Genomic DNA, 57671 nt, shown 5'->3' with positions numbered 1-57671 from the left:
ACCGAACCGTTCGGATTGTCTTGATACGTAAATACGATTTGCCGGTTGTCCCGGAGCTTTTGAAGCGTCTCTTCATCACAATAATAGTTGCCTTCACCATGTGCGATCGGGATGACGATCTCTTGTCCTTCTGCATAACCGCGCGTAAACGGCGTTGTATTATTGTTCACCTTGAGCACAGTATCATGGCAGCGGAATTTCATGGAATCATTGCGGCGCAGAGCTCCAGGAAGGAGTCCCGCTTCTGTCAAAATCTGAAATCCGTTGCAAATGCCAAGAATATACTTGCCTTCTTCTGCCGCCTTCGCCACCTCGTTCATAACCGGGGCGAACCGGGAAATCGCACCACACCGCAGATAGTCTCCATAGGAGAATCCGCCGGGTACCAAAATGCAATCGTAAGCGGAGAGGTCCGTAGCCGTATGCCACACATAATCCACCGGCTGACCGATTGTCTCTTCTACCGCCTTATAACAGTCAATATCACAGTTGGAGCCAGGAAAGACCAGCACTGCAAATCTCATTGGTTTAGCCCTCCAATTCATAACGGTAGTTCTCTACCACCGTATTGGCCAGAAGCTTCTCGCACATTTCTTTCACGCGCTGCTCGGCTTCCTCACGGTTGTCCGTATCCAGTTCAAGCTCCATATATTTACCGATCCGCAGACTCTCCACTTCTTTAAATCCGATCGAATGAAGCGCCCCTTGCACCGCTACCCCTTGAGGGTCCAATACGCTCTGCTTAATTGTAACGTAGACCTTTGCTTTCAACATGATATCCTGTTCCTCCTCGGTATAATGAATAAAATGGCTTTATAAAAGATCTATAGCTTTACAGACTCATAGCCGTGATTCGGCTGTATATATCGGTGTAGCGGCGTGTCGTCTCCTCAACCACGTCTTGCGGCAGCGGATCAGGTGCACTATTCTTGTCCCAATCTGATGATGCGAGATAGGTGCGCACAGGCTCTTTATCCATGCTGTCAATCTCAATATCAAGCGCATAATTCTTCTCATCCCAGAAGCGGGAGGAATCCGGCGTGAAAATCTCATCGATTAAGATGATCTCTCCGTCAATCAAACCGAACTCGAACTTGCAATCCGCCAAAATAATACCCTTCTTCGCGCAGTAATCCCGCGCATATTTATAGAGCATCAGGCTTTTGTCCTGCAGCTGCAATGCCAGCTCCTCGCCGACAAGTTCCTTCATGCGTGACAGCGTAATATCCTCGTCATGGCCAACATCGTTCTTGGCAGCCGGCGTGAAGATCGGCTCGGGAAAAGCCTCATTCTTGCGCAGGCCCTCCGGCAGCTTAATGCCGTTTACCTCACCAGAGGCTTGGTATTGCCTCCAGCCTCCACCGGTGATATACCCGCGCACCACGCATTCGATATCGATGCGTTCTGCTTTGCGGCATACCATGATTCGTCCATCCAGCAGGTCCTTGTCCTTAACGGCATCTCCCAATAGGTTGACATCCGTATGCACGACATGGTTGCTGATGAGCTGAGCGGTTTGTTCAAACCAGAAGGCGCTGAGCTTGTTCAGCACGGTTCCTTTGGCCGGTACGGGCGGCTCCAGCACATAGTCAAAAGCGGAAATTCGGTCGGTTACTACAATGAGTACATGCTCGCCCAGGTCGTATAATTCACGAACCTTGCCCTTATACAGCAGCGGTACGTTGACCAGATGAGTGGCGGTCGATAATGCCGGTAATGTCATGTGTTCCTCCCCTTGGACTAGAGATAGCTCTGCATATCATCACTACGAATGCGGATTATTTTTCCGATCCCTGTTGCCCCCAGATTTCTATTACATACAATTTAATGGCTGAAATCCGGGGGCAAAGGAGACCGCTCGCGCTTCTCCAAAACAATTCCGCCTTCTCCGTTGTAGAAAAAGATCTTCTCTAGATCTTATTTAAATATGGTCCAATCCGGTATTTAAACTATTCCAGTCCCAGCTTGGCAAAAATCGTATCCACATGCTTCAGGTGCCAGCTTGGATTGAACGCATCTTCGATCTCTTCGGCGCTCAGCACCTCGGTGATCTCCGGTGTGGATTCCACGATCTCGCGGAATTGGCGCTGCTCTTCCCATGCCTGCATAGCGCGCGGCTGTACGGTATCGTACGCTTGCTCGCGGCTGAAGCCCTTGTCGATCAGCTTGGTCATGACGCGACCCGAGAAAGGAACACCAAATGTGCGAGCCATGTTGCGCTTCATATTCTCCGGGAAGACTGTCAGGTTCTTGATGATGTTGCCGAAGCGGTTCAGCATGTAGTTCAACAGCATTGTCGCATCCGGCAGAATGATCCGCTCTACCGAGGAGTGGGAAATATCCCGCTCATGCCACAGCGACACATTCTCGTAAGCAGATACCATATGACCGCGAATGACGCGAGCAAGACCGGAGATGTTCTCCGAACCAATCGGATTACGTTTATGCGGCATTGCGGAGGAGCCCTTTTGCCCTTTGGCGAATGCTTCTTCTACTTCACGAACCTCACTCTTCTGAAGTGCGCGTACTTCGGTAGCGAACTTCTCGAGCGATGTAGCGATGAGCGCGAGCGTAGCCATGTATTCCGCATGACGGTCACGCTGCAGTGTCTGGGTTGAGATCGGCGCTGGCTTCGTACCGAGCTTGCGGCAGACGAATTCTTCCACTGAAGGATCGATATTGGCATATGTTCCAACAGCACCCGAGATTTTGCCGTACTGCACGCCGTCAGCCGCATGGCGGAAACGCTCCAGATTGCGGATCATTTCTTCATGCCAGAGCGCCATCTTAAGACCGAAAGTCGTCGGCTCTGCATGCACGCCATGCGTTCTGCCCATCATCGGGGTGTGCTTGTAGGTTAGTGCCTTCTCTTTCAGAACACCGATGAAGCGCAGGATGTCCTGCTCCAGGATTTCATTAGCTTGCTTGAGCAAATACCCCGTTGCGGTATCCACTACATCCGTAGATGTCAATCCGTAGTGGACCCATTTACGCTCTTCGCCAAGGCTTTCAGATACTGCACGGGTGAAGGCGATGACGTCATGGCGGGTTTCCTGCTCGATTTCATAGATCCGATCTATATTAAAGGTTGCGTTCTGGCGAAGCTTCACAGTGTCTTCCTTCGGAATGACGCCCAGATCTGCCCAGGCCTCGCAAGCACATAATTCTACTTCAAGCCATGCTCTGAACTTGTTTTCCTCGGTCCAAATTGCCCGCATTTCTGGTCTGCTATAACGTTCAATCATCGTTTAATCCTGCCTCCAAATATTCATTTTCTCTACCCATTCGAGAGCGGCATCGACATCCCCGCACAAGAGGTTGATATGTCCCATCTTGCGGTTAACCTTCGATTCACTCTTGCCGTATAGATGAAGTTTAGGCACAACCCCGAGAGACTCTGCAAGCTCGTCTTGCTCTCCAAAACGCCTTACTGCTTCCTCCACATGCTGTCCGAGCAGGTTTACCATAACGACCGGGCTCAGAAGCGTAGTGTCGCCAAGCGGAAGATCGCAGATCGCTCTCACATGCTGTTCGAATTGGGAAGTTGAGCAAGCCTCCATCGTATAGTGACCCGAGTTATGTGGACGAGGCGCAAGCTCGTTTACGAACAGCTCTCCGTCCTCGGTCACGAACATCTCCACAGCCAGCAGCCCAACGGCTTCCATGCTCTCAGCCACGCGTTCTGCGAGTTGACAGGCTTTGCGCATGACTTCGCTCGACACGCGCGCAGGTACAATCGACAAATGCAAAATATTGTTGACGTGCACATTCTCTGCCGGAGGAAAGCTCTTCACGATACCGCTAGGCGTTCGCGCAGCGATCACGGAGATCTCGCATGCGAACTTGATGAATTTCTCGAGCACCAGTTCAGTTCCGCTGGCGGCCAGCTCCCTGTATGCGGATTCCAGTTCGTTCTCGCTGCGGAGAACCACCTGCCCCTTACCATCATAACCTCCCGTGGCAGTCTTGAGTACGCAGGGAAGGCCAAGTTCAGAAGCGGCAGATTTCAAATCTTCCAAGCTAGTTATTTTACGATACGGCGCAACCGGCACGCCAGCTGCTTCGATCGCAGCTTTCTCGCGCAAGCGATGCTGCGTAGTATACAGCAGCTTGCTTCCTTGAGGAACATAAGACTGCTCCTCCAGAAGCCGGGCCACGCCCGCATCGACATTTTCAAATTCGTATGTGATGACATCCGCCTTAGCGGCGAGCTGCCGGGCAGCCTCCACATCGTCATAAGGGGCGGTAAGCTGTTCTGCTATTTGGCCAAGCGGAGATTTCGGCGTTGGATCAATGGTAACGAACGAATATCCCATTCGGACTCCGTCGAGCGCGATCATTCGCCCCAGCTGCCCGCCTCCAAGAACACCAATGACAGAACCGGGAAGAATCTTTCTACCCGCGGTTTGCTTCTGCTCTGCTCCGCTTTCCATCATAGGTTATCACTGCTTTCCAGCACTTCGTCACGGATCCGGTCCCGACGCGCCTGCACTCTTGCGCGAATCCCTGCGTCCGAGGTACCTAAAATCTGAGCCGCCAGCAATCCTGCATTCGTTGCTCCCGCTTTGCCAATAGCTACGGTCGCTACCGGAATCCCCCCCGGCATTTGCACGATCGATAGCAATGAATCCAGACCTTTCAACGCCTTCGATTTAACCGGTACGCCAATGACCGGCAAAACGGTCTTCGAAGCGACCATTCCGGGAAGATGAGCGGCTCCGCCGGCTCCAGCAATAATAACGCGAATTCCCCGGCCTTCCGCTTCCTCGGCATATTGGAACATCAGATCCGGCGTCCGGTGAGCAGAAACGACTTTTTTCTCATAAGCGATTTCAAGCTCGTCCAGCACTTGACATGCATGTGACATCGTCTCCCAGTCCGATTGGCTTCCCATAATGACTCCTACTTGTGCTGTCATCAGTTACCCCCGCTTTCTTCGAAATTCGATCATGCTATAGTGAACTACTGAAAAAAAAGTCCGATCCCGTAAACACAAAGTCTGTGCAGGTCTCGGACATGAATAGGATTACGAACGCTGCTGCCTATGTCAAGCAGAAGAGTCTTCTCGCATCCGCCGCCAAAGAGACAAACATGTAGCTAAAAGCCCCACTGCTGCCGCACCGTTTGTATTCCCTCGTAGTCCGAAAATTTACGGTTTCCGGGTAGAGACTTCCGGGCCATATCCCCGGCTTTATACGAGAAGTATTTAATTTCATTAATTACGCTTTATAAGTTTTTTAGAACCCCAACATCCTCAGTTTATCAACTTCTGACACTCCATGTCAACCTAAACACGAACAATATCTTTTATCGAAAAAATAATGTTCGTATCTGGCGAGTGAGCATTGCAGCAGCAAACACTTCTTTGGAGTTGCGGGCATTATAATAAAGCATCGGTAGCTGTCGGGCATGAAAAAGCCCTGAGCAGTACATAGGTAGATTAGTCGTCGCTACGCTGACGTATCGTGATTCCGATCGCTGTTAAACACAGGAAACTGGATGGAACTATGTAAGGAAGTTTCCCGTGTTTAAAGGCGAACGCTTCGCTTCTCCATCCACGATTCGTCTGCTCCGCTGGAGCGCGGACTTTTTTGCTGCTGTATAGAGGGTAAGGGAAAAGTATTATCGCAGAATAAAATAAGGCCGTATTCTGCTCTTTCATTAGTTACTACAAGGAAGATGGAGTTGAGTGTCGAAATCTTAAGATCCGCCACTAGAATTAAATACGACAAAACATTTAGTCCGAAATTTATATGAATCACAGAGAAAAATCTATTTCTAAGGAGGAACCAATGGCTATCTATCTCGTTAGACATGGTCAAGATGAAGAAGGATACCGCGGTGGGTGGAGTCAGCGGGGGCTTATAGATGAAGGAATCAGGCAAGCGGAGAAGCTGGGGCAGTACCTTAGTGAACACAAGCATGATTTTAATATCCACCGGATCGTATGCAGCGATCTACAGAGGGCTTCTCAGACTGCTGCCATCCTTGCCGATCAGCTCGGCCTGCCCTCTCATGCCTCTGAGGACTGGAGGGAGACCAACAACGGGCTGCTCGCCGGTATGCCCCACGCTTTAGCTGAAGAACAATTCCCCGGATTGTATTTTTCCAGCTTACGGATGGACGAAAGATACCCTGGCGGTGAGAGTCCCCAGGAGAATTTTGCGCGGATTAAGGAAACCTTCATGAGGTTATGCCAGAACCAGCTAGCAATAAACGATAACGAGAACGTATTGGTGGTCACTCACGGCGGAGTTATCAATATCATTTACCATATAATGAAGGATATCGTATGGAGTAATAAGAACCCGTTCTTCCCGGCGGCAAATACCAGCCTGCACAAGATCGAATACCGCGGCGGACGCTTAGAACTCACCCTAGAGAATGCGACACCTCACCTATAACTGAATGAAATCTGCCCCTGCTTTCAACTGTTCTACTGTTCACCATCCTTGAATGCATCTACATACTGCTTGGCTTCAAGCAAAGATAACCCCAATTCCTCCCTGACAGTTTTAACTGCCTTGATATCCTGCCCTTCGCGAAGCAGCCTTTTGACTTTTTCATGAACTGGCGGTTCGGGAATGCCTAGATGTTTGGCGATTTGGTTCAAAACAGCCTGCTGCTGCTTCATTCGTTTCTCGATGGCCGCCATACGGCTGGAGATCATAAGAACTGCTAGAACAACTACGATGATAAGAAGAATAATTTCCATAATGACTCCCCTCTCCCAATGAATTTGTTGTCATGCGCACTACGTCTTAGGATTTCATATAGGGGACGTCTATAGCGTCCCGCGGGATAATCCCGCCTTATTTTAATTCCTGAGAAAAATCCGTTGTAAGTTCTGTGAAAATTCTTTGCTTATTAAATGACTCTTCTCCTGATAGGTCATCTGGATCCGTTCCATCAAAATTGAATTTTCCAGCTTGCATATTAATTACGCTGTACTGACCAAACGTGTTATTACCTAAAAATATAACGTACTGGCTGCCTTTCTTCAACGCGGTATATCCATCACTTGCTATTCTTTCTTTGCCTCTATAAGTCTGTCTTAAACCGATAGGTTCTATCACTTTAAGATTAACAGCATCCTCTTTTGGCCCTTTCAATACCTTTTCTACATTAATTTCTGTAGAGGTTACAATATATTCGATAATGCCCCTGGAATGCTCTTTCAAAATCACTTCACGATCCTCAAAGTCTTTAATTGGACTCCCAACCACAACCAAATCAGCACCGGCGAATAATGCTTGTGCAGTTGAAAACCCTTTGTAGGTAGCGGGTAAGGATATGTCACGAACGGAATTATAAATGGCAAAGTAATAGTAAGCTGCTGCAGCGAGGATTAAAGTCAACACAAGAGAAATAATCGTACTTTTCTTTTTTAATAACATGTTAACCATCCTCCTATACCTTGACCTTCCCATTTGTACATGAATTCGCCTTTTAGCATAATCAGCAGCGGTGTCGTGTTGAATGATATGTATAAAAATAAGGGACGCCTTAGCGTCCCTAGCTGTATTATTTGACCACCAGTACCGGAACTGTTGCATGCTGCACCACATTATGGCTGACACTGCCCAGTACAAATTCGCGAATGCCCCCAAGACCACGGCTGCCGATGATAATGAGGTCATTGCCGTTCTGCTCCACATATTCCAGAATGACTTCGGCCGGAGGGCCCTGGATCATCTCCACTTGACCATTGACGCCGGAGTTTTGGATCTTTTCACGGACTTCCTCTGTCGTCTGTACGGCAAGATCGTAGACATCTTTATTAAGTGAAGCTGGAATCGGTGCAAGCCCTTCTCCAACAAAAAAACGCGGAAAATCATAAGCATGAATGACATCCAGCGTCGCTCCCGGCGTTACTTTGGCAAGCTCAACCGCACGTCCGAGCGCTTTATTCGCTGCTTTGGAGCCGTCGTAAGCTAGAAGAATTTTAGTAAAAAGCATACAGGCCACCTCTTTCTATTGTTAAAAGACCTACTACATATAATTAAACAATATGATACCAGTATGAATCGAGCTTCCTAACTAGCTTCAGCGTGCCTATGTATCCAGAATAATCAGCATTAGCCCCAGAAATACGTATACAATGCAACATTGACGATGAGCAGCAGCGGAACACCGACTTTAAAAGTCAAATGCCTCGTCTTATGACGCTTGCGGTACATGGCAATCCATATCCCCAAGGCTCCGCCTATGGCTGCAAGCAGAAAAAGGGTTTTCTCCGGCACGCGGTCCCTTCCCATACGAGCACGACGTTTATCGTCTGACATGACCAGATAGGCAACTGCATTGATAAAAACAATCCAAACGATCAGTGCAGGTTTCAAGTGGGTTCATGCACCTCCATTCCAACTGATCGATTCTTCCAACCAGCCATCAGCTATACGCTCTATCCTTATTATAAAACTGCAGGCTGATGAAAACAATGATCTGGCCTTGCATCCGACCAGCCCATCTTTGGAGTGGTGCCATTATCAGGACACCGACCGATCGCGAGCAACGAAACGGACCGTGTCCTTTGGATAATGTCAACCAGACTATCTTCAACAACTTACGAAAACTTATGATTCATTCTTTGGTATTTCGTTCAGACTTGGAACATAGTCTGCAGCTTTCTTCGGCTTGAGGGTTTTGCTCTCCTCAAGAATGCTGGATTTGTTCTGCTGATTTTCGCTTTTTCTCGCTTTATGATGCGGCATGCAAATCACCCCCTGTCCGTAGAATGAACTATTCTACCCCAGGTTATGCTCCAGCCGGCAATATACCGCTGTTCACGTAGCCGAGATCCGTTGAGTTAGGTTATTCCTTCCCCTTCTGTTCCAGGGCGGCCTTCAACAGATCGCCCAGATTGGAACCGATAAACTCCGGCTTGCTGTATTGCTGCACAAGCTTCCGCTCCTCGCGTTTGTTCACATGCTTGGCGTCTTTCTTCAACGTTTCTGTAATCCCGCAGCCAAGGCATTGTACGAAGAGACCTGCTTTGCCTTCCTTCATCTCCATTTTCTTATGGCACTGCGGACAGCGTCGGTTGGACAGACGTTTCTCTCCAGAACGCTTATAGCCGCAATCGTCACTCGGGCAGACTAGCAGCTTGCCGCGCTTGGTCTTCTTCTCCAGCAGTCTTGTCCCGCAATCCGGACAGTGGCTGTTCGAGACATTATGCGGTTTATACTCCGCTTCGCTTCCCTTCACATCCGTGACCAGCTTCTTGGTCATGTCCCGTATTCCGCGCAAGAATGGTTCCGGCTTGCCTTGCCCCTTCGCAATCCGTTCGAGCTCGGCCTCCCAGCGCGCCGTGAGCTCCGGTGTTCTCAGCTCTGGAGCGACAAGCTCAATCAGCTGCTTGCCTTTGCCTGTCGGATGGAGGGATTGCCCCTGCCGTTCAATCGTGTCCGAGCTAACCAGCTTCTCGATGATATCAGCCCGGGTCGCGGGAGTTCCAAGTCCGTGCTTCTCCATCTGGGAGAGCAGCGCCGCTTCGTTATAACGCTTTGGCGGCTGGGTACGTCCCGGTTTCAGCACACAGCGGACCACCTTCACCGACTCTCCTTCTCTCAGCTCCGGCAGGAGCTTGCCTGAAGACTGACCCGGAGCATCATCCTGCTCGTCGTCAGCGTCATCATCATAATCGCCGCCGTATACCTCACGCCAGCCGCTATCCTTGATCGTAGTCCCTTTCGCGTAAAGTTGCTCCCCCTCAATCTGAACTGTAACCGATACGTTATCGTAACGGGCAGGAGGATAGAACAAGCTGATGAACCGGCGTACGATAAGATCGTACAGCTTGCGTTCATCGACAGATAACTGATTCAACAGCACGGTTTGTTCGGTTGGAATGATGGCATGATGATCCGTAACCTTACTGTCATCCACGACCCGTTTGCCTGGCGATAAGTTCTTACGCAGCAACGGACGAGCAATGGACGCATAAGGCCCGATGGCAATGCTCGACAGCCTTTCCTTCAACGTTCCGACCATATCGGATGTCAGGTAACGGCTGTCCGTACGCGGATAGGTGACCAGCTTATGCTGCTCATACAGGCGCTGCAGCACATTCGAGGTCTGCTTGGCCGAGAACCCGAATCGGCGGTTGGCATCCCGCTGCAGTTCGGTCAAATCGTATGCCAGCGGATGCGGTTCGGTTTTTTCGCTCTTTTTCACGCTGACGATTTTTCCGGTGCTGCCCTCCAGCTTCTGCTTCAGCTTGGCCGCCTTATCCTTCTCGAATAGACGACCGTCTCCGCCGGCCGGACGCCACGATACCTCAAAGCTCCCCAGATCCGCCTGCAGCGTCTCATATTCCTGGGAGCGGAAATTCACAATCTCCTTCTCCCGGTCCATGATCATTCCGAGCGTTGGCGTCTGAACCCGGCCTGCCGACAGCTGTGCATTAAATTTGGTCGTCAGCGCACGCGTCACATTCAGCCCAACCATCCAATCCGCTTCCGCCCGGCAGCGTGCGGACTCATACAGCCTGTCGAACTGCTGCCCCGGCTTGAGTGATGCAAAACCTTCCTTGATCGCCTTATCCGTCTGGGAAGAAATCCACAGCCGTTTGAACGGCTTGTTCCACTTCGCCATTTTGAGGATCCAGCGCGCAAGCAGTTCTCCTTCACGGGCAGCATCAGTGGCAATAATCATCTCGCCGACATCCGGGCGCTTCATCAGATGCTGGACCGTCTTGAACTGGTGACTTGTTTCCTTCAGCACCTTAAGCCTTGTGTTATCCGGCAGGATGGGCAAATCCTCCAGAACCCAGGTCTGGTACTTCTTATCATAGTCCTCGGGTTCGGCAAGTCCTACCAAATGTCCAAGCGCCCAGGTCACAATATATTTTGGTCCTTCAAAATAATTCTTCTGCTTCTCGCGGCTGCCCATTACTCTCGCAATTTCCTTCGCAACGGACGGCTTCTCAGCCAATACTATTACTTTCATAGCCCTCCCCTTCCTCTATTCCCCTATTATAACCTCCCCTCGATTGTTTCCACAAAGATAAGTCAGATCGTTTTCTTAGCCAGCCATGTGAACGTATGATTGACGCATACCGGACAGCCCTGCTTCTTCAAATCCTCGATCGTGGAAAAATCACCCTGCACGCCCACCTGCAGCTCACCCTGACATTGGATGCATCTGTAAGTTCGAACGGTTCGCCTAACCTCGCCTGTGTAGAGCTCATCCTCGAAAGAATCTGTAACACGCGGCGCCGTAAATTCCGTCGTTGTTAACACGATCATCTGACCGCTATTACCGATCATCTGCGCTCCAATATATTGATTGAAATGAAGCAGGACCTGCTTTACCGATAAACCCATACGGACGAATTCACGCTGCATGGACCATGTAAAATCGGGAGATTTGTGGGCGAAGGAGAGAAAGATGGGGCATCCCTTCTGGCGTTTCAGCGCGCTAATGCCTCTGGATAAGAACAGAGTCAGCCCTTGTAGCGTGTATGGCGGATCCGTGAAGAAGCAATCATATTGCCTGTTCAAGCCCTCAGGCAAAGGCTGCCTGAGATCGATATGCCTGCATGTAACCGATAAGCCTTCTTTTGCAGCCGCGCCCTGGATAAATCGCAGGAATCGCTCATCGATATCCATAACCGTAATGGCGGCTCTTTGGTCCTTCGCGTGCGGGAACAGCCGTTTAAGCAGCAGACCAAGCGAGATGCTCACCAGGTCGTCATCGCCAACACACAGAATGTTCTTCCCGATCAGACAGTGCTCCCTCAGACACAGAATCGCCCTCCGCAAACTCGTCTCTACCGTGCATTGGGATTGGTCAATCTGTACATCGACTTGCGGACGCATCTCCAGAATCTCCGTGAGCCTCGCTAGTACATCAGAAAGCTCCTCCTGCCAATCGACTTCGCCGGCCAGAAGCTTCTGATACAGATCTATGTCGATGCCTCCATACCCCAGCTCGTATTCAATATAGGACTTCCCGGAATCGGTGCAGCGGACCCCCCGGTCTTGAATGAGAGCCCCTGCCTTGATGAGCTCCTTCTTGATCGCCGAAGCAACCGGAACCGGCAGATACGTATGACGTGCCAACTCTTTGGTTGATATACCGGGCCGCATATAACTCGCTACCAGCAGCTGTTCGATCACCTGGACGCCTTCCTGCAGACGAACCTTGGTTTTCACTTCTTCTATATAATGGATCATGTGAAATCACGCTCTTTTCCTGAATATGAGTTTGTTATTACCCCTGGAAAAGAACACACGTGACCCCCATACGTGCTGCAGTAATGAAAAAAAAGGGACAGAAGCCCATGAACCATCGTCCATCTTCTGTCCCCCAAGCGGGAAGCCGTGCCCAGAGCACGGCTGTACAGTCAATATATAAGGGATGGCTGTTGTGTTCTTAACCAGGTGGACTCAGAACCATCGCGCATGACAAATAAAACTCACATGAAGTGGGTTTTTGCCGCAAAAAGCACAAGCCAGAGTCCTATAAAATTTGGTTAGTTAAGAACACGCACCGACATCAAGACAACTCCCTATTTTCTATATGAATCCCGCCGATTAAAACCTGTTGGCCATAAAAATAATATCTTTCTTTACTTCAAAACCGTGTTTTCGATAGAAATCTTCCGCCGGAAGATCCTTTTCCGTAAGCAGCACCATGCAATGAATGTTAATCGATTTCAAATACCCCTTTATGCCATGCATTAATGCCGAACCTAGTCCGCCGCCCTGTAGATCGGTATCGATATAATACTCCTGGATACAGTATTCCTTACCGCTATACCAGCTCTTCGTATGACCAAAAGAGGCTCCCAGGATCTTGCCCTCCTGTTCGATAACAAATCCCATAAACACCGGATTATCCATGAATTCCGCGAGGTATTGCTGTACATGCAGCACGGAGTCCCACTGGTCGAACCAGGGTTCGCCGCTAAAGACCTTGAGCATCAGCTCCGAGCATGGTTCAAGGTCGGATTTGTCCATCAATCTAACATTCTGATTCGTCCCCATTAAGCCGCTGCACCCCATGATCTTTGAATAATTTTGAAGTCTTCCACAAGCCTTCCCGATCCCCATGCTTGGCACGCCAAACATCATGCTCTATATTGGATTTCTTATTTTTGTTCACTTGTGAGACCTCCTTTGCAACACTTCCTAGGCCTTACATAAGTTTAGATGCTTGAGAACGTGCCCAGGTTCACGCAAGTTAAATTATTTATAAAAAACTTGGTTAGATCACCTTCATTTTCGCACAATTCCGTTATTCATTTCCATATTGAATATTCATCATATAAAAAACACCGCAAGGTCATCCCCCTCACGGTGTCTCGTTTAGCCTATAAATCATTCATGTCATGAAACTTATCATTGTGTTCCTATTCTGTTCACTACATATCCCTATCCACATATCGTCTATGCTCGGGAACAGCCAAACGGTCAAATTCCAGGGCCAGCCGCTCCAAGGAAGCCGTTAGCTCCTCACCCCGCATGGATACCCCGTGTCCCGTGACCAGAATCCCGGGATTCAGGCTTGCCAGGCGGCGAACCGATTCACGAGCACGATCCCAATCCGGCGTAAAATACATCGGCGGGCCGTGCAGCTCCTTCTCCTGCCCGATGACAGCAAGCGCCGACTCTTGCTTCACCGTAATGACCGCGTCTCCCGCTACGAGGACTCGATCCCGTGCACGGAACAGGGAGATATGGCCGGGGCTATGGCCCGGTGTCGGCAGCCATTTGAATTCAGGAAGACCCGGCACGCTGCCGTCTTCCGGCAGTGGTTGTATCCTGGAGCCCAGATCGATGGCTTTGTTCGGATAGATCGGGGCAACACGGGCCATCAATCCGCCGCCTACGCTTGGATCTCCGGGAGGATAATCTTCCTTTCCCGTAAGAAACGCCAGTTCGCTCTGATGAGCGTAGACAGGTACGCTCCAGCGATCCGCCAATGCCTTCACATTCCCGACATGGTCAAAATGGCCGTGCGTAAGCACGATGCAAACCGGCGGCTTTCCGAATCTTTTCTCCGCTTCTTCTACAATGGAGCCTTCAAAATTTCCGAGTCCCGTATCAATCAGTACCCAATCTCCCGTTCCAGGCGTACCGATCATCTGGACGTTCACCATTACAGTACGCAAAGATAGAATATCCGGCGTAATCTCTTCAGTCTCTACGGCACCCGTCTTTAACATGCTGTGATCATTCATTATGGAATCGCCCCCACTTCTCGTTGTAAGTGCTTCTTGTAATAACATACCCGTTTTGGCACTTTTCAACGAAGAAATGGCGATTTTCACTGAATGATTTTGTTGAGACGATCCAAATAACGCCAGCGAGTAATAAAGAAATAAATGATCTGTATGCTCAGGAAGAAGATGAAGATCTTCAAACTGTGTTCAACGATCGAGAAGTCTACCAGCTGCTGCAGGGCTACGAAGGCAACGCCGCTATGAATGAGTGCGATCAGCATCGGCAGGAAAAACATAATGACAAGCTGCTTGGTAATGATGGTGCCAAGCTCTTTTTTACTGAGGCCAACCTTAGCAATCATGCGATACTGCTGTTCGTCCCGAGCAAGATCCGAATAAAGCCGGAAATAAACAAAGCTTGCCGCGAAGGTGAAGAACACGATGCCGACCAGGCCGCTAACCATAAGCAGAATGCCGTTCTGCTGCTGGGAGCTTTTCCAATCCAAATACAATGTTTTTAAGTAACTGTAGTCTTCCTTCTCACTGAGACGATCACGAATCGCTCTAGACACATCCCCTGTATTCTTCCAATCCTGTACGTAAAACGTATGGTATGCCACGAAACCGTACTCCTGATCTTGTTGTGCCTGGAACACATCCTCGTACAAACGGTCAGATACGACCAGTATCTCGCCGTAGGCTCCAGGTACAGCAATGAATGTTTCGGCTTTAAGTACTTTTACGGTTTCCGATTTCTTGCCGTTTAATACCTCGAACTGATCATTCAAGGGACCGTCGATTCGGTAGCTGTTCTTCTCCGAGACCGTTCCCGGAGTCAAGATCCCTTCAAGGTCATCCAATGTTTCTGCCGGGTAACCCAGCGACTGAATGAGGCTGTTATATTCGCTAAGCTTAATCAGCATCACCCCGTTATCCGAGAAAATCGGGGTCACCTCCGCCTCCTTGTAATTGAATCCGCCCTTCTTGAGCTCCTCCCTGATGATATCAAGATGCCGATTCCTTGTATCAGCGTTCTGATCATACATGGAGTATGCGTAGGCATAAGGGTTCTCCATGGCCGACAAGCCCGGATCTCCAATGGCGAGCGTAGTCCCGATCCCTGTAAAGGCAGATGCCGAAATGACCGAAACGAGGAAGAACATTACCGCATTGTCCTTGATTCTGTACAGCAGCTCCGAGATCGTCAGCAGATTGGTTTTTCGGAAGAAGAATCGCTCTTTCTTCTGCAGGTACCGCATGAAGAACACACTGAACTGGGTGAAGAGAAAATACGTGCCGATGACAACAAGAACAACTCCTCCAAGCAGTAGAATAAAATTAAAGATTTGGAGAATCGCAAAAGCCATAACCATGCCGTACCCGGCACCAATCAACAGGACAGCCAGCACGGCCAGCCAAGGCGAGGCTTTAGGCTGGGGCTTGGGACTTTCCTCCGCTTTCACGAGCGCAAGCAGCGTACCCTTCCGCAGCATGAGCGAGGAGCACAGTGCAATCAGCAGGAACAGGACGGCATAGGCCGCTGCTGTGATGATCAGCGCTTTGAGCGGAAAATAAAACGGAAGTCCGTTATCCACGGCCAGCAGCTTGGCACTGATTAACAGAATCAGTTTCGAGAACAGCACACCCGTCCCGATACCGGCTATGATCGCCGCAACGCCAATCAATATATTTTCGATGAACAGCATCCGGTTCAATTGTTTGCGGGACATTCCGAGAATCAGCAGTATGCCGAATTCCTTCTTCCGGACTTTGATAAAGGCCCCCACGGAATAGAGCAGGAAGAAGAACGAAAAGACAAACACAATGTACTGGGATACCGTCATGCCCATCGTACCCAGCATGGACATGGTATCACTGGAGGAGACCAGGCCATCCTTCAGCTGCGGGTGAAACGAAAGCAACCCATAGGTGAAGAAAATCATGACCGAGAAGGCACTGCTTAGGAAATGGGCGATATACGTGCGCTTGCTGCGCAGGACATTGTTAATGGCGAACTGGCGAAAATTCATGTCCCGAACCTCCCAGCAGCGATAACACATTGATGATTTTTTGATAAAAGGCCGACTGGCTCTCACCGTACGTGATTTCGTTGTACAACTGACCGTCCTTAATAAACACCACCCGATTGCAGTAGCTTGCGGCAACCGGATCATGCGTAACCAATAGCATCGTCACTTTGTCTTCCTTGTTTCTTCGGTCCATGATCTCCATAACGTCGCGCGCCGATTTGGAGTCCAGGTTGCCCGTCGGTTCATCGGCCAGAACCAGCTTCGGTACATGGATCATGGCCCGTGCTACGGCCGTCCGCTGCGCCTGTCCCCCCGATATTTCGTAAGTCCGCTTATCCAGAATCGATGTAATGCCCAGCTTCTCGGCCAATATGCCCACCCGGCGGTTCATCTCATCCAGATCTACCCCGTCCAGTGCCAACGGCAGCAGGATGTTCTCCTTCACAGTCAGTGTATTCAACAGGTTGAAGGACTGAAAGACAAATCCGAGCTCACGGCGGCGGAACATCGCGAGTTTATCCTGGGATAAACGGAACGGATCTTCCCCGCCAATGTGGATCTCCCCGGACGTTGGACGGTCGATGGTGGAGATCATGTTGAGCAGTGTCGTTTTCCCGCTGCCGGAAGGTCCCATAATGCCAACGAATTCCCCTTCGTTAATACTCAAATTGATATTGGAAAGCGCCTCGTGGGACACCGCGGCCTTGTAGACTTTGCCCAGATTGCGCACGTTTAGTATTTCCATCTTGTAAACCTCACCTTCGTTATTTCATATCTTGTAAGGTTAGTGTATAGCATCCCCGGAGCTTCTCCTATCGATCACTCTTTCACCAATCTTACATCGGTGTAAGATTCATATTTTACTAAAGGCGTGCGATCGAATTAGTCACATATGTTCTTCTCTAGGCCGCTCCGAGTACGTAACGTTCCTACGATCGCTGTTGCCCCCAAATTTCTGAACGATACACTATGGTGAAAATTCGGGTGCAAAGGCGACCGCTTCGCTTCTTCGAAATCGTTTCGTCCTCTTTCGCTGGTGTGTGCCGATACCTACTCATGATTTAAAACAAAAGAAAGAACCTTATCTCAAGGCTTCATGATGTATTCGACAACCATCATTTACCCGAGATAAGGTGCTATCATAAAGTATTTAGGTGATTCAATCCAAAGTTTAACAAGAAATCAAACTTAATCTTGCCAGCACATACTTTACCTACATAACTCCATTTTCGTGAATGTCCCCTGCAACTCCCATAATTGAACACTGACCACCCAAAAGCGTCTACACAAAGCAGGCCTCACCCCGAGAAAATCAACCTCACGGTCGTTCCTCTCCCCGGCTCGGATTCCAGCTCGATTCGGTGGTTCATTTTATGGACGACCTCCTTAACGAGGTACAGGCCCATGCCGGTGGATTCCTTCAGCTTGCGCCCGTTTTCCCCGGTATAAAACGGGTCGAACACCCGCTTCATGTCGGATTTGGGTATGCCCATCCCCCTGTCCGTGATCTCCAGCACAACATGGCGGTGATCCTCGCTCCGGTGGGCTTGGATCGTCACTTTCAGCCCGGTACCGGCGGAATATTTGATGGCGTTGGACAGCAGCTGCAGTATGATGAACCGAAGCCACTTGGCATCCGTTTGGACGGTGAGGTCCGAGTCTATTCGAACTTCCGGATACACATGACTGTGAATAAAGTAGCGCTTGTTCTCGTGGACCACATCGACTGCAATCTGATGAAGCTTCACGGGCTCCACGCTGAAATCCTGTTCAAAGGTTTCGAGCCTGGACATGTAGAGCACCATCTCAAGCCCGCGCCGAATCCGATCGGACTCTTCGGATATACTCTTGAAGGAGTGGTTATCATCCTCTTGTGTGATCATCTCAATGACGGAAAGCGGCGTTTTCATCTGATGAACCCATTGATTCATGAAGATCATATGCTCTTTCCGCCGGCGCTCCCATTCTTCCATGACCGTCCGGTATTGACGGTATTGCTCTTCCATCAGCTCGCTAAGGGCCGTAGGCAGCGGGGCCGATTCATTATGCTTGATCGACTCCTCTAGCGACCTGATGGGCTGCGACAGCCGCTCATAGAAATCCCGGTGCGTGAAATACCGGAATGCCAAGTACCCGCCCAGAATGGTCAGACCGAGGAAAACGGCATAAGCCGCTGTAACCGGATGATCATAACCGTCATACCAGAATACAAGCAGCACCACGAACAACTCGGCGACCGTAAATAGAATCAGGGGGAGTTGCTCACGCCAAAACAGCTTTTTCATAGCCTTCCCTTACCTTTTCCAAACCGTGTGCAGCCGATACCCGGAGCCACGGATCGTTTCCAGCGCATTCTCAATCCCTAACTCCGCAAGCCGTTTTCGTACCCGGTTAATATTCACGCTCAGCGTATTATCGTCAACGAACGTATCATCCCACAGCTTCTCCAGAATCGTCTCGCGTGTGACCAGCCGGGGGCTACGGCTCAGCAGCGTCTCCAGGAGGATTGTTTCTTTTTTCGTGAGTAAGGATGTCCGATCCTCGAGAATCAGCTCCATCCGTTCGGGATACAGGACCAGCCCGTCCTTCTCAACCGTACGCTCGGCGGATGCTGCTGCATAATCGCCATATACGCGACGCAGCTGGCTATGGATTTTGGCGATGACGATATCGTAAGCAAACGGCTTGGTGATATAATCATCCGCTCCGTTCTCCAGTGCCCTTAACTGATCGGGCGTCCCGTTCCGAGCGGATATGAAAATAATCGGACAGGTGGATACCGACCTGATCTGTCGGCACCAATAATATCCGTCAAAGCTTGGCAGATTCACGTCGAGCAGAACGATATGCGGCTTTATCTCGTGGAATTGCTCCAGCACATGATCGAAATCCTCGATGATGATCCCATCATTTCCGTACCGTTCGATATGCGACTGCAGCAGCCCCCCCAGCTTGGGGTCATCCTCAACGATCATGATTTTGTACATCCGTTCTCCCTCCATGAAGCGTCAGGCGCTCTTTCCCTTCCGAAAAGAATTCGCCTGATGGTTTATGTTTCCCTAACGATAGCCGCTTCAAAAAAGTTGGTCCCGTCCGGCGATATGCCCTGCACGTACACCCGATTGTTCTCTCCGACCGAACGATTGATCAGCATCATGTCCTTCCATCTGGCTTCATGATGGTATGTAATTTTGAAACCCGTCACTTTGCCTTCCTGCAGCTCCTGCTCATCCAGCACATCAAAGCACAAGTCTGCATATCTTGCATTATTCAAATGACCATTGGTATCAATTCCACTATACCGCACGATGTAAGGGTATGCCTCATATAGTTGTATTCCTTCCGGCAATACAGCTTTGCTTGGCAGCTCTCCAACCGTTTCCTGACCGATCGGCACCTCGTAAGGAAACATGGACGGACGCAGAATTTTCCGTTTATGAATATCCACCAGCGCCCATACCGAGCGAGCCTCTCCAAGTATGTCACCGCTGCTGTCCTTGATCCGATAATCCCGATGCCATAACGCCCCTTTGGAGCCGCGGCTCCAGGTATCCACATATAAGGTTTCCATATCCCTCGGGATTCGCCGCATATCGAGCTCCAGCGTGATCAGCATCCAGCCCATTCCCCGCTCAATCATTTCCTCACGACTGATCCCAAGCGCTTCAATATGCCTGTCAGCGGCTCTTTGCAAAATACTAAGCAGTGAGGACCAGCGGCACTCCCCTTTAAAATCTGCATCAACGGATTGAATCGTGTATTCTTCTGTCCATTTCTCAACCATGAGTCACATGTCAGCTCCTTTACCATGTACAACCTTGAGTACCTCAAGCATAATCAAAAGCCCCGGATTTATCAAAGAACGGCATAGTTTCTCATCGACCTGGAAGAATTTTTTTTATTCGAGTTTATGTTCAATTCGGTTTAAAAGTCACGTCTTTGGTTAATAGTAAGGCACAAACAACTATAACTTATACGAGGTGATAAGCATGAGTTTTCTTTGGTCATTAATCGTTGGTGGTATCATTGGTTGGATCGCAGGTTTGATTATGGGCAGAGACATCCCGGGCGGTATCATCGGTAACATCATTGCTGGTTTTGTCGGTGCTTGGCTCGGTGGCCTCCTGCTTGGAGAATGGGGACCTGAAATGGGTGGATTCTACCTTCTGCCTGCACTGATCGGTGCCGTTGTCCTAGTCTTTGTAGTCAGCCTGATCATGGGCTCGATGAGACGCGGCCGTTCATAACGGCTAGAGTGGATTGTGCCTGAGTGTGCTTAACCGGGGAACTGTAGACCCAAAGTCACGGTCAGCGGTTTTAGCCCATTCCTGGATAAGATCCACAATAAACAGGGTGATCTATTGCCTTCAACGGCAGCAGGTCACCCTGTTTTTTTGTGGTTTTCATTCTATTCTAAGATACAGGAAGTCCTTTCTTCTTCGCATAATTGCCCCAGTGCGGCTTACGACCATCGATGTCGATGAATCCGTATTCATCGGATAAATCCCAGCTAGTCAAGGCCTTGCCGTTCTTGCTGGCGACATTGGGATCGGCGGCGAGTGCTGCAACGCCCTGTGCCAGAAAATACGGGGTCTCCGACTCGATGAAATGCGGCTCTTGCGCAGCAGCATCCCGCCAATTGTCTTCCGTTACTCCAAAGTAATCCAGCATTTGTTCGGAACGCAGAAACCCCGGTGTCACGCACAGCGCGGTTACCTGGTAGGGACGCAGCTCCTCCGCCATGGCTTCAGCCAGATGGATTGCCGAGATTTTAGCTAAGCTGTAGTACAAGTTCCCCCGATAGCGATATGTAGATCCATCGGTGACTTCAATAACCAATCCGCCACCGTTCTCCACCATCAGCGGAACACCATAATAACTTGTGATCATATGCGTCGTCACCGCCCGCTCCTGCATTAACAGGCCATCAGATAGAAACTGCTCCCAGAACGGGATGTTCCAATGCGTGAGGTTCTCGCCTCCCCATATATCATTGACGAGGATATCGAGCTGTCCTTCCTGCTCTCTGCGAATTCGTTCAAACAATGCCTTAACTTGCTCCTCTACGGTATGATCACAATGGACGGCGATGCCAACGCCTCCTCGTGCTGTCACCATATCCGCTGTGTCATCGATGGTTTCGAGCCGCTTGATATCCGATGCCTGTCCCCGTATGCTTCGTCCCGTGCAATATACCGTGGCCCCTGCAGCACCCAGCATTACTGCAATCGCGCGTCCAGCTCCTCGGGTAGCTCCGGCAACAACGGCTACTTTACCTTGTAATGGCTTAAGCTCATTTTTATTCATAGCGTAACCTCCACCTGTATACTGAATATTCTCAACATCCTTATCATACCCGTCATATATGACATCCTTTGTCTTATATCCGTGCTACAATAAAATTAATTTCTACAAATATTAAAGAGGTGACCTAACTTGAGGGCCGATCGTCTATTATCCATTATGCTGATGCTCCAGAACGGAGGTAAGAAGAGCACCCGTTATTTGGCGGAGCAGCTCGAGGTTTCGGAACGAACGATTATACGCGATATGGAAAGCCTCAGCTCAGCTGGTATTCCCGTCTATGCGGAAAGAGGCTCTCTCGGCGGTTGGGTGCTTGAAGAAAATTATCGAACGAACCTGACCGGAATGACACATGACGAGCTGATCTCCCTGCTTGTGACTAGTCACAGCCCGCTGATCGGAGATTTGGGCATCCGTAAGCATTTTGACGCGGCTTATCAGAAATTATTGGCTTCTTCTCCCCGCTCCATTAGGCAGGACGCTGAAATGATACGGGAGAAAATCCATATTGATGGTGCCGGCTGGCACTCCTACCGTGAAACGCATCCGTACCTTACCGTGCTTCAGGAGGCGCTGTGGCTGGATCGTATCACCCGAATTCAATACATGAAAGGAGAGGAGCTAGTCGAAAGAATCATTCATCCGCTCGGATTGGTTGCCAAACGCAGCACCTGGTATGTCGTGGCCGAATCCCAAGGCGAACTCCGGACCTACCGTGTATCCAGAATCGTTGATGCCGTCATGACCGAGGAAGCCTTCGAGCGCCCGGCTGATTTTAATCTAGCCGATTATTGGGAGGAATCGCTGGCACGGTTCATGCAAAATCTTCCGCAGTATCCGGCGCAGGTTCGAATGACCGTCAATCTAACCGAGCGCTTACAGCGGGAGCGATACGTCAAAATACTCCGCTGCGACATAGATAACCCACAGAGCGGATGGATATCGGCAGATTTGGAATTCAATACACTGGAGTCGGCTACGGCTATTCTGCTTAGCATCGGGGCGGAAATCAAGGTCATTGCTCCACAGGAGCTGCGGGAGCATGTCAGTACAGCGGCAAAGGCTATTACACGGCTGTACGAATAGATTAGAAAAAGGCCTATCAACGTATGCTTTCTGAGATGACAGACCGCAGCTATAAGAAGTTTTTCTTGCGATATCAGGAAGTCACAAGCTTCGAAGCTTAGTCGTAAAACCTTAATGTTAAGATATTTAAATAACAGGTTCGTTTCTTCCATAAACTCACAGTTTCGAGAGGCTCGGATAACCCCAATCATACAGGATAAAATAGCCCTCATATGTTGGTCTTTGACGATAATGTAAGGTAAGGACATAGCAAGTACATTTAAATGAAAGAAACGTTAAGGGCGATTTGAAGCTTGTCGACTCTAAGCACTAGACAGCACTCATAAGTACAGTAAGGCTTAGCATAAAAAGGTTGCATTCACCTTTGATATAAATAGACAAAGCAAATACGACACCTCTAACAATACCAATCTAGTTGTCAATATAAGGCTTATAAATTTTTTCATAACGCCAAAAAAGCCGCATACAAGGGTAGCTCATCTGAGCACCGTTTGTTAGCGGCTTGAATTGATTACAAGACTTATACTGTCTACTCTGTAAAATAATATACATCTTCCCTAACCAGGCCTTTATTCGGTTTCCACCAAGCACTTTCAATACTCACGACAATCAATAAGGTATCATTGTCAATCTTCTGAATACCCTGAAACATGTTGGAAGATTTGTAGCGATCGTCAATATCTTCTCTATTGGTATATACCTGAACAATTTTCTCAAAGATACGTTTTGCATTCTTCTTAGGTATGACCTGTGAATGTTCGTAAGAATCGCACAAAGTTAGATGTCTATACTTCATTGCTTTCATATCAAGCCTCCTTAACTTTGACTTCATCTCGAACCTATTTATAAATCGATCTTAACACCCTTTTGTTGTAGCCATTCGCTTATGAAGGAGAAGCCATCTAATGATAACTGAACACTCTCTCTTTTATCGTCCTCCGAGATCATATCAATCCGAATAGACTGTTCGTATTCATTATATCCGAGAAAATAATTAACTTCCTTATTGTCAACTTCTTCTGACCATTTACACATAATACTACTAGCAAAATTCCTCATTTTTTTCCTCTTTAGTTCAAGATTTGGTTCAGGGTCCTCAGCTTGGACCACACTATGGTTTACATTGTCCTGCTCTGCTTCCTGGGTTGCTGCCAATTGAGGTTGCCCTGATTCTTTAGAGTTTGAGCTAATAAAGTCCTCAAGCAAATCATTGTGAAAAGAAGATTGGGATACCTCTTCTATTTTCTCATTTGCTGGGTCCATCTCGTCACATTTTTCTACAACATCAATGATCTCTTCTGTCTCCGTTTCACCTGCTGGTTCAACCTCTTCTTCTAGTTCTTCTGCGACTTTGTTACCAACTTCCATGGCAACTGTCTTTTCCATTTCCGCTAATATCTCTTCGATCTCTAACAGCACTTGTCTTTGATCTTTTACTTCTTCGTGACTCTGCGCTTCTATCTCTACAATGTCTTCAAAAGTCATCTCATTAGGTAACTCAAAATGATCCTTGGCTTCTCCAAAGTCCCTGATAAGCGATCCAAATTCCTCCTCCTCACTGGTTTGATCAGATTGCTCTTGTTCTAATTCCACCTTTTCGATGTCACCAACCTCTTGCTCGATCATGGGATCAGCATCAATATCTTCCTCAACTGCAATTTCATCTGCATCTACAAACGCTTCCTCAATTACAGGTTCTTCTGCCACCACAAGTGCTTTCTCAACTACAGGCCCTGCTTCATCTACAGGTTCCGCGCCAATCACAGATTGTTCTACTACAGATGCTTCTACAATTAGGGGCTCTTCTATAGTAATTACTTCTTCTTTATTCTGTTCTTTAACATACTGTTCTTGTTGTTCTTGTTGTTCTTGTTGTTCTTGTTGTTCTTGTTGTTCTTGTTGTTCTTGTTGTTCTTGTTGTTCTTGTTGTTCTTGTTGTTCTTGTTGTGCTTTCTGTGCTTCCAATTCTTTTTGTGCATCTAATTCTTTTTGCTCATCCAATTTCCTTTGCTCAACGACTGGAAGAACCTGGAGTATAATATCATTCACAAGCTCAGGTTCAAATGGCTTCATTACATAATTAATCGCTCCAGCTTTTAAAGCTTTGGAAATAAGACCCCTTTGGCTCATAGCTGAACATATTAATATAATGGCTTTAGGATCAATAACCAGAATTTCCTTGAGCGCTTCAATACCATCCATCTCAGGCATCGTGATATCCATAATGACGATATCTGGTTTTAGTTCTTTGAACTTCTCCAATGCCACTAAGCCATTCTCTGCTTGACCGACAACTTCATAACCAAACCTAGTTAATAAATCTGTCAGCATCATACGCAAAAATTTAGTATCATCAACAATCAGAATACGTATTGACATCGCTGATTCACCTTCTCTTTTAATTGTTGTCGTATCATTGCTCCGTCGGGATCGTTGGGACTCGAACATTGAATGGGTTTTTCTTGCCGCTTGGCCCAGGGAAAATAGGTTTAGGAAGGAGTTCCTTTAAATCCAATCCTTTGAACTGCGGTGCATAATACACTGTTAAGGACAAGTTGTATTCGTCCTTGGCATCCGTAAGCTGAAGAGAATCCACCTTAACGATTCGGTCCAGACTCTCAATGCCATTAATAAACTTCAGTGTATCTTCATAGGTTGGTGATTGTAACGTCATTCCTAGAGTAACGCTACTTATCTTAGGATCTGTTGCCACGTTTCCATCTGTAACAATCTCACTTGAATTGTCTGCTTCAGACCCTGAAGCTCTTGGCATTTGAAGTAGTACTGTACTTAGATTTGTCTCGGAATAGCTTAATCCAATATTACTAATTACACTTTTAGACAACGTTTCTTGTGCCTTTAAATCTAGTAATAATTGATCAACGAAATCGTCAAATGGAACCAAATGCTGCAACTTCAAAGCATCAACCTTGTGAAGCTCCTGTTGTTTTATGCTCTCTTGTAACGATGTAAGCACTAATTTGTCTGAGTCGATCTTAGTCTTTAGCTGATCCACTTGCTTCTGGATTGGACTGATCCCCTTAAAGTAAAATAAGAACAGCCCAGAAATAATGATGATAGCCAATAATGATAAAAAGGCAATTCTTAAAGGTTTTGAATTCACTTTGCTCCATCTCCTTTCAGCCTCGTGAAAGCATCTCTTCTAAGCTGAATAGTATAGGAACCATTGTAAAGTGCTTTAGTCTGTACTTCATTCTCTTCTATCTTTGTAATTGAGCTGGTTTCAACTTTCTCTACCCAATCTGAATAGGTAAGTTCGTGTAGATATTGCGCTGTGTCTTCCAGACTCCCAAAATCAGCAATAATGGAGATCGTCCCTGTATCTTGATACATATAGGACTTAAAGTAACCACTCTTCGGTAAAGCAGTGGTGACCTCATCGAGAATTTTCACCGTTTGAAGCGGAAGCTGTGTAACAACCTGGACAACTTGCTCATACTGTTTAATCTCCGTTTGGGCAGAGTCTAATAGCAGCTTCTGCATTTCTTCTTCAATTAACTTGGCTATCACTTTCTCTTCAGATTCCTTCATCGTTTTTTCTTTGGATACAGACTGATACTGCATAAACAGGAGACCTGTGCCAATCAATCCAATTAACAATATAGCGGCTAGTGTAATCAAGAAGAACGGGCTCCTCTTCTCACGAGTTGGGAGCAAATTAATCTCGCTTAGCATTACACACCCCCCTTTAACGACAGCCCTAACGGCAAGTAATATCTAGGGGGAATCAGTTCCTTGGACTGCGTATCGAATAAATCTTGTGTGAACATGTATGGCTCTTTCCCGATGCTTTGCTGCATCTGGTTTGCAATATCATCGAGATACGGATAATCTCCAGTTAATATGATCATGTCAATCTCAGCTTCACTATGATTAATTAAAGATCGGTAATAGCTGATTACACGATCAATTTCCCCCATCATCACATTAATTTCATAATTCAGGTGACCTTTATCACCGACCCACACTGGTGTCAGAGTTCCATACTTGTCTACTTGCCTGTCCCAGCTGTCTATAGCCAGATTCATCTTAAATTGACGAATTAATAGCAGCTTATGATGGTGAATCACACTGACTGTAACCGATTGCAGGTCAAACTGAATCGATAAGGTTAACGGGCCTTCCGGAATACCCATATCCAATTCATCGGAGACCTTAATGAATAACCGATAAATAGCAAGGGACGAGACATCGGCCGCTACAGATTTAAGACCCACACTTTTCAATACTTGTGCATATTCCGTCACGACATTCTCTGGTGCAGCAAATAATAAGATCTCTTTCTTCTCTTCCGTTTGTTCGAGCAAGTCAATATCAAAAATAGGATTATCAAACGGTAAGTGAATTTTCGTTCCCAATTCAAGGTATAAATAACCCTTAATTTCCTCATCCTCAATATGAGCTGGGATATCTAGCTTGCGAACAATAACGAAGGAATCGGGTACGAGAAACTGAACTTCTCTATTCGCAATTCGCCATTTCTGCACACAATTCCTCAGAATGGATCGCAATCGTTCCATATCCATAATTTTACCTTCATTAATAATGCCTGGCGGCAAATAATGTTCACCAATAGCTGTGATCCCACGCAAGCTTGGTTTTTTCGCATCCATATAGCGAATCACATGGTCCTTAATGACAATGCTAACCATTTTCTTCTTTGGCAGAGATTTTGTTCTGACAAGTCGATCAATTCTTTCATTATCTACATGACTGTCTTCAGCCGCTCTATTCGCCCTACTTGCTCTCATATTCTCTCCTCCACTAGATCATAAAAGCCGAATATACCAGTCAACAAATGCTTCTCCCCCCAGATAAGCGGTCATTGTACCCAGTGCGATCGCAGGACCAAAAGGCATCGGCTGTCCTCTGCGAACTTTTCCAAGAACCATACCGATCATCCCGAAGAACGTTCCATATAGTGCGGAGAAGAAAAAGGCAAGTAATACAATCTTCCAACCTAAGACTAATCCTAAGACGGCAAACAATTTAATATCCCCGCCTCCCATCCCACCTTTACTGACGATCGCAATGAGAAGAAGCAGTATGAATCCAATGCCCGCTCCTAGCAACATATTCCACCAGGGTTCAAGCGGGATAACCAGACGAAGTGCAAAAAAGATCAATGCAAATACGATAAGCACCTTATCCGGTATGATGTGGTAACGAAGATCGGTAATACAAATAATGATGAGTAATGAGAGAAGTGACCATGCAATAAACAATTCACCTGACCAACCAATTAACCAAGGTGTCAGCGCGAATAGCAAAGCTGTGCCAATTTCCGTTATCGGGTAGATTGGAGATATTTTGGTACCACAATCTCGGCATGAACCTCTCAAGAAAATATAAGAAAAAAAAGGCACTAGCTCCCTTGCTCTTAATGTACGATGACAATTCGTACAATGAGAGCGTGGACTAATGATCGATTCTCCTTTTGGAACTCTTAAACCCACAACGTTGAAAAAGGACCCTAATAGAAGTCCTATCACCGTGATATAAGTGTAGTATAGTACAGCCATGGTTTATCTCCTTGCTGTAAATAACACTCCCCCCGAAGGGGGAGTATTTAATTTAGGACTTGTCCCCGTGCTAAATCTGCTTCTAAAACATAGTCATCTTCGGATGTTCCGTTATCATGAGCTGCCATTCGAATACCTCGTGTACCATTAGTAGTAAATACACTAAACTGGTGTCCGATCCCAACTGCTTCAACTCGCACATAGGTTCCTTCATCAGTTGGTGCTCCTGTGCCACCAGTCATCAGTTGAAAACTTCCTGCCCCTGCTAATTCGGTAGTATATCTCCCTCCATCTGGATCCCTAACTCCATCCAAGTAGCCTTGATCGATGATCCATTGTAAAGAAATGTATACGACATCACCACTATTAGGGGGCCTTACTTCCCTATGCTAACGACAGCAAGCCTCGTAGAGTCAATTATCTGAATTGCGTTCGCTACGTGAGCATCCTTCTTGCTGTTATCAATTAACCCTCCAATTGCCGGGATTGCAATGGCTGCTATAATCCCAAGAATAACTACGACCGCTAATAATTCGATGAGAGTTAGACCTTTTTGATTCTTCAATAAAGTCATCAAATACTATCTCAACCTTTATATATATTGTTAATTTTTAACAACATTGCTGCGTTGTACCTCTGCCTCGGGTACAGCAGCACCAGCGTCAGTTTGTACACCTCTATCAGCATTTACAAGCAGTACACTATAGGTGAAGGTTCTACCATTGTCTGCTGTTGTTACTTCTACTCTAGATGGCATCCCCGTCGCTGCGTCTGCTGGCGGTACAGCTGGATCATCTATACTGTAGCCAGCATCTGTCCCATCTGGATCGATAACAGGCTCAAGATACCCTTCCGCCTGAAGCCAACCCAAAGAAATGTTAATCGTACCATTCGTCGCTGGTCTAGCAGTTTCGTCACCAACAACTGCTAATTTGGCAGAATTAATCATTTGGATCGCATTTGCTGCATGGGCATCTTTCCTACTGTTGTCGATCAGTCCACCAATTGCCGGGATTGCGATTGCCGCAATAATCCCCAAGATGACTACAACCGCCAAAAGCTCAATCAGCGTCAAACCCTTCTCATTCTTCATTGCCTTCTTTACCACTTGATACATGTAAATACCTCCCCCAAAATTTGTAAATCTATTATAATGGTGTTTCCATTACAACCTATTTAACTTGATTGAAAATATCGAACATCGGAACCATGAGCGACAGAACAATAAACCCTACGATGACTGCCAGAAATATGATCATGATAGGTTCGATCAAGCCCTTTAACGCATCCGCAGTTGCATCTACTTCCTTTTCATAGAATTCGGATACCTTCTCCAGCATGATATCCAGCGAACCCGATTGTTCGCCAATGGCAATCATCTGGGTAACTAATGGTGGGAAGATCCAATGCTGCCGCATCGGTTCCGAGAGTGTCCGCCCGCTTTCAAGGGAAGCTCTTGCATCTCTTAATACTCTTGTCATTACTTCATTTAATACGACCCGCTCCACAATAGTTAATGCCTCAAGGATTGGAACAGAGCTCTTGAAGAGAGAACTTAATGTTCGAGTCATTCTAGCAATGATGGCCTTCTGTGTTAACTTTCCAAACAACGGCATTTTCAAGAGGGCATAGTCAAGATGATATTTGCTGGACGGCCTGCTTTTTATCACCATAAACCCAGCTATTAGAGCAACAACAAGGATTAAGACCAGCCACCAGAAGGACTGTAACCAATTACTCATAGCCATGACCATCTTCGTAATTGCCGGGAGCTCTGCGTCAAACTGGGCAAACATCGATACGAACATCGGAACAACGTTGGTTAACAAAAATATGACAACACCGATCGCTACAATAGCGATGGCGATGGGATACATTAATGCAGATTTCACTTTTTGCATCGAGTAATGTTGCTTCTCAAAATAAGTGGCTAGTCGATCCAAGGTCTCATCCAAATCTCCTGAAGCCTCTCCGGCTTGTACCAAGTAAATAAACATAGGAGGGAAAATCTTCTTGTGGCTGGCTGCTGCAACCGAAAAGGGTTTTCCCGACCGCACATCGGCCTCAACACTTTTTAAGGCATTTCTCAAATGCTTACTCTCTGTTTGTTCCGCTAATATCTTTGTAGCTTCAGCTATCGTTACCCCTGCAACGATCAATGTTGAAAATTGCCTCAAATAAATTACAAAATCCTGTGTTTTGACAGGGTTGCCTATAGTAATCTCTACATTAAGCAAGCTGGTCTCAAGTTCAATAATGTCCGTAACCGCAATCCCTTTCTCCCGGAGATTGACGACGACTTCCTTTCTGCTAGAGCCCATTACTTTCCCTTTACGAGCTTTACCTGAGCTGTCACGCCCTATGTATTGAAACTGAGCCATTAACTCATCTCCCTAAAGTATGGTTCAGCAACTTCTCTTGATATGATTTTCTTCTCAATCAAATCATTCATCGACATATCCAATGTGTGCATCCCATATTCTTTACCAGTCTGCATAAAGTTCAAGATTTGATGCACCTTCTCATTACGAATGAGGTTAGCTATCGCATGATTATTGATCAGTAACTCCGTGGCTACGCGCCGGCCCCGATGTCCAATCGTAGGGAAGAGACGTTGAGATAAGATAGCAACCAGGACTGAAGCAAGCTGAATGCGAATCTGTCCTTGTTGATTCGGTGGAAATACATCGAGTATGCGATCAATCGTTGATGGAGCATCAGGTGTATGTAAAGTTCCAAATACTAAATGACCTGTCTCAGCAGCTGTTATCGCGATCGATATAGTCTCCAGATCCCTAAGCTCTCCAACTAGAATCACATCAGGATCTTGCCGTAAGGCTGCTCGCAGCCCATTCGAAAAGCTAAATGAATCCTGTCCAACTTCCCGTTGATTGATAACGGATTGATTATGTCGATGTAAATACTCAATTGGGTCCTCTAACGTAATAATGTGCTTCCGCATTCGCTTATTCATATCGTTGATAAGTGATGCTAACGTCGTAGATTTACCGCTGCCGGTCGGACCCGTTACGAGAATTAATCCCTGAGATTTTGTGGACAGCTGCTTGAGCACTTCAGGCACAGACAGGCTATCAAATTCCGGAATTTCCGTAGGGATAAGCCGGAGGGCAATTCCAACATTCGAGCGCTGATGATAGACATTGACACGGAAACGAGTCAAATTCTGTACCCCAAAAGATAGATCCAGCTCTCTCTTCTCTTGAAAGGCATCCCATTGCTCCTTAGTCATGAAACTCTTCGCCATCTTGATTGTATCTGCTGAAGTAAGGTTCTCCTCACCATGTCGTTTCAATTCGCCGTTAATTCTCACGATCGGGGGTACACCCACCGTAAGATGGAGGTCAGACGCTTTACATTCATAGGCCATTCGCAATAATTGCTCTAAAGATTCCATATACACCCCACCTTTACTCACTAATGGCAACACGTAATACTTCTTCTGTGGTGGTATATCCTTCGCGTACTTTCATTAATCCGTCATCAATTAAAAATATTGTCCCCTTACGTACCGCAGCCTCTCTGATTGCTTCAATGGAGGAATTATTCATGATCATGCGCCGTATTTCGTCATCAATGACCAAAATTTCATGCACGGCAATCCTGCCTTTGTAGCCTGTCATATTGCATGCTGCACAGCCCTTACCGCGGAATACGGTTTCAATATGCAGATTTCGATTTTCAAAAATCTCCTTCTCTCGCTCTGAGGCCTCCATTGTCATTTTGCACTCCTGACATACACGCCGGACAAGCCGCTGGGATACAATCCCGGATAAGGAGGCGGCCACAAGAAAAGGCTCAATTCCCATATCTACTAATCTGGTAATCGTGCTGATGGCATCATTCGTATGGATAGTGCTCAACACCAAATGGCCTGTTAAGGAGGCACGGACAGCTATTTCTGCCGTTTCGGTATCACGTATCTCACCAATCATGACAATATTAGGGTCCTGACGCAGAATAGCTCGGAGACCTTTGGCAAAAGTCATTCCTGTGGTTGTGTTCACTTGAACCTGGTTAATGCCCTCCAAACGATATTCAACCGGATCTTCGACCGTAATAATATTGACATCCGGTGAATTTAATTGACTGAGCGCTGAATATAATGTAGAAGACTTTCCTGAACCTGTTGGTCCGGTAAGCAGTACAATCCCGGTTGGCTTTTCGATCATTTGAATAAACCGTTCATAATTTAAGGGATGAAGATTCATTCTCTTCAAATCGATCGCAGAGCTTCCTAGATCAAGTATCCGCATAACGATCTTCTCGCCGTAGACAGTAGGCAAGCTCGAGACCCGCAGATCAATGGTGTTTCCATCCAGATTGATTTTGATTCTACCGTCCTGTGGAATTCGATACTCTGTGATATTCAGGTTTGACAAAATTTTTATCCTTGCAACAATCATGGAATGCATATGCTTAGGGAATTTCCGCTCAGTTCTTAATATACCGTCGACTCGATAACGAACGATCACTTCCCCTTCTTGCGGATCAATATGAATATCACTGGCCCTTTGCTGATAGCCGGCAAGAATCAACTGATTAACCAGTTTTACAACCGGGGAGTCCTCATCGGTGACTGTATCATCCTCTTTTTCCTTGGAGCCCAGCTCTGAGCCTAATAAATCATCCATGTTGTCTACTAAGCCGTAATATTTGCTTATTGATTTATTAACATCATCTCTGGTGGCAATAGCCACCTCTATTTCAAAGCCAGTCGATATCCGCAGATCGTCAATAGCATAGAAGTTCATCGGATCGACCATGGCAACATAAAGTTTATTCCCTTCTTTTTTCAACGGAATCAGCTTGTTTCGCTCGGCCATTTCTTTGGACACAATATTAACTAACTTCGTATCAATCGGGTATTTGAACAGACTGACATAAGGTATTCCTAACTGGAACTCCAAGACTTCTATTAGTCTTTGCTCCGTTATAAAGCCTAGTTCCAATAAGGTCTCGCCAAGTTTTTGGCGGGGTTTCTTTTCTGTGAGGGCGATTTGTAGCTGTTCATTCGTGAGGAGTCCAGACTCTACAAGCAAATCTCCAATTCTTCTGCGAGATTTGTTCATTATTGATCACCTATAATCTGAGTGGATTTTGTTCCCTTCATATAAGGTCTATTTATTAGGCTTATAAGCAATGGCTGGATAATGTGGCGCGGAACCATCTGAAGTGATAGCTCCTTTGTCCAATTGTACATTCAACAGTAATACCTGCGACTCTACTTTAAAGCTCTGACCTTCCGCCTTGCTGCTAATAGAATAAGATAGAAGATGATCATTGGTTATACTAAATTCAATACTATAGGTCACAGGATAGGCAGGATTAATAGTATCTAACCTTCTAGTCACATGAGCGGATACCCCATCGTAAATGTGTTGTTCTACGCTTGAGAAAGTGTCTTTTTTTACGCAGATATAGGTGGATGGATCGGTGTCGGTGAAACTAGCAGGACAAGCACTTAACAGCTTAACTTCACGCGCATAACGCAGATCGTTAGTAATCGTATGTGACACAAGCCTTACATTGTCTTGAAGCTCACTTTGCTCATTAGCTCGCTGAAATGATTTTACGCCAAACACATAAAAGGAATAAACCAATGATAAAACGATGGTGACTAAGACCGTAGCAGCTAAGAGTTCAATTAAGGTTGCACCCTTCTGATCAAGCTTCCAGTTCCGCATATCCCCCTCCGTTCTATGCTTCCTGCATTGTGAGCAATAAGTACACATTGCTAGAATTCCACCCAAAGTTCTGCTGTGCTAGGACCAAAAGGATCGCCAGGACCCAAAGGGTGATTAGTTAATGTTGATGTATGTGGTTGAATACATTTGTAATTCTTCTTGTCATACCTTACCTGATCATTCAACGTATAATTAATATTATTTTTCCATTCTTCCGGTGTAGGAATAAACACTTTCAATACGCTTCCCTTAGACTCGGGAATGACCTGATCTACTGTTTCACCGTAAATAGTGATCGTATCTGTACTTGAAGCTGACTTGTTAATTTTCAGCTCTCCATACGTACCATCAGTAGATTCCTCAACAATTCCCCTTGTTACATGAAGTTTATTATTTCGTTCACCTGAGTTCATAATGGACCGAAATCCATTAGACAAGAACCCGACCATGACTGTGACTAAAATGGACAACAATACGATAGCCGCTAGAACCTCGATCAATGTAAATCCTTTCTCTTGCCTTAGTTCATGCAATTGATTTCACCCCTAACAGCTACTGACTGCTCCATTGGACTCTATGATATTTGAGAGTCTCTATAACTAAATTGGTAAATTTGTTATCATAGTTAACCACATGATCTCCTAGCATCGCCAAGTTCTTAACGACCATTGCACCCCTAAGAACTAACGAACCTGATGTTGCCGTATATTCTGCCTCAGGTGCATATAAAAGAGCCCCACCTAAATTAAATGACCCAACTAAATCGATATTATCCTTCACATGGAAAATAACATTTTTATTGTTAGTATTGTTAAGTGTCAAAGAACTCGTGCCTCTTAAGCTGTTTGCATAGATATGTATAATTCCGTCAGGGGTTGATGTTGAGCCATTTACATTAATAGTAGTTGATGAATTTATAATCATTTCACCGAAAACAACATGAATCTCCTTTGAATTTGCGTTAATGGAGAATACTTTACTATTGTTAATCATGATATCCCCGTAATATCCTGACTCATTTATCGATGAGCCTAGTGTCTGTTTAGTCCAACTCGTTGCATTGATAAAGGGAATTTTCGGGGGGCTAACTCCTGTATAGCTTGGAGTGGCCGTACCTCCTACAGGAAACACTAAATTCCCGTTAATGTTCCCTTCCGCAGCAACGTTACCATTGTTAACACTTGCTTTTGATGGTGGCCCATAGGAGTCATTAGTAATGTCAATATTCCCAAATGCAAAAATCGCATGATCACTTTTGGATACTGGACCATCCAATCCCAAGCTTAGGACCACTTGATCTGTTACATTGCCAACTTTGCCTACCGAAGTGATATTAATCGTATTAATTATTCCGTTTAATTTCTGATCGCTAAGTGTGACTTTAAAGGTTCCGGGACTTGGAAGGGGTAAGGAGATATCCTGATTCAAATCTTCATTTAACTTATCTATGGTCCCTTCTTCTGATAAGGTTATGGGGTTGTATTTGTCGATAATATAAGACGCAATGGCATCTGCACCTGACTTCGCAATATAGAAGGCTTGCTCTTTCTTCTCCTGATGCACCGTTCGGGCAGCTTGACTTACGCCAACACCAAGCAGTGTCAACCCTATAATTGTAAGCGCTGTCATGAGAATCAAAACCGTCGGAAGCGCAAGGCCACGTTCGTTCTTAACCATTCTTTAACTCCATCTCATTTCGGGATTTATATACAATATTCTTTATACATAGACAAATTGTACCAGGTAAGTCCTAATTCATATAGGGATAACTCCTGATTTATATAGGGATAATTTCTTATTATTGCCTATTTTGTATGTTTTCAACACAGACAGTCCTAGTTCGACTTACCCACTCATGAATCTATGTACAAAAATGGTGAAGGGTAAAAAAACATCTAAATAGTAGGCGCACAACAACAAAGAGGCCTGAGTTTATTTCACGCCCCCCTTTATCTTATAATGCTAGATTGCTATTACTGAATATTCTCAACATCCTTATCGTACCCGTCATATATGACATCCCTTGTCTTATATCCGTGCTACAATAAAATTAATTTCTACAGATATTAGAGAGGTGAGCTGATTTGAGGGCCGATCGTCTATTGTCCATTATGCTGATGCTCCAGAACGGAGGGAAGAAGAGCACCCGTTATTTGGCAGAGCAGCTCGAGGTTTCGGAACGAACGATCATACGCGATATGGAAAGCCTCAGCTCGGCTGGTATTCCCGTTTATGCGGAAAGAGGCTCCCTCGGCGGTTGGGTGCTTGAAGAGAATTTTCGAACGAACCTGACCGGGATGACGCATGACGAGCTGATCTCCCTGCTTGTGACTAGTCACAGCCCGCTGATCGGGGATTTGGGAATCCGTAAGCATTTTGACGCGGCTTATCAGAAATTGTTGGCTTCTTCTCCCCGCTCCATCAGGCAGGACGCTGAAATGATACGGGAGAAAATCCATATTGATGGCGCAGGCTGGCACTCATACAGCGAGACGCATCCATATCTTACTGTGCTTCAGGAGGCGCTGTGGCAGGATCGTATCACCCGAATTCAATATATGAAGGGAGAGGAGCGAGTCGAAAGAATGATTCATCCGCTCGGATTGGTTGCCAAACGCAGCACCTGGTATGTCGTGGCCGAATCCCAAGGCGAACTCCGAACCTACCGTGTTTCCAGAATCGTTGATGCCTTCATGACCGAGGAAGCCTTCGAGCGCCCGGCTGACTTTAATCTGGCCGATTATTGGGAGGAGTCACTGGCACGGTTCATGCAGAATCTCCCGCAGTATCCGGCGCAGGTGCGTATGAGCGTCAATCTGACCGAACGTCTTGAGCGAGAGCGATACGTCAAAATACTCCGATGCGATATGGATAACCCACAGAGCGGATGGATATTGGCCGATTTGGAATTCAATACACTGGAATCAGCTTCGGCTATTCTACTTAGCTGCGGGGCGGAGATCGAGGTCATTGCTCCGCATGAGCTGCGCGAGCATATTCGTTCGGCGGCAAAGGCCATTACACGGCTTTATGAATAGACCATAAGAAAAACACCTATCGACGTAACTTTCACAGATGACAGACCGCAGTTAAAGGTAGTTTTTCTTGCGATATCAGGAAGTCACAAGCTCCGAAGTTTATACTTTCTGATATCTAAAAGAAAAACGCCTATCGACGTTACTTTCATAGATGACAGACTGCGTTTAAAAAGTGGTTTTCCCTGCAATCAGGAAGTCACAAGCTTCGAGGTTTATGCTTTCTGATATCTAAAAAACACCGGGCACTCGCCCCCTTAACAGAGGCTTGCCCGGTGTTGTGTGTGCTTTGCGCACATATGCGCCATCATTATTGAATCGTATGAAGCGGCTTAAGATTTGCTTCAATCTGTTCCCGCTTCGGCTCCAGGAACGGCGGCAGCGCAAGAGACTCACCCAGATGCTCGATATGCTCATCCGTGTCAAAGCCCGGTCCATCAGTCGCTACTTCGAACAAAATACCGTTAGGCTCCCTGAAGTACAGGGAACGGAAGTAAAAACGGTCAACATATCCCGAATTCGAAAAGCCCACATCGCTAATCCGGCTGATCCAAGAACGAAGCTCCTCTTCATCTTCTACGCGAAATGCAACGTGGTGAACGCCACCGCGACCCAGCCGCTCCTGCGGAAGATCCGTTCGTACCTCCACATGCACTTCTGCTCCCGTCCCGCCTTCACCTGTCTCAAAGACAAGAATATCCAGCTGGCCTTCTACAAACGAGGCATACTGCCCTTTGTAACGGAAACCCATCAGCTCTGTTAAAACCTTCACCGTCTGCACGGGATCAGGTACCGTCAGCTGCACAGGACCTAGACCAATGATGGCGTATTCCGCCGGAACCGGTCCTTTTTCCCATGGGATGCCCCCAGCAACTCCCTCATTATGTTCATCCGAAACAAGTATGATCCGCTGGCCTTCAAAATCCCGGAACAGCAGCGTCAAACGGCCGGCACGCTCCTTGATCTCCTCACGCTCTACGCCATGCTCATCCAGCCGCTCTACCCAATATTCTAAAGCGCGGTCACTAGGTACACGAAGCGATGTTGCCGAAATGCTGTTATTGCCCTCCCGGGTCTGTCCCGCCATTGGAATCTCGAAGAAGGTCAGCTCCGTACCGGGATTTCCTTTTTCATCACCATAAAACAGATGGTAGACCGAAACATCGTCCTGGTTTACCGTCTTTTTGACCAATCGCATACCAAGCACCTTTGTATAAAAATCAAAGTTCCGCGAAGCCGAAGCCGTTAAGGCGGATACGTGGTGGATTCCTTTAAATTTCATGACCTCAACCTCCATTAATTTGATAATATCTATCGCCAATAACTTATATTTTTAGTTTAGTATTCAACTAGCTCGTCGTCAAGTCTTAGTATTAAGATATTTAAAATAAAAATAACAGATCCATTTCTTCCAGGCTAAAAACCCGAAAAAAATGGATCTGTTATTCATTCCCTGCTATGACGGACCCTATTCTCAGCAGAATGTCCCATAGATATACCAAGGGAACTCCCCCACATTTAAGCTTTAGTTATCGCTTCTTCGCGATATTCGGATGGTGTTTTCCCTGTGATCTTCTTGAACACCTGTGTAAAATATCGAGGATCCTGATACCCTACCAGCGGTGCTACCTGGTATACCTTCACATCCGTATTCAGCAAAATACCCTTGGCCTTCTGGATCCGGCACTCCGTCAGATACTCCAAAAAGGTATATCCCGTTGCTCCTTTAAACAAGGTGCAGAAATGACTGATGCTCAAATCGGCCAGCTCCGATACCTCTTCAATGCTAAGATCCTTCTGGTAATTCTCCGCAATGTACTCCTTCGCTTTATTCATCACAGCCTGTATATTGTCCTTGGACTGCCCTGATCGACTCTCGGCAATCCACCTGCTGAAATGATTCTTAAGCACAGCCATCAGCTGTTGAAGGGTATCAGAAGCATGAAGCTCCTGCAGCAATTCCTCCAGGGACCACTCAAACAGCACCTTCATATGCTCGAACTGTCGATACAAGACGACGCTCATCTCCAGCAGTACCCGCTCGGTCATCTCCTTGTTAAATCCATGCTCCTCAATATAAGCTTTGGTCTCGTCAAAAAGCTCGAGCAACCGCTCCTTGTGAAGCGTGCGGATGCTCTCCACCATTAATGACTCCAGATGCTTCGGATACTTCGCTTCACTCGCAGTTTCCATGACGGCCTCCGGCGCTCCGAGGAACACGCCCTCTTCTCCCGAATAGAACCGCTGGTATAACGCACGGACGGCCACTTCGTAAGCTGTGCCCAAGCGGTCAATCCCGGCCATGCTGGAACTGAAACCAACCGAACAGGAGAGCTTTGTGTTCTGCTTGATTAATTGCACTAATTCCCGGCCGATCTGCTCTTGCCGCTCCTGCGACAGACTTGGAAACAAGAGGACCCATTCCCCGCTGCGGAAAGGGAATACGGTGAGTCCGCCATGCTGCAAAGACCACTCCTCCAGAACATTCCGCACAGCGAACAGCCACAATCGCTTCTCATCCATGCTCCATAACTCATTAAGCCGCAAGTAATGGTCCAATTGAATGACCGCCATCGTGTATTCATGCTTCAGCTCGCTGTCTTCCAGCCACTGCATATGCTGCAAGGGACTTCGGTTTCCCTCTATAAATTCCGTTAGCATCCGCTCCCGGGCCAGCAGCGACAGTACCTTGATCGAATGCAGCATTTGGTCATCGGCAATCTGCTTCTCCAGCGTTCTGGCCGCCTTGGCAATCGTTTCAGACAGCTCATCGTGATCAATGGGCTTCAGCAAGTAATCGAAAGCACCTTCGCGCAGCGCCTCCCTTGCGTATTCGAATTCACCATACCCGCTAATGAAAATGATGATTCGCCGCGCCTGATCCGCCTTCAGCTCCTTCATGAGCGTAATGCCATCCATGCCCGGCATCCGAATATCGCTGATGATCATATGCGGCGATAGTTCACGCGCCAGCTTCAGAGCGCTGTCCCCGGTTTTGGCTTCCCCTACGACCTCCAGTTCCAGCTCATCCCAAGGTATGGCTGCCCTCAGACTGCGCAGAATAATCGGTTCATCATCAACCAGCATGACTCTGAATTTTCCTTCCGCTCCGCCCATGACGTTCCCCCTTGTCTCTTCTGGTTACTCCGGCACCGTATTTCGCCTCAGCTGCCAATCTTGCACCGAGGATTTCTGAATTTGCTCCAGAGCGTCGGCAGCTTGCGTACGCCCTCCAATCATATCCTCGATCACCTTAAGGAATAAACGGTTTACCTCGGGTGACAGCTTGTTGTCATAAGGCAAAAAGGTGCTGCTCGATGCCTCCATCAATTCCGTGACCTGGGCAAACACCGGCCCCGTTTTGTTTGAGTCATAGGCAATCTTCATCGAAGGCACGCGCAGTCCTTCATACACCAACCTTGTTTGCACTTCCGGAGTATAAAACATGCCCAACAGTTCCAAAGCTGCTTGCCTCTTCGGTTCATCCAAATCCGAAGACAGCCCGATGCCAATCGTATATCCGCCTGCCAAGGATCGTTCTTCTCCGGGCAGAAGGGACGGGAATGGAATAACGCCGACCTCGCTTTGAAAATCAGGATGGTCCTCATTTCGGAACAGCGTAATATCCCAGCTGCCGTTCAGATACATCGCTGCCTTCCCTTCGGTAAACTGCGCTATCGCTTCTTCCGTGGACAGACTGTTGGCGTTCGGACTAAAGGCCCCTACGCTGATCCATGTCTCCAGCTGTTCAAATGCTTCCAAATAGGGCTCATTCACAAAGCTGACCTGATCATCTCCTTCAACCAGCTGGTCAATCAGCTCAGGCCCGGCATACCGATCCATGAAATAATGCGCAAATATGCCCGCTGGCCAGCGGTCTTCATTTCCCAGCGCAAAGGGAATGATATCGTTCGCTTGCAGAACGCTAATAACTTCATTCATCTCCTGCAGCGTCGTCGGAGGGTTAAGGTTCAACTGCCGGAATATAGCCCGGTTATAATAAATGGGCTCCGCATGTCCCTCGAATGGCAGACCGTAGATCCGATTGTCGAAAGTCCAGTGATGCAGATCCTTGAATTGTTCACGCAAACTGGTCTCCTGCAAAAAATCCGTCAAATCCATCAGCCGGTTGGATCTGGCATAGGGCATAATCTCGGCTCCGCCGAACAGCACAAACATATCCGGCGGCGTGCCGGTGACCATCTCGCTCTTCAGCTTCTGCTCCCGATGAATTGTCTGATCGATGCTCTCGAAATTTACTTTTATATTCGGATGTTCTTTCTCAAAGCTGCGAACAACGCTCTCAAATATAGCCAGCACGGGTCGGTCATGCTCCTTGTTCCAAAAATGCCGAAAAGTCAGCGTAATTTTCTCCGGCTGTTTCTCCTCAATCGGTTCCTGATTCTGCACCGTCACCCACACGACAGCTAGCGCCAACAGCGCCGTATAGCCGACTATCCATCCCCAGTTCCAAAACCATCTCACGCTGCAGCCCTCCTGTCATGTCAGTATTTTCGGTATTCGGATTCGTATCAGAGAGCCGTAACCGATTGAGGAGCAGATCATCAGACCGTAACGACTGCCAAACCGGATCCGCAGCCGCTCATGCACATTTTTCAGACCGACCCCGTTCTCCCGATACTTCTTCAGTTGTCCCGGGTCCGTAGTCCACAGCTTCATCAGCGTCTCGGGATCAAAACCCGGACCATTATCCTCGACATCAATCACAATATCCTCGCCGTCTTCGGAGACTCTGATCGAGATTAAGCCACTTTCCTCCATCGGCTCAATCCCGTGATATAAAGCGTTCTCAACGATCGGCTGGACAATCAGCTTCTGCGTAACGTAATGCTTAAGTGCAGGCGGAAGCTCAATGTCATAATTGAATTTCTCTTCAAACCGGAACTTCTGAATTCGCATATAATGCTGGACATGCTCCAGCTCCATGCTGAGCGGTATCAGCTCATGGTGCTCGCTGATGCTGATGCGCAGCAATTTACCAAGAGAGACCACCATCTTGCTGATATCTTTGTTTCCCTGAAGAACGGCCATTGAATTAATCGATTCCAGTGAGTTGTATATAAAGTGCGGGTTAATCTGGGCAACCAGCGCCTGCATCTCCGCTTCCTTTTTGCGTGCTTGTTCTGTCTCGACCTGTCCGATCAGCTCCTGAATCTGCGTACTCATCCGATTAAATCCGTCAATCAACAGATCCGTCTCATCCTCCGCCACTCTATGGGAGGGAATCGGAACGAAGATCCCCTGCTTCACGCGCTTCATCCCGTTTACAGCGCTGATGATGCTCCGCACCATTCTGCGCACAAAAAAACGGTCGAACAGGAACGCCGACACGAGCGAGATCAATCCCATAATCAAGGCCAGATTACGAATGGGGACCGACTCAGCTGAGATGAGTTTGCTTGGTGTGATGGCGACCAGAAACCATTCTTTATTATGAGAAGGGGAATACGTAATCAGCGATTTTTCATTTGCATATTGATCGACATAATAGCCTTTTCCATTCGTGTAATCATCCGAGAGAAACGGGAATGCCGTCTGCTCCCCGATATGTCCGCCTGACTTGCTGAACACGATATGTCCCTGTTTGTTAACGAGCAAGATATCTCCCTGTTTAAGCGTTGCCGCCTCCCAGAACACCTGATCAAGCAGATCCGACTTTACGTAGATTACGAAGGTTCCGATATCCTCCAGCGTATAGTAATCCTTTATCACTCGGGATTGAATCAACACAGGAGAACCGGAGGCCGCAGAGCCGTTCTCGCCGGGTCCGACCCATACAGGGCGTCCCTCTGCCTTCTCCACCGCTTCGAACCAATCCTGCCTTTTCAGCTCCTGAAGCTCCATTTCACCATTCGTATGATAAAGCAATTGATCATTCGAATAAAAAGCAAACGATGCAATCATCGGATGATTGATTAAATTGTTGATCTCCTGCCGCTGCTCGTAGGTTACCGCGTATTCCGGCTGCTTCAGCATCTGCTGAATCCATTTCTGAGTAATTGCCGAGTTCGAAATCGTCGTGATTTCATTCAAGGCGAACTTTAGTTTGCGATCGGTTTCCAAAAGCGAAATCCAGTAAAAATCATTCGACTTCTTCTCCATCGCTTCCGAAAAGCTATAATAGGAAACCCCGCCCAGCGCAATAACGGGAATGAAAACCAGAAGAATAATAGCGAGCAATATTTTTCGGCGGAGTTTCATGAAGCCTTCCTCCCTCCACTCTACTATGTCTATTATTCTTCATGACCGTCCGCATTCCTTGTCGACTTTTACCTTGCTTGCTAACTTTTTATGGCGCCAGATGTCAGTCCTGCGATGACCCATCGGCTGAACAATAAAAATACGATGAGAAGTGGCAGCGTCGCCGTGAAGGTGGCCGACATGATCATTCCGAAATCCAGGCCGTCTTTATTGGTGAACAACTGCTGCAGTGCAATTTGAATGGTGTAATTTTCTCTGTTTTTCAGTACGACGAGCGGCCAGAAGAAATCATTCCACACATTCATGAAATTCAGAATGCCTAGCGTTGCCATCGCCGGTGTTACCACAGGTATGGCTATGTTCCAGAAGATCCGGAAATGTCCTCCTCCATCAATCCGCCCCGCTTCGATCAGCTCGGTGTGAACAGCGGAAGCAATGTATTGGCGCATCCAGAAGATGCCGAAAGCATTAACCATAGCCGGCACGATCAGTGCTTTGTAGCTGTCAATCCAGTGCAGTTTGGCCATGATAACGTACTGTGGAAGCACGCCCAGCTGGGCAGGCACAAGCATTGTAGCAATAACAAAAACAAACAGTGTCTTTTTCAAAGGAAACTCATATTTGGCAAAAGCGTAACCCGCCAGCGTACAGAGGAATACAACGGACAATGTAACGGCTGTAGACACAACGACGGAGTTCATCAATGCCCTGAAAAAATCCGTTCGCTCCAGGACGCGTGAGAAGTTATCCAGAAACTCCGTTCCAGGCGTAAGGAGCGGCGGAATATGAAATGCAGCATCCTTGTCATTCGTAGCGACGACAAACATCCAATAAAATGGGAAGATCGAGACTAGCGCGCCAAGGATCATGAATAGATAAAAGAAGAATTTTGCGACTATACCGGGTTCATCCGGTTTTTTCCGGCTTATGGCGACTGTGCTCATGCTTTACTACCTCCCGTGCCTTTGCCTTCGCGGCCGAGCATCATATTCAATACCGAGAACAGAATGGTGGCGATAAACAAGAGGACCGCCGTGGCCGCAGCCGTACCGAAGAATCCATTCTTAAAGGCTTCATTATACAAATAAGTGACCATCGTTACTCCTTCCTGGCGAGTCGAGCCCGTGCCGGACTGACCGAGGAATACGTAAGGCTCCGTGAACAATTGAAGTGCGCCGATCGTCGACACCAAGGTAACGAACAGAATGAATGGCCGAAGAAGCGGAAGCGTGATATAGAGCAGCTGCTGGCCCCGGGTGGCGCCGTCGATTTTGGCAGCTTCATAGATATCAGTTGGAATGCTCTGCAGACCGGACAGAAAAATAATCGCATTATAGCCCATCCACCGCCACATAACCATGGACGAGATCGCAATTTTGACACCCCACCAGCCGGAGTTAAACGGCACGCTTTCAGCGCCGAAGGTGTTCAGCATCCAGTTAACCATCCCGTTGTTGCCAAACATCGTGCTGAATACCAGCGTCACGGCAACGATGGAAGTGATGTTCGGCATGAAATATAGAATACGGAACGTATTCTTGAATCTGTTCAAGGCCGAATTGAGCATAACCGCAACAAATAAGGCCACAATCAGCTGCGGCACGGTTCCCATCAAAGCCATGATGAGTGTATTGCTAAAAGCAATCCAGAAGGTCGGGTCGCTTGTAATCAGCTCGTAGTTCTTGAAGCCGACGTATTTCATCGGTCCAAGTGCGTCCCATTTGAAGAAAGACAAATAGATGGTAAAAATAATCGGATACAGTCCAAAAATTGCAAACAAGATGAAGAATGGCGAGATAAACGTATAAGCCGTAAATCGGCTTCGCACCGTCTCCGTCAACCAGCGCCGTTTTGTCGGTACCGATTGCGGTGACTCTGTTGTAGCTGAAGCTGTGTCTGCCATGAAGGCACCTCCAGGTAGGTAAGGATAAATCCAAATCCGAGCGGAGAGAATATCCTCTCTACTCGGATTCGGATGAATTATGGACGATTTATGGGATAAATGTGCTAGTCAGAAATGTTTCTTATTCCTAGCTGCGATCAACCAGTGTCTTGATTTGTTTCATTGCGCTTTCCCATTCTTTTTGCGGGTCAGCTTTTTTCTCTAACACATTTTTGAGTGCGTTCTTAATAATGGTGTCAGTTTGGTCATGAAGCGGTCCGTAGTAAACCGGCTTGATGCGTTCCGCCGATTTGGCATATGCTTCGGAAATGACCTGGCCGCCAAAGAATTCATCCTTCTCCTCTGTAAATGAAGGCTCGCTGTAAACCGCCGGGATGGACGGGAACAAGCCGCTGTCCTTAAACGATTTCAGCTGGTTATCTTTGTTCAGCACCCAAGAGATGAATTCGAAGGCTTCCTTGGAATGCTTGCCTTCCTTCGGCAGGGTCAGGAACGAGCCGCCCCAGTTTCCTGCTCCCTCAGGAAGCTGTGCAATCTGCCATTTACCCGCAGTGTCCTTGGCATTACGAATCGTACCGGCAATCCAAGCAGGGCCGAGCATGACGCCAAAGTCTCCATCATTAATCGCTTTCTGCCATTCAGGAGACCACAGAATCCAGTTGCCGATCCAGCCTTCCTGAATACCTTTTACCGTAAAGTCATAGGCTTTCCTTACTTGCGGGTTCGTATCTCCGATAAAAGAGCCATCCTCTTTGTTGAAGTAGATTTGATCCGGGGATTGGTCACGCACCCCGTTGTATACCAGGTCCGTTAAGTCGGCGAACGGTTTTCCTGTTTTGCTCGTGAAATCCTTCCCTACGCTGGCGAATTTGTCCCAAGAGTCAATCGCTGCGCTAAACCCGTCCGGATCTGTTGGCAGTCCGGCTTGCTCAGCCAGATCCGTGCGGTAGTATACAACCGTAGGGCCGATGTCTGTCGGCAGACCGAGTTGGAAGGAGCCGTCAACCGATGTAGCCTGCTTCCATTTCCACTCCAGGTAGTTGCTTTCCAAGTCTTTGGCGCCGAGATCGTACAGATTGTAGAATTTATCCTGATTGTTGATATAGCGCTCCATAAAGGCGATTTCCAATTGGAAAATGTCAGGAGCACCGGACCCTGCGGACAATGCTGTCGTCAGATTGTTGTGATGTGCGGTTTGGTCTGACGTATTCTGGAACTTGAACGTGATGTTTGGATGCTCTTTTGTGTATTCCTTCGCCAGATCCTCATAGTTGGTTGTTCCCAGCGACCAGAAGGAGAGCTCAATTTTCTCTGTGGACACTGTTCCTTCTTTGGTATTATCTGTTCCTTCGCTGCTGCTGCCTCCCCCAGGAGATTCAGCTGTACTGCTTCCGTTACCGCCTCCGCCTCCACATGCGGCTAGCGTAAACACCATGATGATACTCAGGAGCAGCAAGCTCCATGACTTAAACCTTTTCATTGTTCTACCCCTCTTCCATGGAACGTATTTTTCTTCTTTAGTCTAATGAAAGCGGCACCAAATTTTGAGGAGGTAAACTTTCGAATTTGAGTTGAATTTATTACGATTCGGGCTTGTCTATCCAAAAATCGCAGCACAAAAAAACCGCATCGAATGTCGATAGCGGTCTTATAATTAATTAGAAAATCATATCGTCCATTTGATGATGGAACCCGCGTAGGTCATGCCCCCGCCAAATCCGTAAAGCAGTGCGTGGTCTCCTGCCTTCAGCTGTCCTTCATCTACCGCCAACTGAAGTGCAAGCGGAATGGAGGCTGCCGAGGTATTGCCCCGGTACTCGACGCTGGTTAAGGTGCGGTCCATGGTGAATGGCCCCCGCTCGTTAATCGCCTCGATCATGCGAAGATTGGCGCTGTGCGGCACAAACCAATCCACTTCGTCGGCGGTCATATCCCCTTTGGATAGAAGCGTACGGACACCGTCTGGAATGTTCCGAATGGCCCACTTATAAATTTCACGGCCATTTTGCACAAGACAGCCGCTCTTTAATTCCGTTCCGTCCATTTGTTCGGAGAGCGCTGTTTTATACAGATGAATACCGCCTTCACCAAAGGTACCGGATACAGATGCTATGACACTAGGTGAATTTTCATCCTTCTCCAACAACACCGCACCAGCGCCATCCCCAAACAACACGCATGTCGTCCGGTCGGTGTAATCCGTAATCTTCGATAACGTTTCTGCGCCGATCACCAGAATCTTACGGTAAGCTCCCCCGGATATTAATCCGTCAGCCATCTGAAGCGCATATACAAATCCCGCACAGGCGGCGTTCAGATCCAGCGCACCTGTACTTACAATGCCCAACTTCGATTGAACCCGGGAGGCTGTACTGGGAAAAGAATACTCCGGCGTGCTTGTTGCCACTAGAATCATATCGGCATCCTGCACGGTAACTCCATACCGATCCACCATATCCTCTACGGCCTTTATGGCTAGATCCGACACATACTCATGCGGGGCAGCAATCCGGCGTTCCCTCATGCCTGTCCGCTGCACAATCCACTCATCACTCGTCTCAACCATTTTCTCCAAATCGGCATTGGTTAATATCCGTTCAGGAACATAGGTCCCGATTGCCGTTATTCTTGACTTTGATTGGCTCATCATTCCCACCTCCAAGTTTACATCTATTATATCACCAAGTACTAGTACTTGGTACTAATTTTTATTTATATATGTTCATTACAGCCTTCACCAACTTCGCCTATATCTAAACACATAGCTGCGAGTCCGCATAAAAAACCTTTACCGCTGAAGCGATAAAGGTTCACTAATTACGACTAGAAATATACTTCTTCACCAGCCGATAAGGAATAAATATGATGGTGAGGACTCGTTGCTTCCGCTGCCAGACAGGCTTGTAACTGGTCCGTTTCTTCTTTCTCTGCATGGACGAGTACCGTATGCCGAGCTGGAACGCCGGTTATCATCTGACGCACGTCTGCCAGGCCTTGATGTACCTTATACCTGATCTTCGTAACAGCGCAGGCACCGTATGATGCAGGATGCTCCAGGAGACGATGTCCAAAGGTCCCTTGGGAAACATGGCCTGTGAGCAGGATCAGATTCCGGGTATCACCAGACAGCTGGCGATAGTACCACTGGGCAAGATTTGACTGCATCATCCCATCGGTTACGAACCAAAGCGATGCCCCGTGCTTTTGGAGTAAGGACTCACGTTCCGCCTCACTAGCAGGCACGTTCCAATGGTTCCGGCTCAGTAATAACTCTAACTGCTCTCTCAATCTCTGTTCAGACACCTGACCGCGAAGCCATTCCGAACGTTTGAGCAGTCGCTTCAGCCCTTGAATCAACGGCGCTTCAATCACAATTGGCACATCCACCCAATTCCTATATGCCCACAGGATCATTTCCTGCCCTCGGCCGGAGGCCGGCACAGGTATCAGCACCTTACCGCCGGTTTGCAACGTACTCTCAATCTTTTGTTCCAATTGCTCTAGCTTATCGGCCTGTGAATTTGTGTCGGTCCCATAAGCCGCATCTACTATAGCCAGATCAAGCAGCATGGAAGAGGGCTTATTCACCAATGCAGGGCTGTCATCCTCAAGCAGCAGCGATTCGGATGTGTAGTCGCCTGAATAGAAGATCCTTTTTCCTTCAGCTTGTACCAAAAACCAGACAGCACCCACCATATGGCCGCTTCGCCCCCACATGACCTCTACACCAGGAAGTGCTTCAAACCATGTTAATTTCTCAGCCTCTTCCTCCAGATATCGGTAGCGGATCGCCAGTTGATCCTCCTCCCTGTAAGGGAGCTCTGCGCCTGCCCTTGCGGTAAACTCTCCCCAGGAGGCAAAGTAGGCAGTTAACTGCGCTGCCGTATCTCGGGTTGTCCATACTTCTCCTTGGTAGCCAAGCCGGTACAGGAGCGGAATGGCTACCGAGTGATCCTCGTGGGCATGCGACAGAAACACAGCATCCAGCTTCGGCACCTGTTCTTGCTGGATCATCGGATAGTCTCCCGATCCTTCCTTCTTAACGCCGCAATCCAGGAGCAAATGAACCTGGCTGCCGCTTAATAAATAGGCGGAGCGGCCATGCTCGCCCGCACCGCCCCACACTGTCAGTTTCATCATGATGCATTCCACTTTCTTTTAGAATTCATAGCTTCGACCAGCAGTAACAGCAGCACCGTCATACCGACAGAGACGACGGCCATCGCCATCCCGAGAGATACCTGTCCCTGCTCAAACTGGGCAAAAATATAGGTAGCCGATGTCTGCATCGATGGCGGCAGAATGAGAAGTGATCCGACCAGCTCCCGTGAAGCAATCGTGAAGGTCATGATCCATCCTGCCAGCATGCCGGGCATAATCAGTGGCAGCAGAATCCGCCGCAGTATAAGCAGCGGACCGCCTCCAAATACCTGTCCCGCTTGAAACAAAGTGCCGTCAATCTGCGTGAAACTGGCTTTCACATATTGCACCGTGTACGGGAGGAACAGTACGACGTACGTCAGCACCACCATCCCATAGGTATTGTAGAGTGTAACCGGCATCCACGGAGCATTCCAGAGCAGGATCAAACCGACCACGATCACAATGCCGGGAACCGTATTCGGCAAGAGACTCAACAGATCGATAACCCGCTGCATCCGGCCCTGGGATTTGCCGATCACCAGGGCAAAACCGGTACCGAGCAGAACGGCAACGGTAGATGCCGCAAGCGACAGGCCCAGACTGTTACCAAGTGCCTTCTGGCTGACCGATCCCCAGGACAGCAGTTCCTTATAATGATCAAGCGTCAGATTATCCAAGGATAATCCGGCTCCCCGGAGCTTCATCAACGATGCCACAATGACGGAAAAGTAAGGAATACCGACAGACAATATTAGCAGCAAACCGATGTATAGAGCGCAGAGCGCACCTTTGCTTCCGCGCAGCGAATATCTTTTGGAGCGTTGCCCTTTGCCGCCCACAAGACGGTAGGTAAACTTCCGACTGATCGTAGACTGCATGTACCACATCACCAGACATACCGATAGCAGGACCGATGCGAGCGAGGTCGCTTTACCGAAATCGATGGGCCAGCTTGAAATATATTTATGGATTTCCGAGGTCATGACATAATAGCCGATACGGCGACCGAATGTTGCCGGAGTTCCGAATTCCGCAATCGTTTTGACGAACACCAGCATCGCGCCCATGCCATAAGAGGATAACAGCAGCGGCAGTATGATTTTTCTAAACCGGTAACCCGCGCTTGCCCCATGAACTGCGCCAGCCTCCTCCAGATTACCGCCGATCCGGATCAGCGCATCCCGCAGCAGAAGATAGAGAAACGGAAACAAATGCAGACTCATGATCAGCACCATGCCGCCGAAGCTGAAGAAGGAATCGCTCCATTTCGCTGCTCCCGGCAGCCACTGCTGCAAATATCCGCCCTTTTGCATAAACAGAATCCAGCCCATCGAACCGATATACGGCGGGGTCATGAACGGAATCATCAGAATCACATCCACCCATCGATGCTGTCCCAGCCGGGTTTTGGCCATCATCCAGGCGAGCGGCAGCGCGAGTATTGTTGATCCTGCTACCACGCATACCCCTAACCAGATGGATTGCAGCAAAACACCGGACAGCTCATGACCCGCTATCGTTCGTAGTGGCGCCAGCCAGTCGAAGTGCTGATCCGGGTATACACTTTGCCAGAAAATAAGCAACAGCGGTACACCGATGCTTATTATAAGAAGAAAAAGGGCGAGAATAACGCCCATTTTCCGTATTAATCGCTGACTGTCCATGATGACAGGTCTCACTTTTCGGTTCACCTCACATTGCCTTCCTGTACTTCACTCTTATGCAATTACTTGAATACTTCGGAAAAACGTGCCGCCGTCTCATCCCCGTGTTCGTTCATCCAAGCCCAATCCACTTTAAACACCGGGATATCCTTCAGATTGGTCCGACCTTCAGCCTCCACATCCTCACGGCCAGGAATCAGATAGGCATCCGCCACCAGCTTCTGTGCTTCGTCAGACAGCAAATAGTCGATGAAAGCCTTGGCATTATCTACGTTCGGACTGGATTTCAAAATTGCAGCCGGTCTCGGACTTACAACGGTTCCTTCCTCCGGATATACAATATCAAGCGGCTCACCCTTGGCTTTAGCTGAATACGCCATATAATCCACGCCTGCGGCAACCAAACTCTTGGCACCGGTAATCACCGGGTCCAGCGCTTCCTGATTCGCTCCTGCCATGGCAGTCCCATTGGCTTTATAATCCTCGAACAGCTTCCAGCCTGTTTCACCCTTCACACTCAAATAACCCGTGATAAAATCTAGCGCCGATCCCGACAGCGTCGGATCCGGAATATTAACGGCATCCTTCCACTCCGGCAGACCTAAGTCCGCCCAGCTTTGAGGCGGCGCTGAGACCAGATTCGTATTGTATACAATTCCGAGCGCTGATGCGCTTGTGCTGAAATAGTTTCCTTCCGCATCGGACCAATCCTTATTCAGCTTGTCCGCATTGGCAGCTTCCGGATAAGGCAGTGTCAGACCGTCCGCCTTCAGCGCCTGAGCGGAAGGCAGAGATGCAAGAATGACGACATCCGCTACCGGATTCGATTTCTCCGCTTCCATCCGCGCCAAAATTTTGCCTGTCGTGCCTTGGAACATTTCTACTTTCACTCCGGTCTTTGCTTCAAAACCGCTCACGATATTATCAGCAAGCTTTTGTGGGCCTGCGCTGTAAAGAACGAGCTTACCTCCGGCCTGCGTACTTCCGGATGCAGATGCCTTACCTGTATCCTGTGCCGGCTTAGCAGCCGAATCCCCACTTGGCGCATTGCCGCATCCAAACAGACTTAGGCTCATGACAGATGCCAACAACAGCACCGCGCTTTTTTTCCGTAACTTCCATTGACTCATTTCTCCCCAGCTCCTCTTCATCTTAGCCTGCAGCAGCAGGCGTGCGTTTTGCTGTATTTTGATGCATGCTCTTGTTCGTATCATGACTCGTTGCTTCACCCATCCGACAGACCCTCTGTGGAGACACGTACAGATTCACACGTTCTCCGACAGGCACTCTTTTGTTCAGATATGCGGTCCACTCGTCCATTCCATCCACTTGTAAGCGAATTTCGTATCGCTCGCCTACATAGCTCACGCTTAGCACCGTTGCCTGATAGCACATATCCTCCGTGCTTGTCCTGCTCCAGGTCACATGCTCCGGTCTCACCATGGCGTGATCCACCGTCAGCCAATTGGACTTGCCAATAAACGAAGCCACAAAGGGATAACTTGGTGTTTCATATATCATCTCCGGGGTTCCACGCTGCAGGACTTCTCCCTTTCGCATGACCACAATTTCATCCGACATCGACATGGCTTCCACCTGATCATGTGTGACATAGAGAGCAGTCAGCCCCATATCCTTCACAAGTGACATCATTTCGATCCGCATTTCCTCCCTAAGCACGGCATCCAGCGCACTCAGAGGCTCATCGAACAGTACCAGTGCCGGACGGATGGCTACGGCTCTGGCAAATGCAACCCGCTGCTGTTGTCCACCGGACAGCTGATGCGGATACCGATCCTCCATCCCCTCCAAACGGACCATGGCCAGCGCTTCGGTTACTTTTTTTCTGAGATCCGCCTTAAGCTTGGCTGCTTTTAATCCAAACGCTACATTTTCGTATACCGTCATATGCGGCCAGAGGGCAAAATCCTGAAATACCATCCCGAAATTGCGTTTATGCGACGGCACATCGATTCTCTGGTTCTTGGAATAGATACACCGGTCTTCCGCATGGATTTCCCCTTCATCCGGCTGTTCCAGCCCGGCGATCATTCTTAGCAGTGTCGTTTTGCCGCAGCCAGACGGCCCGAGCAATGTGGTGAATTGACCATGACGGAGTTTTAAATCAGTAGGAAGTAAAGCGGGTGTACCCTGAAATGATTTTTGAATGCCCCTGATTTCTATATCCACTTCGATCCCAACCTGTCTTCTTAAGCTATTTCCATTGTAGGGCTGGCGTTTAAGCGGTGTATTAGAGGAATGTAAACGCAGAATTAACTTTTTGTTTGAATTCTGTTGATACTCATAGATTAAATCTATATAGAGAGCATTAATGAGGAATAATTAAAGGAGAGATATACGCATGAATCTGATGAAACTGCAAATTGTGGAACTGATCGACCGCCACCATCATATGACCAGCGTGGCAGACATACTTGGCATTAAGCAGCCCACGGTTACTTTTCATATGAAGTCACTGGAAGAAGAACTGCAAGTCCGGCTGTTCGAGTCCCGAAGCGGAAAAACTTTTCTTACCGAGGCTGGACAAGCTCTGCTGCATTATGCGGTGAAAATAAACGCGCTTGCCAAGGAATCAGAGCGAGTCGTCCGCGAATACGACAGCTTATGCCGGGGAACGCTGCACATTGGAGCCAGTTATGTCCCTGCCACCTATCTGCTACCCGTAATATTGAATGCTTTTGCCCGAGAGTTTCCCGGCATACGGATCTCCTTATCGGTCAAGCCTTCGCCGGTTATCCGCGACATGCTAGCGCGGCACCAGATTGATCTGGGCATTATTTCTTCCGCACCCTTTACGGGTCCCAGTCTCCAGGCCGAGTCCTTATGCGAAGATGACCTGATCCTAATATGTTCGCCTGACCATCCGCTGGCAAAATCGGATTCACTGCAGCCTGAGCAGATAGTACGAACTCCCTTTGCCTTGCATGGTACCGAATCCAGCACAAGGCAGCTGACTGACCAGTGGCTTGCACAGCATGGTCTGCATATGAGGAGCCCGGTAGAGCTGGACTCGCTGGAAGCAATCAAGCAGCTGGTATTGTTGGGGGACCATATTTCTTTTATATCGCGAATGGCGGTACAGCGGGAGCTGCAGCAAGGCTTACTGCACGTTTTGATTATTCCCGGCCACCAGGCATCCCGGCATATATACTGCGTCCATAATAAGGACCGTCTTCCTTCCGTGCAAATTCAGCGTTTTCAGGAGGTTTTGCGTGAGAGAAGCAATCAACTGAAGCTAGCTATGTGGGAATAGGTGAGGTTTTTCTGGTTCCAATCAGATGGATTAACAAAAAATGTATAATACCATTCAATAATTCTATAAACATTTGATATAATCGCACTCCCCCGTTAACAACTCACAATTATTCAGCGTTTAAAGTAAGCGGTGTACCTAAATCCAGCTTATGGGAGTGATTGTGTTGAGAAAATGGAAACAGCTGACGTTGTCTTTCATGGTAGGTTTCACGGCTCTAGGAAGTGGATTTACCGGACTCCAGGAAGCAGAGGTTTCGGCCGCCGCCAATGCCGTGCCTTCGTATGAAGTGAAATTCCTTGCCAAACCGGAAACTGTGCTGGAATCGGGCGGAAGCCTGCGGAGCGAAGTCATCCAAGCATTTGGAATAGCTTCTGCCCCTCAGGCAATCGGTGTAGCTTATTTTGACACAGACCAGTTGGAGCTAAATGCCGAGGGATGGGATGTTCGTTTTCGTAAAAAAGAGGACAAGGATAACTACGAGCTTACTTATAAGAAACGCTATCCCATCGTAAATGGAGACATTAACGCCGCGCTCAGCTTGGCTAACCAGGAGGGCTTTGATGCTTCGGATGACAATTACGAGGCCGAGATTGATTGGGGCTATGGCAAACAAACACTTAGCTTCTCCAATACCAAGAAGATCAGCACATCTACTGCTGGTACAGCGCTCCCATCCGAACAAGATGCTTTAGCAATGCTATTGGACAAGCTCCCAGGGAAACTAAAGAAATGGACCTCTCCAAATTGGGGTCAGCAAAAGCTTTCACAGTCCCGCATCCATGGACCTCTGACCTTCTTGCGCTATGAGGGCTCTTGGAATGGTCAGAAATTAAGCCTCGAAGTTTGGCCGATCCGCACTGCAGACGGCGCAGGAACCGAGGATCTGATCGAAATCTCTTTTAAAACGTCTGATGGCTTGGTTGCTTCCCAGCTTCGATCAGATCTAATGGACACCCTGGAGTCTAACGATTGGCTGCTTCCTACGGACGGCTTGAAGACGCAGCTGATCTTGGACAGATATTAAGATAGAGAAAAGCTATTGAGGTAAACAAAAGAAGGGCGTCCACTAGTGGGACGTCCTTCTTTCTGATGCTCATTATTTTTTTATTAACGCCCATATGTTTGTAAAAATATAGGTTTTATTGAATTAATTAAGAGGTTATGATAGAAACATCTTCACTCATTACATTTATAGAAAGTCGGTGTCTTCTTGAAATTCAAAAAAATGCTTTTACCATTCCCCTTATTTCTCCTGGTTTTCATTCTGGGTATTTTATTAGCTCTCTTATTTCCTTCTACCGGAAAAGCAGTTTACTTTGTACTCGTTCCTCTTTGTCTCTTTCTTTTCACTATATTTATACATGAATTTGGACATTTTATAGTAGGTGTTGCAAAAGGACTAAAACCGATAGAAATGAATGTTGGCCCGTTGCGTCTGCTCTTCATGAAGCGTTCCCTTCAAGTTCTCCCTAATAATAACTGGCAGTATTTTGGTGGAACAATGCATTTTTCTGCGAGCAATTCAGATTATAAGGGTATGGCTCGCAAATGGTCTTGGATGGCTCTAGGAGGCCCCGCTGCAAGTTTATTTACTGCCCTGCTCATCCTCTTACTTTTTAGTTCCTCTCCTTTATGGATGGATACACTTTTATTGATGAACCTGGGTATTGGTATCGCTACATTGATTCCCTCGACCAACGGATCATTTCATTCTGATGGGAAACTTTTTTGGATCCTACGCAAAGAATCTACTCGTGCAAATCTAATGATGGCTGCTGTTATTTTACAAAAAGATTATTCTTCAAAACTTATTCCTTCAGAATGGAACCCTGAAGTGATTAAAGCTTTCGCCCATATGCTGTATAGCGCAACAGAACGAACACCGGAACAACTCCTCGAAGAGTCGGAACTACGAATGTACCTCTATTATCACTTTGCCGATCAAGAACAAATGGATCAAGCTATAAAATACATCCAACCCCTAGCTCGATTAGGAAATACTTCTGGTCCGCTTACACCAATCCGTATCATGATCGATAGTTTCTATGCTTGTCACTTTTTCTTGCAACCTTCATCTGACGCTCAGTCTCGCACAGAAGCCGAAACACTTGTACAATCGTTGCCTAATAAAGAACCCTACAGTTACCACAAAGCTTGGGCCGCCATGCTGTCCACACAAGGCAAAATGAAAGAAGCGGCAGAGCACCTGTCTCAAGCTCAATTACTATTAGAAAAATGGTATAAACCAATTGGTACCTATCAAGTCGAAAAGAAGATATTATCTCAAATTGAAAAACGTTTAAATTCCTAACCGACCGCTATAAACCAACATAAAAAGCCTTCCCAAAGGAAGGCTTTAATAATGGTGTGAAAAACCGGACTCGAACCGCACCGTAGTGAAAATATGTATGGAGCGGACGACGGGAATCGAACCCGCGACCCTCGCCTTGGCAAGGCGATGCTCTACCGCTGAGCCACGTCCGCAAAAATCCCCAACACTATGTATATTCTTGTAAAATGGAGCGATCGATGGGACTTGAACCCACGAATGCCGCAGCCACAATCCGGTGCGTTAACCCCTTAGCCACGACCGCCATATCTACAATTAATTTAGATGGTGCCGTCGAGAGGAATTGAACCCCCAACCTACTGATTACAAGTCAGTTGCTCTACCAATTGAGCTACAACGGCTTATTCATGTAGTTATAAACAATATTTCTAATATGTAATAAATAATTGGTTGCGGGGACAGGATTTGAACCTGCGACCTTCGGGTTATGAGCCCGACGAGCTACCGAACTGCTCCACCCCGCGTCATTAAAAGGGTTACTTGTATGGAGTCTCCGAAAAGTAATCGGAATTTTCTGCGAAGCATGAGCTTCACTTTTTGGGGATGAATTATGGTGGAGGCTAACGGGATCGAACCGCTGACCCTCTGCTTGTAAGGCAGATGCTCTCCCAGCTGAGCTAAGCCTCCATACATGGTGCGCGTAGAGGGACTTGAACCCCCACGTCAAAGACGCTAGATCCTAAGTCTAGTGCGTCTGCCAATTCCGCCATACGCGCGCATTCATTAAAAATTCTGGTGACCCGTAGGGAATACTCTCACTTCGTTCGAGACTGCGAAGCCTAAGCTTACGAAGTTGATGCTCCGACGAACCGTGGTGGTTCTCATCCCCTGAAGCATTTAAAGTAAGTGGTGACCCGTAGGGGATACTCTCACTTCGTTCGAGACTGCGAAGCCTGCGCTTACGAAGTTATCCTCCGACGAACCGGCGGGGTTCTCATCCCCTGATGTTAAAGTAAATAGTGGTGACCCGTAGGGGATTCGAACCCCTGTTACCTCCGTGAAAGGGAGGTGTCTTAACCCCTTGACCAACGGGCCTTATTCAAAAATATATAAAGTCCGAGTGAGCATCCGCATGCAGTCAGCCCGCTCGGACGTTTTTTTGCAATCATTCACTTATACAAGTAGATGACAGGCAAAAAAAATACCACTTTCAAAGTGGTTTTCCGCTTGGCGACGTCCTACTCTCCCGGGACCCTGCGGTCCAAGTACCATCGGCGCTGGAAGGCTTAACGGTCGTGT

At 47.6% G+C, this 57671-nt stretch carries 55 protein-coding genes, 6 tRNA genes, 2 pseudogenes and 1 riboswitch (1 of these 64 running past the window's edge); of the genes and pseudogenes, 7 read left to right on the top strand and 56 right to left on the bottom strand.

Annotation, left to right across the window (positions count from 1 at the left end; genetic code table 11):
• The 6 genes from purQ to purE all read right to left on the bottom strand — a co-directional run.
• On the bottom strand, positions 1–524 hold the 5' portion of the coding sequence (gene purQ, locus AM231_RS00300) for a phosphoribosylformylglycinamidine synthase subunit PurQ (protein WP_054400801.1). 166 nt of this gene lie to the left of the window's left edge; the window shows 524 of its 690 coding nt (coding positions 1–524); its start codon is at positions 522–524; its stop codon lies beyond the left edge, outside the window.
• Positions 525–528: 4 nt separating this feature from the next.
• Positions 529–774 (bottom strand): phosphoribosylformylglycinamidine synthase subunit PurS, encoded by a 246-nt coding sequence (gene purS, locus AM231_RS00295; RefSeq protein ID WP_054400800.1) that lies wholly within the window; start codon positions 772–774, stop codon positions 529–531.
• Positions 775–832: 58 nt separating this feature from the next.
• Entirely contained in the window at positions 833–1723 is an 891-nt protein-coding gene (locus AM231_RS00290) for a phosphoribosylaminoimidazolesuccinocarboxamide synthase (RefSeq protein ID WP_054400799.1), read from the bottom strand.
• Between the two features lie 226 nt (positions 1724–1949).
• On the bottom strand, positions 1950–3245 hold the full coding sequence (purB, locus tag AM231_RS00285) for an adenylosuccinate lyase (protein ID WP_053489919.1): 1296 nt from the start codon (positions 3243–3245) through the stop codon (positions 1950–1952).
• 3 nt (positions 3246–3248) lie between these two features.
• Entirely contained in the window at positions 3249–4436 is a 1188-nt protein-coding gene (purK, locus tag AM231_RS00280; protein WP_054400798.1) for a 5-(carboxyamino)imidazole ribonucleotide synthase, read from the bottom strand.
• On the bottom strand, positions 4433–4918 hold the full coding sequence (purE, locus tag AM231_RS00275; protein WP_054400797.1) for a 5-(carboxyamino)imidazole ribonucleotide mutase: 486 nt from the start codon (positions 4916–4918) through the stop codon (positions 4433–4435). The genes purK and purE overlap by 4 nt, the downstream gene beginning before the upstream one ends.
• Positions 4919–5117: 199 nt before the next feature.
• Positions 5118–5219: riboswitch (purine riboswitch) on the bottom strand.
• A gap of 573 nt (positions 5220–5792) precedes the next feature.
• Here purE and AM231_RS00270 point away from each other — a divergent pair.
• A complete protein-coding gene (locus AM231_RS00270) occupies positions 5793–6404 on the top strand; it encodes a histidine phosphatase family protein (protein ID WP_054400796.1) in 612 nt (203 codons plus the stop codon).
• Between the two features lie 32 nt (positions 6405–6436).
• On the opposite strand, the gene AM231_RS00265 is transcribed toward AM231_RS00270, so the two are convergent.
• From AM231_RS00265 to AM231_RS00205, 15 genes are all read right to left on the bottom strand, one after another.
• Positions 6437–6715, bottom strand: a complete 279-nt coding sequence (locus AM231_RS00265) for a hypothetical protein (RefSeq protein ID WP_054400795.1) — start codon at positions 6713–6715, stop codon at positions 6437–6439.
• 97 nt (positions 6716–6812) lie between these two features.
• A complete protein-coding gene (locus tag AM231_RS00260; RefSeq protein WP_054400794.1) occupies positions 6813–7397 on the bottom strand; it encodes a hypothetical protein in 585 nt (194 codons plus the stop codon).
• 127 nt (positions 7398–7524) lie between these two features.
• On the bottom strand, positions 7525–7959 hold the full coding sequence (locus AM231_RS00255; RefSeq protein WP_053489925.1) for a universal stress protein: 435 nt from the start codon (positions 7957–7959) through the stop codon (positions 7525–7527).
• A gap of 119 nt (positions 7960–8078) precedes the next feature.
• Positions 8079–8342 carry a DUF1294 domain-containing protein gene (locus tag AM231_RS00250; RefSeq protein ID WP_054400793.1) on the bottom strand — a complete coding sequence of 88 codons (264 nt, stop codon included), beginning with the start codon at positions 8340–8342 and terminating at the stop codon, positions 8079–8081.
• Positions 8343–8576: 234 nt separating this feature from the next.
• The gene (locus AM231_RS28920; protein WP_165593358.1) at positions 8577–8714 is read right to left on the bottom strand and encodes a hypothetical protein; all 138 of its coding nucleotides are present in this window, start codon (positions 8712–8714) and stop codon (positions 8577–8579) included.
• Positions 8715–8814: 100 nt separating this feature from the next.
• Positions 8815–10950: a DNA topoisomerase III gene (locus AM231_RS00245; protein ID WP_054400792.1), complete on the bottom strand. Its 2136-nt coding sequence runs from the start codon at positions 10948–10950 to the stop codon at positions 8815–8817.
• A 62-nt stretch (positions 10951–11012) separates the two neighbouring features.
• Positions 11013–12179, bottom strand: a complete 1167-nt coding sequence (locus tag AM231_RS00240) for a bis-aminopropyl spermidine synthase family protein (RefSeq protein WP_054400791.1) — start codon at positions 12177–12179, stop codon at positions 11013–11015.
• Positions 12180–12539: 360 nt separating this feature from the next.
• Positions 12540–12965: a GNAT family N-acetyltransferase gene (locus tag AM231_RS00235; protein WP_242615029.1), complete on the bottom strand. Its 426-nt coding sequence runs from the start codon at positions 12963–12965 to the stop codon at positions 12540–12542.
• A gap of 4 nt (positions 12966–12969) precedes the next feature.
• The gene (locus AM231_RS28915; protein ID WP_165593357.1) at positions 12970–13110 is read right to left on the bottom strand and encodes a hypothetical protein; all 141 of its coding nucleotides are present in this window, start codon (positions 13108–13110) and stop codon (positions 12970–12972) included.
• A gap of 259 nt (positions 13111–13369) precedes the next feature.
• Entirely contained in the window at positions 13370–14188 is an 819-nt protein-coding gene (locus AM231_RS00230; RefSeq protein ID WP_054400790.1) for an MBL fold metallo-hydrolase, read from the bottom strand.
• An 86-nt stretch (positions 14189–14274) separates the two neighbouring features.
• Positions 14275–16200 carry an FtsX-like permease family protein gene (locus AM231_RS00225; RefSeq protein WP_054400789.1) on the bottom strand — a complete coding sequence of 642 codons (1926 nt, stop codon included), beginning with the start codon at positions 16198–16200 and terminating at the stop codon, positions 14275–14277.
• Positions 16175–16945 carry an ABC transporter ATP-binding protein gene (locus AM231_RS00220; protein ID WP_054400788.1) on the bottom strand — a complete coding sequence of 257 codons (771 nt, stop codon included), beginning with the start codon at positions 16943–16945 and terminating at the stop codon, positions 16175–16177. Before AM231_RS00220 ends, AM231_RS00225 begins: the two co-directional genes overlap by 26 nt.
• Before the next feature lie 553 nt (positions 16946–17498).
• The gene (locus AM231_RS00215) at positions 17499–18485 is read right to left on the bottom strand and encodes a sensor histidine kinase (RefSeq protein WP_054400787.1); all 987 of its coding nucleotides are present in this window, start codon (positions 18483–18485) and stop codon (positions 17499–17501) included.
• A 9-nt stretch (positions 18486–18494) separates the two neighbouring features.
• Positions 18495–19187 carry a response regulator transcription factor gene (locus tag AM231_RS00210; protein WP_054400786.1) on the bottom strand — a complete coding sequence of 231 codons (693 nt, stop codon included), beginning with the start codon at positions 19185–19187 and terminating at the stop codon, positions 18495–18497.
• A gap of 62 nt (positions 19188–19249) precedes the next feature.
• Complete coding sequence (locus tag AM231_RS00205) at positions 19250–19984, bottom strand: acyl-[acyl-carrier-protein] thioesterase (RefSeq protein WP_054400785.1); 735 nt, start codon at positions 19982–19984, stop codon at positions 19250–19252.
• 205 nt (positions 19985–20189) lie between these two features.
• Here AM231_RS00205 and AM231_RS00200 point away from each other — a divergent pair, with 205 nt between their 5' ends.
• Positions 20190–20447, top strand: coding sequence for a GlsB/YeaQ/YmgE family stress response membrane protein (locus AM231_RS00200; protein WP_054400784.1), 258 nt, complete (start codon positions 20190–20192; stop codon positions 20445–20447).
• Positions 20448–20613: 166 nt separating this feature from the next.
• On the opposite strand, the gene AM231_RS00195 is transcribed toward AM231_RS00200, so the two are convergent.
• Positions 20614–21507 (bottom strand): SDR family oxidoreductase, encoded by an 894-nt coding sequence (locus tag AM231_RS00195; RefSeq protein ID WP_054400783.1) that lies wholly within the window; start codon positions 21505–21507, stop codon positions 20614–20616.
• Between the two features lie 129 nt (positions 21508–21636).
• Between AM231_RS00195 and AM231_RS00190 the strand changes: the two genes are divergently transcribed.
• Complete coding sequence (locus tag AM231_RS00190) at positions 21637–22590, top strand: helix-turn-helix transcriptional regulator (protein WP_054400782.1); 954 nt, start codon at positions 21637–21639, stop codon at positions 22588–22590.
• Between the two features lie 529 nt (positions 22591–23119).
• On the opposite strand, the gene AM231_RS00185 is transcribed toward AM231_RS00190, so the two are convergent.
• The 15 genes and pseudogenes from AM231_RS00185 to AM231_RS00120 form a co-directional block, all read right to left on the bottom strand.
• Complete coding sequence (locus tag AM231_RS00185) at positions 23120–23395, bottom strand: hypothetical protein (protein ID WP_054400781.1); 276 nt, start codon at positions 23393–23395, stop codon at positions 23120–23122.
• 1217 nt (positions 23396–24612) lie between these two features.
• A pseudogene (locus AM231_RS29775) lies at positions 24613–24969 on the bottom strand (response regulator); the annotation flags it as partial.
• A 34-nt stretch (positions 24970–25003) separates the two neighbouring features.
• Entirely contained in the window at positions 25004–25714 is a 711-nt protein-coding gene (locus AM231_RS00175; RefSeq protein WP_054400780.1) for a hypothetical protein, read from the bottom strand.
• Positions 25711–26286 carry a PilN domain-containing protein gene (locus AM231_RS00170; protein ID WP_054400779.1) on the bottom strand — a complete coding sequence of 192 codons (576 nt, stop codon included), beginning with the start codon at positions 26284–26286 and terminating at the stop codon, positions 25711–25713. The genes AM231_RS00175 and AM231_RS00170 overlap by 4 nt, the downstream gene beginning before the upstream one ends.
• The gene (pilM, locus tag AM231_RS00165; protein ID WP_054400778.1) at positions 26286–27362 is read right to left on the bottom strand and encodes a type IV pilus biogenesis protein PilM; all 1077 of its coding nucleotides are present in this window, start codon (positions 27360–27362) and stop codon (positions 26286–26288) included. The genes AM231_RS00170 and pilM overlap by 1 nt, the downstream gene beginning before the upstream one ends.
• An 18-nt stretch (positions 27363–27380) precedes the next feature.
• Positions 27381–28133 (bottom strand): prepilin peptidase, encoded by a 753-nt coding sequence (locus AM231_RS00160; protein WP_054400777.1) that lies wholly within the window; start codon positions 28131–28133, stop codon positions 27381–27383.
• 47 nt (positions 28134–28180) lie between these two features.
• A complete protein-coding gene (locus AM231_RS29360) occupies positions 28181–28375 on the bottom strand; it encodes a hypothetical protein (RefSeq protein ID WP_207383514.1) in 195 nt (64 codons plus the stop codon).
• Positions 28376–28547: 172 nt separating this feature from the next.
• A pseudogene (locus AM231_RS30150) lies at positions 28548–28707 on the bottom strand (prepilin-type N-terminal cleavage/methylation domain-containing protein); the annotation flags it as partial.
• A 30-nt stretch (positions 28708–28737) separates the two neighbouring features.
• Complete coding sequence (locus AM231_RS00150; protein WP_054400775.1) at positions 28738–29250, bottom strand: prepilin-type N-terminal cleavage/methylation domain-containing protein; 513 nt, start codon at positions 29248–29250, stop codon at positions 28738–28740.
• Between the two features lie 55 nt (positions 29251–29305).
• A complete protein-coding gene (locus tag AM231_RS00145; protein ID WP_054400774.1) occupies positions 29306–30514 on the bottom strand; it encodes a type II secretion system F family protein in 1209 nt (402 codons plus the stop codon).
• Positions 30514–31548: a type IV pilus twitching motility protein PilT gene (locus tag AM231_RS00140; RefSeq protein WP_054400773.1), complete on the bottom strand. Its 1035-nt coding sequence runs from the start codon at positions 31546–31548 to the stop codon at positions 30514–30516. The genes AM231_RS00145 and AM231_RS00140 overlap by 1 nt, the downstream gene beginning before the upstream one ends.
• 13 nt (positions 31549–31561) lie before the next feature.
• A complete protein-coding gene (locus AM231_RS00135; RefSeq protein WP_054400772.1) occupies positions 31562–33223 on the bottom strand; it encodes a GspE/PulE family protein in 1662 nt (553 codons plus the stop codon).
• Between the two features lie 48 nt (positions 33224–33271).
• Entirely contained in the window at positions 33272–33838 is a 567-nt protein-coding gene (locus AM231_RS00130; RefSeq protein ID WP_054400771.1) for a PilW family protein, read from the bottom strand.
• Positions 33839–33888: 50 nt separating this feature from the next.
• On the bottom strand, positions 33889–34371 hold the full coding sequence (locus AM231_RS00125; protein ID WP_054400770.1) for a carbohydrate-binding protein: 483 nt from the start codon (positions 34369–34371) through the stop codon (positions 33889–33891).
• A gap of 19 nt (positions 34372–34390) precedes the next feature.
• Positions 34391–35515 carry a DUF7305 domain-containing protein gene (locus AM231_RS00120; protein ID WP_054400769.1) on the bottom strand — a complete coding sequence of 375 codons (1125 nt, stop codon included), beginning with the start codon at positions 35513–35515 and terminating at the stop codon, positions 34391–34393.
• 407 nt (positions 35516–35922) lie between these two features.
• Here AM231_RS00120 and AM231_RS00115 point away from each other — a divergent pair, with 407 nt between their 5' ends.
• On the top strand, positions 35923–36876 hold the full coding sequence (locus AM231_RS00115) for a helix-turn-helix transcriptional regulator (protein WP_054400768.1): 954 nt from the start codon (positions 35923–35925) through the stop codon (positions 36874–36876).
• A 307-nt stretch (positions 36877–37183) separates the two neighbouring features.
• Here AM231_RS00115 and AM231_RS00110 read toward each other — a convergent pair whose 3' ends face one another.
• The 12 genes from AM231_RS00110 to AM231_RS00055 form a co-directional block, all read right to left on the bottom strand.
• Positions 37184–38155 (bottom strand): ring-cleaving dioxygenase, encoded by a 972-nt coding sequence (locus AM231_RS00110; protein ID WP_054400767.1) that lies wholly within the window; start codon positions 38153–38155, stop codon positions 37184–37186.
• Between the two features lie 236 nt (positions 38156–38391).
• On the bottom strand, positions 38392–39990 hold the full coding sequence (locus AM231_RS00105) for a response regulator (protein ID WP_054400766.1): 1599 nt from the start codon (positions 39988–39990) through the stop codon (positions 38392–38394).
• Between the two features lie 24 nt (positions 39991–40014).
• Positions 40015–41358, bottom strand: a complete 1344-nt coding sequence (locus tag AM231_RS00100) for an ABC transporter substrate-binding protein (protein WP_054400765.1) — start codon at positions 41356–41358, stop codon at positions 40015–40017.
• Positions 41359–41373: 15 nt separating this feature from the next.
• Entirely contained in the window at positions 41374–43095 is a 1722-nt protein-coding gene (locus AM231_RS00095) for a sensor histidine kinase (protein WP_054400764.1), read from the bottom strand.
• An 80-nt stretch (positions 43096–43175) separates the two neighbouring features.
• Entirely contained in the window at positions 43176–44039 is an 864-nt protein-coding gene (locus AM231_RS00090) for a carbohydrate ABC transporter permease (RefSeq protein ID WP_054400763.1), read from the bottom strand.
• Positions 44036–44998 carry a carbohydrate ABC transporter permease gene (locus tag AM231_RS00085; protein WP_054400762.1) on the bottom strand — a complete coding sequence of 321 codons (963 nt, stop codon included), beginning with the start codon at positions 44996–44998 and terminating at the stop codon, positions 44036–44038. The genes AM231_RS00090 and AM231_RS00085 overlap by 4 nt, the downstream gene beginning before the upstream one ends.
• Before the next feature lie 127 nt (positions 44999–45125).
• Complete coding sequence (locus AM231_RS00080) at positions 45126–46478, bottom strand: ABC transporter substrate-binding protein (RefSeq protein ID WP_054400761.1); 1353 nt, start codon at positions 46476–46478, stop codon at positions 45126–45128.
• Between the two features lie 186 nt (positions 46479–46664).
• Positions 46665–47645 (bottom strand): ketoacyl-ACP synthase III, encoded by a 981-nt coding sequence (locus tag AM231_RS00075; protein ID WP_207383589.1) that lies wholly within the window; start codon positions 47643–47645, stop codon positions 46665–46667.
• Positions 47646–47821: 176 nt separating this feature from the next.
• Complete coding sequence (locus AM231_RS00070; protein WP_054400759.1) at positions 47822–49138, bottom strand: MBL fold metallo-hydrolase; 1317 nt, start codon at positions 49136–49138, stop codon at positions 47822–47824.
• Positions 49135–50778 (bottom strand): ABC transporter permease, encoded by a 1644-nt coding sequence (locus tag AM231_RS00065; RefSeq protein WP_207383588.1) that lies wholly within the window; start codon positions 50776–50778, stop codon positions 49135–49137. Before AM231_RS00065 ends, AM231_RS00070 begins: the two co-directional genes overlap by 4 nt.
• A gap of 89 nt (positions 50779–50867) precedes the next feature.
• The gene (locus AM231_RS00060) at positions 50868–51935 is read right to left on the bottom strand and encodes an ABC transporter substrate-binding protein (RefSeq protein WP_054400758.1); all 1068 of its coding nucleotides are present in this window, start codon (positions 51933–51935) and stop codon (positions 50868–50870) included.
• A gap of 22 nt (positions 51936–51957) precedes the next feature.
• The gene (locus AM231_RS00055; protein WP_054400757.1) at positions 51958–52995 is read right to left on the bottom strand and encodes an ABC transporter ATP-binding protein; all 1038 of its coding nucleotides are present in this window, start codon (positions 52993–52995) and stop codon (positions 51958–51960) included.
• Between the two features lie 172 nt (positions 52996–53167).
• Here AM231_RS00055 and AM231_RS00050 point away from each other — a divergent pair, with 172 nt between their 5' ends.
• From AM231_RS00050 to AM231_RS00040, 3 genes are all read left to right on the top strand, one after another.
• Complete coding sequence (locus AM231_RS00050; protein WP_207383513.1) at positions 53168–54079, top strand: LysR family transcriptional regulator; 912 nt, start codon at positions 53168–53170, stop codon at positions 54077–54079.
• Between the two features lie 163 nt (positions 54080–54242).
• On the top strand, positions 54243–55106 hold the full coding sequence (locus AM231_RS00045; protein ID WP_423212897.1) for a hypothetical protein: 864 nt from the start codon (positions 54243–54245) through the stop codon (positions 55104–55106).
• 186 nt (positions 55107–55292) lie between these two features.
• On the top strand, positions 55293–56393 hold the full coding sequence (locus AM231_RS00040) for a site-2 protease family protein (protein ID WP_054400754.1): 1101 nt from the start codon (positions 55293–55295) through the stop codon (positions 56391–56393).
• A gap of 98 nt (positions 56394–56491) precedes the next feature.
• Here the strand turns inward: AM231_RS00040 and AM231_RS00035 are convergent.
• The 7 genes from AM231_RS00035 to AM231_RS00005 all read right to left on the bottom strand — a co-directional run bounded on the left by AM231_RS00035 (position 56492) and on the right by AM231_RS00005 (position 57467).
• A tRNA-Gly gene (locus AM231_RS00035) sits at positions 56492–56566 on the bottom strand.
• Positions 56567–56580: 14 nt separating this feature from the next.
• A complete protein-coding gene (locus AM231_RS29350) occupies positions 56581–56727 on the bottom strand; it encodes a hypothetical protein (RefSeq protein WP_207383512.1) in 147 nt (48 codons plus the stop codon).
• Positions 56698–56773 (bottom strand) — tRNA-Thr (locus AM231_RS00025). Before AM231_RS00025 ends, AM231_RS29350 begins: the two co-directional genes overlap by 30 nt.
• 46 nt (positions 56774–56819) lie before the next feature.
• Positions 56820–56896: transfer RNA gene (locus AM231_RS00020), tRNA-Met, on the bottom strand.
• Positions 56897–56983: 87 nt separating this feature from the next.
• Positions 56984–57059, bottom strand: a tRNA-Val gene (locus tag AM231_RS00015).
• Positions 57060–57064: 5 nt separating this feature from the next.
• Positions 57065–57148 (bottom strand) — tRNA-Leu (locus AM231_RS00010).
• 244 nt (positions 57149–57392) lie between these two features.
• Positions 57393–57467: transfer RNA gene (locus AM231_RS00005), tRNA-Glu, on the bottom strand.
• Positions 57468–57671: the final 204 nt, after the last annotated feature.

Origin of the sequence: Paenibacillus solani, assembly GCF_001277345.1 — a bacterium.
Classification (GTDB): domain Bacteria; phylum Bacillota; class Bacilli; order Paenibacillales; family Paenibacillaceae; genus Paenibacillus_AQ; species Paenibacillus_AQ solani.
The sequence above is the reverse complement of the archived record's forward strand: the minus strand, read 5'-3'. Positions and strand labels throughout refer to the sequence as shown.

Bases quoted from the DNA above. Each gene is read 5' to 3' on its own strand.
- AM231_RS00230 (WP_054400790.1), bottom strand. From the start codon at position 14,188: ATGAATGATCACAGCATGTTAAAGACGGGTGCCGTAGAGACTGAAGAG.
- AM231_RS00135 (WP_054400772.1), bottom strand. From the start codon at position 33,223: ATGAACAAATCTCGCAGAAGAATTGGAGATTTGCTTGTAGAGTCTGGA.
- AM231_RS00090 (WP_054400763.1), bottom strand. From the start codon at position 44,039: ATGAGCACAGTCGCCATAAGCCGGAAAAAACCGGATGAACCCGGTATA.
- AM231_RS00145 (WP_054400774.1), bottom strand. From the start codon at position 30,514: ATGGCTCAGTTTCAATACATAGGGCGTGACAGCTCAGGTAAAGCTCGT.
- AM231_RS29360 (WP_207383514.1), bottom strand. From the start codon at position 28,375: ATGACTGGTGGCACAGGAGCACCAACTGATGAAGGAACCTATGTGCGA.
- purK (WP_054400798.1), bottom strand. From the start codon at position 4,436: ATGATGGAAAGCGGAGCAGAGCAGAAGCAAACCGCGGGTAGAAAGATT.
- AM231_RS00245 (WP_054400792.1), bottom strand. From the start codon at position 10,950: ATGAAAGTAATAGTATTGGCTGAGAAGCCGTCCGTTGCGAAGGAAATT.
- AM231_RS00050 (WP_207383513.1), top strand. From the start codon at position 53,168: ATGAATCTGATGAAACTGCAAATTGTGGAACTGATCGACCGCCACCAT.
- purB (WP_053489919.1), bottom strand. From the start codon at position 3,245: ATGATTGAACGTTATAGCAGACCAGAAATGCGGGCAATTTGGACCGAG.
- purS (WP_054400800.1), bottom strand. From the start codon at position 774: ATGTTGAAAGCAAAGGTCTACGTTACAATTAAGCAGAGCGTATTGGAC.
- AM231_RS00130 (WP_054400771.1), bottom strand. From the start codon at position 33,838: ATGCGGAACTGGAAGCTTGATCAGAAGGGTGCAACCTTAATTGAACTC.
- AM231_RS00270 (WP_054400796.1), top strand. From the start codon at position 5,793: ATGGCTATCTATCTCGTTAGACATGGTCAAGATGAAGAAGGATACCGC.
- AM231_RS00075 (WP_207383589.1), bottom strand. From the start codon at position 47,645: ATGAGCCAATCAAAGTCAAGAATAACGGCAATCGGGACCTATGTTCCT.
- AM231_RS00265 (WP_054400795.1), bottom strand. From the start codon at position 6,715: ATGGAAATTATTCTTCTTATCATCGTAGTTGTTCTAGCAGTTCTTATG.
- AM231_RS28920 (WP_165593358.1), bottom strand. From the start codon at position 8,714: ATGCCGCATCATAAAGCGAGAAAAAGCGAAAATCAGCAGAACAAATCC.
- AM231_RS00070 (WP_054400759.1), bottom strand. From the start codon at position 49,138: ATGATGAAACTGACAGTGTGGGGCGGTGCGGGCGAGCATGGCCGCTCC.
- AM231_RS00110 (WP_054400767.1), bottom strand. From the start codon at position 38,155: ATGAAATTTAAAGGAATCCACCACGTATCCGCCTTAACGGCTTCGGCT.
- AM231_RS00240 (WP_054400791.1), bottom strand. From the start codon at position 12,179: ATGATCCATTATATAGAAGAAGTGAAAACCAAGGTTCGTCTGCAGGAA.
- AM231_RS00185 (WP_054400781.1), bottom strand. From the start codon at position 23,395: ATGAAAGCAATGAAGTATAGACATCTAACTTTGTGCGATTCTTACGAA.
- AM231_RS00220 (WP_054400788.1), bottom strand. From the start codon at position 16,945: ATGGAAATACTAAACGTGCGCAATCTGGGCAAAGTCTACAAGGCCGCG.
- AM231_RS00160 (WP_054400777.1), bottom strand. From the start codon at position 28,133: ATGGCTGTACTATACTACACTTATATCACGGTGATAGGACTTCTATTA.
- AM231_RS00225 (WP_054400789.1), bottom strand. From the start codon at position 16,200: ATGAATTTTCGCCAGTTCGCCATTAACAATGTCCTGCGCAGCAAGCGC.
- AM231_RS00255 (WP_053489925.1), bottom strand. From the start codon at position 7,959: ATGCTTTTTACTAAAATTCTTCTAGCTTACGACGGCTCCAAAGCAGCG.
- AM231_RS00205 (WP_054400785.1), bottom strand. From the start codon at position 19,984: ATGGTTGAGAAATGGACAGAAGAATACACGATTCAATCCGTTGATGCA.
- AM231_RS00085 (WP_054400762.1), bottom strand. From the start codon at position 44,998: ATGGCAGACACAGCTTCAGCTACAACAGAGTCACCGCAATCGGTACCG.
- AM231_RS00235 (WP_242615029.1), bottom strand. From the start codon at position 12,965: ATGGACAAATCCGACCTTGAACCATGCTCGGAGCTGATGCTCAAGGTC.
- AM231_RS00060 (WP_054400758.1), bottom strand. From the start codon at position 51,935: ATGAGTCAATGGAAGTTACGGAAAAAAAGCGCGGTGCTGTTGTTGGCA.
- pilM (WP_054400778.1), bottom strand. From the start codon at position 27,362: ATGAGAGCAAGTAGGGCGAATAGAGCGGCTGAAGACAGTCATGTAGAT.
- AM231_RS00140 (WP_054400773.1), bottom strand. From the start codon at position 31,548: ATGGAATCTTTAGAGCAATTATTGCGAATGGCCTATGAATGTAAAGCG.
- AM231_RS00080 (WP_054400761.1), bottom strand. From the start codon at position 46,478: ATGAAAAGGTTTAAGTCATGGAGCTTGCTGCTCCTGAGTATCATCATG.
- AM231_RS00170 (WP_054400779.1), bottom strand. From the start codon at position 26,286: ATGCTAAGCGAGATTAATTTGCTCCCAACTCGTGAGAAGAGGAGCCCG.
- purE (WP_054400797.1), bottom strand. From the start codon at position 4,918: ATGACAGCACAAGTAGGAGTCATTATGGGAAGCCAATCGGACTGGGAG.
- AM231_RS00215 (WP_054400787.1), bottom strand. From the start codon at position 18,485: ATGAAAAAGCTGTTTTGGCGTGAGCAACTCCCCCTGATTCTATTTACG.
- AM231_RS00095 (WP_054400764.1), bottom strand. From the start codon at position 43,095: ATGAAACTCCGCCGAAAAATATTGCTCGCTATTATTCTTCTGGTTTTC.
- AM231_RS00105 (WP_054400766.1), bottom strand. From the start codon at position 39,990: ATGGGCGGAGCGGAAGGAAAATTCAGAGTCATGCTGGTTGATGATGAA.
- AM231_RS00210 (WP_054400786.1), bottom strand. From the start codon at position 19,187: ATGTACAAAATCATGATCGTTGAGGATGACCCCAAGCTGGGGGGGCTG.
- AM231_RS00150 (WP_054400775.1), bottom strand. From the start codon at position 29,250: ATGTATCAAGTGGTAAAGAAGGCAATGAAGAATGAGAAGGGTTTGACG.
- AM231_RS00120 (WP_054400769.1), bottom strand. From the start codon at position 35,515: ATGGTTAAGAACGAACGTGGCCTTGCGCTTCCGACGGTTTTGATTCTC.
- AM231_RS00200 (WP_054400784.1), top strand. From the start codon at position 20,190: ATGAGTTTTCTTTGGTCATTAATCGTTGGTGGTATCATTGGTTGGATC.
- AM231_RS00260 (WP_054400794.1), bottom strand. From the start codon at position 7,397: ATGTTATTAAAAAAGAAAAGTACGATTATTTCTCTTGTGTTGACTTTA.
- AM231_RS00065 (WP_207383588.1), bottom strand. From the start codon at position 50,778: ATGGGCGTTATTCTCGCCCTTTTTCTTCTTATAATAAGCATCGGTGTA.
- AM231_RS00195 (WP_054400783.1), bottom strand. From the start codon at position 21,507: ATGAATAAAAATGAGCTTAAGCCATTACAAGGTAAAGTAGCCGTTGTT.
- AM231_RS00290 (WP_054400799.1), bottom strand. From the start codon at position 1,723: ATGACATTACCGGCATTATCGACCGCCACTCATCTGGTCAACGTACCG.